This window comes from Halalkalibacter okhensis (genome assembly GCF_000787375.1).
Taxonomy (GTDB): domain Bacteria; phylum Bacillota; class Bacilli; order Bacillales; family Bacillaceae_D; genus Halalkalibacter; species Halalkalibacter okhensis.
In genome coordinates, this window is record NZ_JRJU01000003.1 from 1 (window position 1) to 57671 (window position 57671).

Here is a 57671-nt window from a genome sequence, read left to right on the forward strand (position 1 = left end):
ACTTGTCACTCGATAGCGACTTGACTATCATAACATCTTACATCATTTGAAGTCAAATGTTTTTTTCGATGTTATTTTTTCGTTTCCGACGCCTCGTCAGCGACAAGTAATAATATATCATCATACAATTAATACGTCAACAATATATTTCAATTTTTTTTCAAACGATAAAATACCTTTTCAATTCCTTCAACTTTAGTCGCCACTCGTGCACTTTCAATCAACTCTTTTTCAACTAAATGACGAAGAAGGAGTTCCAGGTCCACACTATAGTCCTCCACCTCAGGCAACGACATTAACTCAGCCACTGACAGCAACTCCTCACTTCTACTAATTAATAAAGAGAGAAAATGCTGGCTTCCCAATTCTGTTTTTGAATGAATAGCAAGTTCCGTTGCTAATATGAGAAGCTCAATTCTCTTCTCAAGCGACTCTTCACTCTTTAACAACTCTTGATACAACTTATACGTTTGTGGCTCAATCTTTTTTACTTGCTCCCACACGGTCACTTCCGGATAAAAGCCATGATTAATCACCGACAAACGAGCTAAGTGGTGAAGCGAATGCATCATATTACTAAACGCATCAAAATGATGCCCATTATAAAATAATAACTTCCCTTCCTCAAACCTTCTTAACATTTTCGTGAATTGGATCGTCATTTTTTTCGTGCGATCACCAGGAGGAAAAGAATCAATCCTTTCTTTTACATTACTTAAAAATTCATTCCGATCAAAAACAATCTTCCCATTAATTAACCAATCAACCAACCTTCTATGGTTACCAACTATTAACGTTTGATGCATCATCGCTTGGCTAAGTGAATGTAACGAAACCCGCTTTTCCCCCAATGTATAATGTTTAACTTCCCATGAAATATTTTGATTGTGATTAATAAGCACTATAACGACATCAAAACCATCCGTAACCGACAAAGGCAAAAATTCTTTCTCCACTAGAAGAATCGCTAATGTCTCTTCCTCACTCGCACGGTCTTGATAAAGTTGTCGTAACAATACATCCATTTCATTCTTCCCCTCTCTTATACAACATCAACAGCCCACAGTCAGATTCACAAGCTCCCCGTTTTAAACTAGCCATTCATCTTAGACTGATTCAGACATACAAGTTCTACACAAAAGGGGCATCTCCTGCTAAAGAACTAAGGAATCTTCTTTAACTGTTAACATTTCTTTAAGGAAGAACGGTGATGATCTATGCTATACTACAACTAGATTTAGGAGGGACTATTGATGGCTTTAAAATATACAAACAAAATTAATAAAATTAGAACCTTTGCATTGTCTCTTGTATTTGTAGGAATTCTCGTTATGTACATTGGTATCTTCTTCAGAGAATCTTACATCGTTATGACACTAGCGATGTTAATTGGCTTTCTTTTTATTATTGGAAGTACAGTTGTTTACTTTTGGATCGGGATGCTTTCAACGAAGACGATTCAGGTTGTCTGTCCAAGCTGTGGTGGAGCGACAAAAATGCTCGGTCGGGTTGACGCCTGCATGCACTGCAGTGAACCTCTAACCATGGACAAGTCACTTGAAGGCAAGGAATTTGATGAAAATTACAATCGTAAAACAAAGAAAAAATAAGCTAGTTTTAAATAACTAAAGAAGAGGCGCGAAAAAGGTTAGTACCTTTTTCGCGCCTCTTCTTTGAATGTAAAGTAAAAAAAAGACACCCTCATCAATCAGAAGGTATCCTAATGTTCAACTTTCTCTTTGCACTTAGGGCAAGTTCCATAGATCTCCATACGGTGACTATGAACTTTAAATCCTGTTACATGCTCTGCTAGGGTTTCCACTTCATCTAACCCTGGATAGTGAAAATCAACAATCTTTCCACACTCCCCACAAATCACGTGGTAATGATCCGATGTTACTGAATCAAATCTACTCGATGCATCACCATATGTTAACTCTTTAACGATGCCAGCTTCCTTAAAGACGCGCAAATTGTTATAGACAGTTGCGACACTCATATTAGGAAAACGCCCTTCTAAAGCTTTATATATTTCATCAGCTGTTGGATGGGTCATTGATTCATATAGGAATTCTAGAATCGCATGACGTTGCGGAGTCATACGGACACGGGTGCTTTTCAAAGCATCAAGTGCATCTTGCAAACGATGATCAGACATTGTCATGCACCTCTCTTTCAAGTAACCATTCTTACTTTATAATTAGTATAATATACAATTTGACAATTTGTCAATCTTGCGCTAATCCAACTACTTTCCTATCGCAAGAAAAGGAGCTGCGTCTTTGACATCTAACAAAAACGATGTATATCGATGTTCTTGCTTGCTGCTTCTTTGCTTCTTCCTTTCAAGATCCAAACAAACCACCTTCAAAGCATCCTGCAATTCTTTGATATCCTTTTCTTCAACCCCAAATAGGAATGTTGTATTCCCCTTTCTCCAAAAACCACCTGAACTAGCTAACTCAGTCATTCTATAGCCTTGCTTTTTTAATTTTAATTCAACCTCATCAGCATACACATTATCAATAATACAAACGAGCAGCTTCACGACTCTTCCTCCATTCTAAAAGGTTATACCTACAACTATTCTGCTTTAAAGTAAGGTGTTCCTACTTTACTTTTTTAAATCTTTCAAATTGGAGGCAGTAGTTGCCACTTAAATCAAACGATTACTTTCCTTCCATTTCATCCTTCACAAATGAAAGAGCTTCTGCTACATGGTCTTTTACTTTTACCTTTCTCCATTCCTTAACAAGATTCCCTTGTTTATCAATGATGAAGGTCGAACGTTCGATGCCCATGTATTCTTTCCCGAAATTCTTCTTTAACTTCCACACTCCATACTGCTCGGCCACTTTGTGATCCTCATCTGCTAATAATAAGAATGGAAGCTCATACTTTTCAATAAATTTCTCATGGCGAGCAACAGGGTCTGGGCTAACACCCAAAATAACCGTATCAAGCTCAGAAAAGTCTTCTACCTTATCACGAAAGTCACAAGCCTGAGTCGTGCATCCAGGTGTCATATCTTTTGGATAGAAATACAATACAATGTTCTTCCCACGATATTCCTCTAATGAAACCACTTCACCGTTATTAGCTGGCAATGAAAATAGTGGAGCCTCTTGTCCAACTTGAATCGTCAAAATACTCATCCTTTCAAATCTTTTACTTATAGCGTAGCTTAGAACCTTTCAAATGACAACTATTCCTCCTTCTTAGCCACTTGAAGAACCGATGTGACAACAAAGGCTGCAGGAAGTAAGTACCCAAATAGAGCCTGCACCATCGCAATAATCCGGCCAATCCCTACTGGCACTAAGTCACCATATCCTACAGAAAGAAGTGTCACCGCACTAAAATAAACAATATCTTCAATAAGGTGGTTCACCGTTCCTTCCACATGAGAATTCCCTTCTTTCAGCACGGCAATTCCTAACATTTCAAGACCTAAATACAAGTTAGAAAAGGATAAGATAACTGTGATATAAACAAGTAATAGGAGGGTAAAGTGCCTTAGTGACACTGAGTAGGTTCCCCGAACGGGACGGTACCGCAAGAGCATCAATAAACTAACGATTGTCCCAACAGTTGCGATAATTAACGCAGTCGATAATAACCAATTCACCCTGATCACCTCTCTCACACTAATTTTATGAAGTTGATAGCTTGTATAGAATCATTGAACTTGCCCCAAACGCTCCTCTATGGTTAGATACAAACAGAAGATATTGAACTATATTAAGGAGGCAAAACATGGACCGGACACAATCAGAACATTTATATAAAGAAGCTCAAGAGCATATCGTTGGAGGGGTGAATAGCCCTTCACGCGCGTACAAAGGCGTAGGTGGCGGGACACCTGTTTTTATGGAAAAAGGACAGGGTGCTTACTTTTGGGATGTTGACGGAAATCGTTACATAGATTATTTAGCTGCATACGGACCAATTATTACAGGGCATGCTCATCCCCATATAACCAAAGCCATTCAACAAGCTGCTGAGAATGGCGTTTTATTCGGAACACCAACAAAACTTGAAAATCAATTTGCAAAAATGCTCAAGGAAGCGATCCCTTCCCTAGAAAAGGTTCGCTTTGTCAATTCTGGAACGGAAGCTGTGATGACAACGATCCGCGTCGCACGTGCTTATACAGGAAGAGATAAAATCATTAAATTTGCCGGCTGCTATCACGGACACTCAGATCTTGTCTTAGTAGCTGCAGGATCTGGACCTTCTACTCTTGGTACTCCAGATTCAGCCGGAGTGACCAAAAGCATCGCCAAGGAAGTCATTACCGTTCCGTTTAATGATATCGAAGCATACAAAGCTGCCTTAGAAAAATGGGGCGACGAGATAGCCGCTGTATTAGTTGAACCAATCGTAGGGAATTTCGGAATTGTCGAGCCTGTTGACGGGTTCTTAGAAGCTGTTAACACTCTTACTCACGAAGCAGGTGCTCTTGTCATTTACGATGAGGTTATTACAGCTTTTCGCTTTATGTATGGAGGAGCTCAAAATTATTTAGGGGTCGAACCAGATATGACGGCTCTAGGGAAAATAATTGGTGGCGGATTACCGATCGGAGCTTACGGCGGTCGAGTTGATATTATGGAAAAAGTGGCTCCACTTGGCCCTGCCTATCAAGCAGGAACGATGGCCGGAAATCCCGCATCAATGAGTGCAGGAATTGCTTGCTTAGAAGTATTAAAAGAAAAAGGAACGTACGAGAAATTAGATCAATTAGGTGCTTTATTAGAAGAAGGAATTCAGTCCCTTGCTAATAAACATAACCAGACGATTACAATCAATCGCCTAAAAGGGGCATTAACTCTTTACTTCACTTCTGATAAAGTCGTCAATTATGAGCAAGCCGAGAATTCAAACGGCGAACAGTTCGGCCGCTTTTTTAAAGAGATGTTAAAGCGAGGAATCAATCTTGCTCCATCGAAATATGAAGCATGGTTCTTAACGATTGCTCATACAGAGGAAGATATAAAAGAAACATTACAAGCCGTCGATGAATCCTTCGCCGCCATGAATAAATAATGAATACAAGATGACTAACGTTTTCGTGCCCCAAAAGGTCTGAACTAAGAGCTATTGGGTCCCACCTCATACGTTAGTCATCTTTTTTTGCAACGATAATAAAAAAGCTTGATTCGTACCCATATCCGTTGTATAGTACGCTTCGGTGTTCATTTTTCCGGGTATTATTGTGAGACAACTGAAATACTATCACTATCGAAGGATTTATGATTCCAAGTGAACGAACAAAGGAGTTAATGTACCATATGAAACTTGGGGCTCGAATATTTAAAACAGGGCTTGCTGTAATGCTTTCTTTATACTTGGCCATTTGGTTGGAACTTGACCCACCAATGTTTGCCGCCTTAGCAGCAGCAATTGCTGTGCAACCATCCCTATACCGAACGTTTCAAACGATTTTGGAGCAAATTCAAGCAAATTTAATCGGAGCCATATTAGCCGTTATTTTTGTGATGACATTTGGTCATGATCCTTTTGTCGTCGGTTTGGTTGTCGTATTAGCCATTTCAATTATTTTAAAGGTGAAGTTAGAGCCAACGACCATTCCACTAGCTATCGTGACGGTCATTATTATCATGGAAAGTCCTGCAACTGATTTTATCCAGTTTGCTGCCGGGCGCTTTGCTCTTATTCTACTTGGGGTTGTCGCGGCATTTATTATTAATTTGCTTTTTATCCCACCAAAATACGAAACAAAGCTTTATCATAAAATATCGAAAGCAACGGAAGATATCAACCAATGGACGATGTTACACATCCGCCACGCAGCCGATCATCGCTCGTTAAAAAGCGACTTAAATCGTTTAGAAGAACAAGTTCTTAAACTCGAGAATTTATATTTGCTCTATAAAGAAGAACGAAATTATTTTATGAAAAATAAATACGGCAAAGCACGAAAAGTAGTCCTTTACCGTCAGATGATCGTCGCAACAAAAAAAGCCTTATTTGTGTTAAAAAATTTAGAAAGACGATCTGAAGAGTTGAATCTGATGGCAGAGGACACACATAAAAAATTCGAAAAGCAGCTTCATTACTTGACCACTTATCATGATCGAATTTTGCTAAGGTATGTCGGAAAAGCTCATTCAAGTCATTCCGATGAATTGGTTCTTAAGATGAATAAAGGGAAAGAAGAACTCATGAGTTATTATATCGGCCTGCAAAACCATTCATGCATTGATTACAATCAATGGTTACACCTGTTACCTGCTGTTTCACAAATGATCGAATACCAAGAACAACTTGAGCACCTCAACCACCTTGTAGACAGCTTCTTTACGTATCACCAGGAGGAAAATGAGGTTAAAATTCAAGAACGAGATGATGAATAAGAGGCTCCTTCAAAAGGTTTGAACTTTAACCTTTTGAAGAAGCCTCTATGCATGAGCGGAGTCGCTACTTCTTTTAAAGCCTTGAGAGGAGTGGGGTTCTCCTCTCAAGGCGCGTAGCGAACGGAGCCATTGCCCTCCCCCTTCAAAAGGTTTGAACTTTCACCTTTTGAAGTAGCCTCTTTATGACCTTATCAATTCAACTGCTGAACTTCAAATAACTTCTTGTAGCTCCCTTTACGGCTTATTAACTCTTCATGACTGCCAACCTCAGCAATTTCACCATTCTCAATCACAACGATCCGATCAGCATGGGTAATCGTAGAAAGGCGGTGAGCAACGATAAAGGTTGTCCTGTCTTTGGCTAGCACTTCAAGAGCTTCTTGAATATAATGCTCACTTTCCAAATCCAGAGCTGACGTTGCTTCATCAAAGATGAGGATTGGTGGATTCTTCAAGAACACACGAGCAATCGCGACACGTTGCTTCTGGCCACCAGAAAGCTTCACACCTCGCTCGCCCACTTCCGTGTCATACCCTTTTGGAAGATTCATTATAAAATCATGTGCATTCGCCGCCTTTGCTGCAGCTATGACGTCTTCCTCACTCGCATCGGGCCTTCCCATTAATATGTTCTGCTTAACCGAATCACTAAACAAAATATTATCTTGCAGAACCATCCCAATGTTGTCACGCAAAGTACGCACTTTGAACTCTCTAATATCCGTCCCATCTAATAAAATTTGACCAGACGTCACATCGTAGAAACGAGGAATTAAGCTAATCAACGTACTTTTCCCACCGCCACTCATTCCTACAAACGCAATGGTCTCTCCTTGTTTCACATCTAGCTGTAAATTTTTTAACACAGGCTTTTCATCATCATCGTAATGGAAGGTTACATTTCTAAACTCAAGATGACCTTGAGCTCGCTGTAGCGGCTTGGAATGAGGCTCATCTTCAATATCATATTTTTCATCAATAAACTCAAAGACCCTGTCCATCGAAGCAATCGATTGAGTCAAAGTTGTTGACGAATTAATAAGACGCCTTAACGGCCCATACAATCTCTCCATGTACAAGACAAATGCTGTCATCGCCCCCACTTCAAGATTGCCCATAATAACAAAATAGCCCGCCACAAATATAACGAGTAATGGTGCCACATCTGTAATTGTGTTAACCACAGCAAACGTTTTAGCATTCCATTTTGTATGATCAATGGCTCGATCTAGGAAATGGGTGTTTCTTTTTGCAAATTGCTTTTGCTCATGGTCCTCAAGCGCAAAGCTTCGAATCACACTCATTCCTTGGACACGTTCATGTAAATGTCCTTGTACCTCCGCTAATGCTTGTGAACGCACTCTCGTTAAATGCCTAAGTCTGGCATAAAAGTATTTCACTGAGAAGCCATACAACGGGAACATCGAAATAGCAACAAGCGTTAACCAAACGTTTAGATTTAACATAATGATAATAGCAATAACAATGGTAATTAAATCTAACCAAATATTCATTAACCCTGTTATCACAAAATTCTTCGTTTGTTCAACGTCATGTATAACACGAGAAATGATTTCTCCTACTTTGCGATTCGAATAATAACGCAAACTCAGCTTTTGGATATGGGTAAATAATTGATCTCTTATGTCATATAGAACTTTGCTTCCAATCCACTGCGCAAAATACTGTCTAAAGTATTCAATCGGCGGACGCAAAAAGACAAAAATAACAAACATAACGGCCATAATTTTCAGCAACAATGACACTTTTTCATCTTGTGCCATCGCTTCAGCGAAGATAATATCATCAATTACATACATCATCACTAACGGCAGCAATAACGGAATCCCAAACTTAAAAATTCCGATGATGATGGTAACGATAATTTCCTTCCAATACGGCTTGACGAATGCCATATAGCGTTTAATACTATTCAGCTTCGTCACCCCCTCTTTTTAAGACAAAAGCCTGACTCACATGGAGAGCCATTGGTAGCCACCCCCGAGAGTCAGACCCTTTCTTTATCGATATTGTAAAAATCGTTCATACCAGCTTTCCACAAATTGTGGGGCAAATGGTCCTTTTCTTTGGTGAATCCATGAGATTAATTCATCGACACTTCGTTTAAGAATGTCATCTACAGCTGGCGGATAGTTCATAAGTTTCCGGTGCAGCTCATATTCATCTTCATCTAAGAGCTTAAAGGTCATATCTGGGAACACCTTAATGTCGAGGTCGTAATCAATATACTTCACTGCTTCCTCATCCCAAGTAAAAGGTGACCCTAGGTTGCAATAGTAATAAATACCATCTGATCGTATCATACCAATTGTGTTAAACCATTGTTCGGAATCAAAATAACATATAGCCGGCTCTCGCGTTCTCCAATTCCTTCCATCCGATTCCTTCACTAGAATACGGTCATTCCCTCCAATTACAACCTTTGACGTCCCTTTAAGCACAATCGTTTCTTCCCAAATGCGATGAATCAATCCATTATGCTTATAGCTATGGATTTCAATATTACTTCCTACTTTGGGAAAATTCATGTCAAACTCCCTTCCTTGCATAGTTTCGGACGCCTGTAGGGTAGAGTAGTTCATACGTATCCACTTTTAAAATAAGCTCGTCTACTCTATTCTCTACCAATAAAACTAACTTAATCACTTCATTTGCTTACATTCACTTTCTATTATAACGTTTTGTCAGTTAATTTGAAATGTTAAGCTTTAATATAGGTAAAAGTCTATGTACAAAAAAACAAGCACCCTTTGGACGAGTTGCCAAAGGGTGCTTTGTTTTTAAGTCTTACTATTGTTGGTTTGAAGAGTTCTGCTGCTTACGAGCTGCAGATTGAGCGTTTTGCTGACGAACCTCTTGAGCGTTCGTTTCGCTAGCAAACTCAGTCGCATAGCTGTTGCCTTGAGCAGACTGTTGGTTTTGTTTTCTTACTTGTTGAGCATTTGTTTTAGATGCTTGTTGTTGTTGTTGTCTATCCATGTGATATCACCTCCACGACTATTAAGATGTCCGGCGATGAGATCCTTTATGCAACTAAATTTATTTTATGTTAAAAGAGAAATTCCCCCATCAACAATAAGCGTTTGACCACGAATCATATCGGCTTCTTTGGATAATAAAAATAATACCGTGTTGGCCAAGTCTTCCGCTTCGACAATTCGTCCAGCTGGTGTTCTTTGTGCTGCGTCTGCCAAAAGTTCCTCACGATTTGGGAAATGCGTTAAGGCATCTGTATCGACAGCGCCACCAGAAACCGCATTAACGACAATTCCTTTTTCCGCTAACTCTACAGCTAAATAACGTGTTAAGGCTTCTACAGCCGCTTTTGATACTCCCACTGTCGTATAGTTCTTTAAGTAACGGATCGATCCTAATGAGCTCAAGCTTACGATATGACCGCCACCTGTTTTCTCCATTCGTTTTGCTGCTTCTTGCGCACAAAATAAAAGGGCTTTGCTATTAATATCCATTGTCCAATCCCAATGGCTTTCTTCTAGTTCCATCAAAGGACGAAGAACTCCAGATGCTGCATTATTCACTAAAACATCCAATCGACCAAACTCCTCGTCAATTTTTTCAAAGAGCTCTTTGATTTTTTCAGGTTTTCCTACATTTGCTTTGACAACTAGAGCTTTTTGTCCTAGCTGTTCAATTTCTGCAGCTACATCTAATGCCGCTTGTTTGCTTCTTGCATAGTTGACAACAATATCATAGCCTCGCTCGGCCAATTTTAAAGCAATCAACCTGCCAATTCCTCGACTGCTACCAGTGACTAATGCAACTTTTTGTTCCATATACAATCCTCCAATATTTTCATATGCCCTTATTATATCGTATAGGTCACTCCCAGAACAGGAACACTACAACCAAACCTAGTAAAAGGAAGTGGATTACATGTATGTCGGAAGAGACATGACCGAACTCTCTATGATGTCCATTGACCAATGGACTGATAAAGAGCTTGCTTATTTTCATCATGGATTACAACAAATGACTCCTTATCTCAATGCAGAAGGGGCCAGTATCCATCGAGAAATCATTCGTGAAATCGAAGCAAGAGGCGGCTTGCATCAAGAAGCAACATGGACTCAAGGAACAAAACCTCACTATGATTAAAAGGCAAGAGGTGGTAAGCCTTCAGGGAACTTTTCGCTCTCTGAGGGCTTTAATTTGTTAACGGTTTTTTATAGGAATTTACCTACTTTTGCTATACACTAAAAAAGACAATGAAGCAAAGGAGTGGTAAAGATGAAAGCGGTTATTTACGAAACATACGGAGGCCCTGAAGTTTTAACAGTCTCTGAAGTTGCCAAGCCATCCATACAAACGAATGAAGTGCTCATACAGGTTAGGGCAAGCGGCATTAATCCAGTTGATACATATTTTAGAAAAGGAATCCGCCCGGTCGAGTCCTTTCCTCACATCCCCCACTTTGATGTAGCAGGTGAGGTTGTGGAAAAAGGCACTGATGTGAATAATGTGAACATCGGCGATCGCGTTTGGGCAACAAATGCCAAAGGTGCTTCTGCAGAATTCGTTGCTGTTTCTAGTGACCTTGTTTTTCCTCTTTCGAATGAATCGTCATTTGCAGATGGTGCAGCCATAGCTATGCCCTATATGACAGCTTATTTGTCTTTATTTAACAGAGGTCAGCTAAAAGAAAATGAATCCGTTCTTATTTTCGGAGGAGCTGGTGCTGTAGGCCATGCAGCGATTCAACTCGCCAAAAATGCAGGTGCTACAGTTATTACAACGGCTAGTACTCCAGAGAAAGCAGCAATTGCTAAAGAAGCTGGCGCCGATGAAGTGATTGTGTACACGACGGAGGACCTTGTTACGCGTGTAAAAGAACGAACAAACGATGAAGGGGTCTCCCTCATCTTAGATATGTCCTTTAGCGAAAACATGGAGAAAGATCTAGAAATCATTAAATTAGGCGGTCGAATCATTACTATAGGATCACCGGTTAACAACACACCTCCACTAATGTGGCGTCAATTAAATATGAAACATGCCTCACTTATTGGTGTCCTTCTATTCACTGCGCCAAAAGAAGAATTAGTGAATGCCGGCCACTTTATATCAAAAGGCATAGAAAGCGGTGCTTTATCCGCACACATCGGCAAAGTGTTTCCATATGAAGAAGCCGCGCAAGCTCATGTAGCATTAGAGAAAAAAGAATACGACGGACGAATTATTTTAGAGCATTCCAAGTAGGAACGAAGGGTTGCATAAAGATAAAATAAGAGGCCACTGAAAAAGGTAAAAATCGTACTTTTTTTAGTGGCCTCATTAAATAACGTGGGGAAACAGAGTAGGATACCGTGTAGGTTTTAGACTCTGTTTTTTATTGCAGTTAATTGAGGTAATTATTTGGCTTACCAAACTAAATGGTCCTACGTTCCGTTATTTGAGTAAACACCTCACTAGCCTTGCAGAAAACAGGAATTTCCTTACATAAGTCAATGGGGAACCCTCCGCAGGGGAATGACACTCCGCTTTCCGCGGGTGCCCGGTGAGCCTCCTCGGCTGCATCGCCTGCGGGGTCTCACACGTGGGTCACTGGTCCCGCAGGAGTCTCCGTGTCATTCCCCTGCTAGGTTTACTTTTTGGTCCTTAAATGTGTTTATTTTACATGTGTATATTGTGTAGAGATTAATAAAAGGAACACCACTCAAGAGTGAAGACATGTTCCTTTTTTCTTTTATAGAACTAGTACTTTTAGTGCCTTAGTACGACGGGATATTTCCTCGGCCTTCCTCGTTTCTTTTTCTTCACCCTACCTTTTGAAGTTCGTTGCGGTTGTCGGTGAATCGTTGAAATAAGGTCATTCCAGGGCTTAAACCCGTAGGATTGAATCTTCTTGAACACTTATTGAAACGGACCTACCCATTCCGATAAACCTCATTTCTATTTGACCCCCACTCTTTTTTGTTTGTTAAAGTTTATTTTTATGGGGAATATAAACAACATAACAGGCTACTGTTTAAGGTTTGTTTGAGAAGCCCTTTTTAGTAGCTCATTTAGAAAGGAGCTTTTTTTAATGGAAAAAGAATTGTTCTACGTTAACTTAAATCCCATTAGCATGGATACGATTAGCCCGACTAGAGTCGATGATGGACAATTAATTGAATATGAAATTGCAGCCACACCAGCTGAGAAAAAAGCATTAGAAGATTTATTACACGAAGTCCAATCTCATGACCTTGAACTAGGGAATTTAGTGACGTTCCGCCATTTTGATGACGAAAAAGTAGATGAAGACAAAAACGAATATCAACGAGGGTTAAATGATGTCTACGAAGAACTATACCGCCTAGGAACCGCCGAAACAAAACAAAAAATAAAAGAAATTCATATGATTAATGATGATCAATAACAAAAGCGGGGTCTAACCCCGCTTTTGTACTGTAAAGACCTCCAGAGGGGTCTGACCCCAATTCAATAATTCGACTTCGATTGTCCGCCATCGACATTCAGCGTTGCTCCAACAACCCAGCTTGCTTTTTCCGAGGCTAGAAATGTGACAACATTGGCTACTTCATCTGCTGTTCCAAACCGCCCTGCAGGGATTTCATCTTGAACAAATTGGTTGATTTTTTCTGGGTTTTCATCGAGTCTTCTTTGCCAGTTACCCGATGGATGAAGGATAGAACCTGGTGCGACTCCATTTACACGTATGCCATCCTTGATGGCCTCATCAGCCAAGGCTTTTGTGAAACTAATCATTGCGGCTTTTGCACTGTTGTATGTTACTTTCCCGCCTGACTCTCTTCCAAAGATGGATGATATGTTAATAATGCTTCCTGATTGCTTTTCTTTAAGATAAGGAAGAACAAGCTTGCTAAAATGAACGGCAGAGAAATAATTTAATTCGAATGCTTCATGAAACAGATCAAGGTCTGTTTCAGCTGTTGTCGAACCATTGCTCCCCCCTACATTGTTCACAAGGATATCGACCGTACCATAGGTATCCAACACGTCGCTAATTACTTGTTCTCTTTCATTTTCCTTTGTCATATCAGCTTGAATCGTTACAATCTGATCTTGTAACTGTGCTTTGGCTTCATTGAGCGCCTCTTGCCCTCTTGCGACAATCGCCACTTTAGCTCCTTCTTGATGAAACGCTTTGGCAATGGCATACCCAATTCCTTTTGAACCACCCGTCACAAGTACGACTTTATCTGTTAATTGTAAATCCATACGTACTCCTCCATTACAACAACGATTTTTGTATGATTTTCTGATGCGAAACAGGGAAAGCATATTTTTCTATATCTTTTACAGGTATCCACTTTCTTGTTGCTTGTCCGCCGTCTGGCTGCCCACTCACTTGCGCCTCATACACCGTTATATTCCATATTAAATGAGAAAAAACATGTTCAACCTTTTGAATCGGTTCATCTAGTACAACTTCAATGTCGTAGCTGGCCTGAAAGTGCTCTTCGACAGACCGTCCATCCGTGACTTCAACGTTAGGAAATTGCCACAGTCGTGCGAGCAATCCTGTCTCTGGTCGTTTTTCAATCAACACTTCTCCACGCTCATTACGAAGAACGACAGCTGCCATCTGCTTTGCTGTTTGTTTTTTCTTTTTTGACTTGATCGGCAAGTCGTTTTGCTTTCCGTGGTCATACGCACGACAATGCTCCCTCACTGGACAAAGCAGGCAACCCGGAGAAGTAGGTGTACAAATTAACGCCCCTAGCTCCATTAAGCCTTGATTAAATGAAGATGGATCATCTTTAGAGACAAGATCATATAAAATGTTTTCAAAGATCTTTCTCGTGGATGCCTTTGCAATATCCTCTTCGACCAATAGGACTCTAGAAAGAACACGCATAACGTTTCCATCCACAGCAGGTTCAGGCTTTCCGTAAGCAATACTCAAGACTGCTCCAGCCGTATACGGTCCAACCCCTTTTAAAGAAGAGATCTCCTCTCTTGTATCAGGCACACGCCCTTCATACTGTTCCACCACTTCACGAACAGCTGTCTGCAAATTGCGTACACGTGAGTAATAACCAAGCCCTTCCCACGCTTTTAAAATACGATCCTCCTCTGCTTCTGCTAAAGCCTCAAGCGTCGGAAATTCTCTCATAAACGCGTTGTAATACGGGATAACGGTATCTACCCTTGTCTGCTGTAACATAATTTCCGATACCCAAACGCGATAAGGATCTTTTGACATTCTCCATGGCAGCTCACGTTGATTCTCGAGAAACCAATTAACTAAATCATCTTGAAATTCTGTGATGTAAAAATCTTGTAAATGCATTTGTTCCAAGGTAAACTCACGATTCCTTCCTTACAAAGGCCCAGCAGTGTATTTTCTCTGCTCCCCCTTCAATTAGTGGTACCATTTTGCTAAAAATAGCATGTTCATTTGACCGACGTAGTTTTTTTAATGCTTGGTAATGAGAGGTTGTTGGTACCTCAAACATCTCGACATACAAATGTGGCTGGTCATCAGCAACATACCAGCTAATATTGGTTGCTTCATAATCAGGAAGAACCTCGATAATCTCTTTCATTGCTTGCTCATATTCATTGATGTATTCTTTATTTACTTTGTATTCCATAAAAATCTGTAAAGGTTTTGTCATTTTTCCAATCTCCCCTTTTTAAACAGTGACTTTTCGGGTATAAATAAACTATACCATGTTTTAGATCGATAAGGAGGTATCTCAACACGATGGACACAGGTACTCATGTTGTTATGGGGGTTGCTCTCGGTGGATTAGCAACATTAAGCCCAACAATCGCAAATGATCCATTGCTTCCCACATCGGTCATGATCGCTACAATCATCGGTTCTCAAGCACCTGATTTTGATACAGTATTAAAATTACGAAATAATGCTGTATACATACGTAACCATCGTGGCATTACCCATTCCGTTCCCGCTCTTTTTATTTGGCCTCTTTTAGTGACAAGTGGCATTTTACTTTTCACTCCGGAGACGAACTGGTCGATCGTGTTGCTATGGTCTTTTATTGCCGTTTTTCTACATGTGTTTGTCGACATCTTTAATGCGTATGGAACACAAGCTCTTAGACCCTTTTCGAATAAGTGGATTGCTCTTGGGATTATTAACATCTTTGATCCATTTATTTTCTTCAGTCACCTTGTCGCGTTTGGCATATGGGGACTAGGCTTAGCACGACCAGGACCAACCATTTTGCTATTATATTTAGTCTTAATTGGATATTATATTTGGCGCATTGGGGAAAAGCAGCGAGTTGTCAACCATGCAAAGAAATTGCATCCAGATGCAAGCCATATCTTTGTCTCTCCTACGATCAGATGGAATCAATGGCATGTAGTCATTCGCACACCTGATATCATGTTTGTTACGGAATCTAGAAATCACAAAATAGAGTATTTTGAGCAATATTCATTCGATCCGATTCCAGATATTCCAGTTATTAACGCAGCCAGGAAAGATCCAAATTTATCAGCATTCTTATCGTTTTCTCCTTCGTATCGCTGGGAAGTTGAAGACAAAGAAGACAATGTTACAGAAGTACGCTTTGTTGATTTACGATACCGGAGCAAAGGTCATTACCCTTTTGTAGCCATTGTGCAGCTTGATCAAGACCTAAACATTCTAAGCTCTTATACGGGTTGGGTATTTAGTGAAGAAACGCTCCAAAAGAAATTAAATATTGTTACCGAATAAGTAAAAGGGGTTTCTCAGGAAAGGTTTAAAAGCCTACCGTGAGAAACCCTCTTTCTTTAGTGCTTCACGTCATCATCCTTATTTAAATGGGCAAACTTTTCTTTACTCGGATTGTATTTATGTAAATATGGTCCATATTGGCTAATCCACTTTGTCACAATCTTTTCGGTCTGATCTTGTCCTTGATAAGACCAACCACCTTTCGCCCTTGTTGTTTCAAAATCCTCCCATAAACTTTCAACCCACGTTCTTGCTTGCGCTGCTGTAATCGTTGAATTAATGGATAATAATTGCTCCGTTAATCGTTGAAACCTATCTTCCACACCGTTTCCTCCTTTGACAATGTTTACGTCTCATAACTTATCTGTGTCTGTTAATAATACTATTGAACACGTTGGAAAGGGGGTCTACCAATGCGAAACAAAGCAAAGGGCTTTCCGAACCATATTAAGTTCGAGGGGAATTCACCAAAGGATATTAGAAACAGAAATGAATCCAAACGTGCTGATCTCAGCATTAATACCCGACCTAGAGATCGCATGAGAAACACTGATGGTGATACGAACAATTAATTTGCAATAAGAATTCTTTCATTGCAACCAACGTTTCTGGAGGTGCCAACCTATGGGTAAGAGGAGCATGAATTTCCAAGCTGGACAAGAATACAAAAGTCCATTTGATTCACCTCGTGCTAATCCAAAGCACGCTTCCAAACAAATTGGCGGTGAAACTCAGATGAGTCAAACCGACATTAAAGTTCGATTACACAGAAAAGCTGAGCAAAGATAACTTTTTATTATGGAAGGAGAAGAAATTACTCTTCTCCTTCTTTTTTAACAAATAATGAAATAGGCACAGCCTCTAAATTCGTTTGATTGTCACGATATCCCCATGCAAAATAACCGTTCATGTAGGAAATTTGAAATGAAGAGCCGCCTTCCATTTCATATGTCGCTCCCGGCTTAAAATCTTCAGGGTTTAACAAATAGGCTTTCGCTAATAATACACGGCGCTCATATACAGCAAATTCACTTGACATCCCTAATTGTTCCGCTTTTTTAGCCTTTTCATTCAAGCGTGCAATTTCCGTTCGTAATTCATATTCCGTCATTTCACTAAATCGTTTTTGTAGTTGTTCCATATTTGATACATCCCTCCCGTTCATCCTCCTTTTATTATAATTGAAACCATCCTGACAAACAAAGAAATTGGTTAAAAGAAGAACGCAAGGATGATCCCAATAAGCCCAGAAAATCGAGGAGTCAACACCCTCCTTTGGCTACCGACCTCTTTGCTTTCGCTTCTCTTCGGGAGTCAATCCCCTCCTTTGGCTACCGTTCTCTTTGTCTTCGCTTCATTTCGGGAGTCAACACCCTCCTTTGGCTACCGTTCTCTTTGTCTTCGCTTCTCTTCGGGTGCCAACACCCTCCTTTGGCTACCGTTCTCTTTGTCTTCGCTTCTCTTCGGGAGTCAACACCCTCCTTTGGCTACCGTTCTCTTTGTCTTCGCTTCTCTTCGGGTGCCAACACCCTCCTTTAGCTACCGTCCTCTTTGTCTTCGCTTCTCTTCGGGAGTCAACACCCTCCTTTAGCTACCGTCCTCTTTGTCTTCGCTTCTCTTCGGGAGTCAACACCCTTTCTTAGCTACCGTTCTCTTTGCTTTCGCTTCTCTTCGGGAGTCAACACCCTTCTTTAGCTACCGTTCTCTTTGCTTTCGCTTCTCTATGTTCGTTCCATTGCGCTTCAGTCACTCGCACCCTCAAGGAGGTGCCGAGCCTCCTCGGCCGTGTGGGGTCTCGCCCCTCCCTCTGCACCTCGCAGGTATCGAGTGACTTCCGCTCCATTTCACTACGAGAAAAACCAATTATTCACAGCAACACTCTTTAGGATAACAGCTTTATAAAAACCTGATATGAGAGGGGTTTCTCATATCAGGTTTCAACGTGCGGAGCCATTGCTGCTTCCTCGAACCTTCTAAAAGGACTTTTTCAATGCCTTCTGTTTTTCACCTTTTTCAGTGTCCTCGTTTACTTGTCTCCTTCGCTTAGATATTGTTCAATGACATCCATCGGAAATCCTTTGCGATACAATTGCTGTTTGAACCGTTGCTCGTATTCCCAACCTGTATATTTCCCTTCAAGCTTCCTTCTAATCTTCTCTCCTTGAAAACAGATTGCTTCCCACTCTTCTGAACTCTCTTCAGGAAAATCGACAAGCTGAAGTGCTTCTACAATCACGCGCTGTGAATAGCCTTTTGTTATGAGTTGGCTCGATAGTTTCTCTTTAAAAGCCTTGCTACTCACTTTGCTATTTTTCTTTGATTGCTGCTTCTCTAACCACGTGACGATTTTTTCCTTTTGTTCCCCTTCTGTAAAGGTTGCTAGCGCCGCATCAATGACCGCATCACTTACCCCTTTTTGTACAAGCTCTTGTTTCAGCTTTAGCGGACCCTTCATTAATGTTAGCTGCTTTGACCTTATATAGGCCTGTGCAAATTCCTCATCATTTAGCAATCCTTGCTGAAGCAATTCATCTATCACTGCGTTAATATGCTTTGGCTCTTTCTCCTTTTTTTCTAAATACTGCTTCATCTCTTTAACAGAGCGCATACGGTAAGAAAGATAATTAATGGCAAGATGATAGGCTTTTTTCTTTTCGTCTTCATCAATTAATTGGATTAATGTTTTCTCATCTATTTCCAAGCCCTTCGTCAGACGATGCTTAATTAAAAGGTCCTCATCGACACTTAGGGCATATTCAAACGACTGTCCTTTTGTAAAAAAGACGTTATATCGACTTTTATTGCGTTTTTGTACTTCAATTTTGGCTATTACGGCCATCAAATTACACCCCCAGATTATGCTACTAAACCTTTGCAAAACATCTCCGACTACAATTAAACTAAACATACGATTATTACTGTAACAGGAGGCGAACGGAATGAATATTGTGATTGCAGGCGGTTCCGGTTTTCTTGGTAAGAAACTCACTGACCATTTAACGAATCAAGGACATTCTATTTACATTTTAACAAGAGATGCTTCAAATAAACCAGTCTTACCTTCTGTTCACTATGTCCAGTGGCTTCATGAGGAAGCAAAGCCAATCGATCACCTAAATGAAGTTGATGCGATCATTAATCTCGCGGGAGAATCCATTGGGTCAGGAAGATGGACCAAACAAAAAAAGACCAACATCCTTCAAAGCAGAATCACGTCTACTCAATCGATTATTCAATTAATTGAACAATTACCCATCAAACCAAAAGTCCTTGTGAATGCCTCAGCCATCGGCTATTATGGCACCTCGTTAAGCAAGACCTTTACGGAAGAATCGGAATCTAGCGGGGACGACTTCCTATCAAACGTTGTTGAGAAATGGGAAAATGAAGCAAAAAAAGCTTCTAACTACGGTGTACGAGTTGTTTTCTGTAGACTAGGTGTCGTTTTAGATCCAAATGAAGGGGCGCTTAATAGGATGTTACTTCCGTATCGTTTCTTTATTGGAGGTCCACTCGGTTCCGGAAAGCAGTGGCTAAGCTGGATTCATATTGACGATGCCGTTCGAATGTTTTCCTATGCTGCCACTCAACCAAACCTAGAAGGAGCATTTAATTTAACCACTCCTTTTCCTTGTCAAATGAATGAGTTTGGCAAAACATTAGCTCATGTTTTAAATAGGCCTCACTATCTCCCTGCCCCATCATTTGCCTTACGCCTTTTATTAGGTGAGATGAGTACTCTTGTTTTGGACGGCCAAAAAGTACTGCCAAACAAAGCTATTTCAAGTAGTTATCCATATCTGTATCCTACTCTTTTATCTGCTTTAGAGAATCTGTTAAAAAAATAAAGAAAAAGTTATGAATTGGGAGATTTTTTCACGAAAAATTTATAAAAAATAGGTATCTTTTTTCGCCAAAAACATTTAATATATAGAAGGATTCAAGAGTAAACAAACGAATTATAGTCTTATTATACTGTTTCACTAATATAAACACGCTAGAATCCCCTAAATCGCTTAATAAACGATTAAATAAGCATTGGGAAGGCAATTGGTGCGCCACCAGCTCTGCTGGTTCTAGTGGGTTCGATTCCCACCCCGAATTTGATAGGCAACATTATTAAATTCGAGGGTGGCACAAGTCTGCCCTCATCCAAAGGAGGGCTTTTTGTGATCTTAAAAAAACGAGACGTCGCTGATTGTCATGCTTTGTTCGAATTGTTAGTGGACCCGGCCGTGTTTCCATTTGTTCGTCAGAAGGCATATTCATATGATGAGTTTGTGTTCTTAACAAAACAGACAATTGAAGCAGAAGAACGCGGCGAGCTCATCTCCCGCACCATTGTCGATGAGTGGGGCGCACCAATTGGCACCATTAACTTATTTGACATTTCCAATCAAAGCGGATTCTTAGGAACGTGGATTGGCAAACCTTATTTTGGCAAAGGGTATAACCAAGTAGCGAAAGATGCATTCTTTGAAGAGCTCTTCTTTTCTTGTGATATCCAAACCGTATTTATGCGTATACGAAAAGAAAATGTAAGGTCCTATATGGCAGCAACTAAATTACCTTACTGCACACTAGCAAATGAATTTAGACGCGATGTGTACACGCAAATCAACGAAAAAGAAGACGTCTATAACCTTTTCCAGATTGAAAAAGACCAATATCACCTTCATCTAATGAGAACAATGCAGGATGAATTAGAAATAAAAGAAGCGTGAATGGAAAGGCCACTTTTTCAGTGCCTTCTTCGCGCTATTTCCCCTAGTTTCTTTTGATCGTTGAAATGTAGGGAATTTCTATCTTTCCTCTCAACAAGCGGACGGGATGGGGGGCCGACTCCTGCAGGAGGGAAGGGCAGGTTGAAATCCACCGGCGCAGCCGGTTAGTTCAACGTCCGCCTGCGGAAAGCGTGCCCCCCATCCCGGGAGCGAGATCAAAGCTCCTTTTCAAGTCCTAAGTAAACGAGCACTTTTTCAGTAGCTTTACGATTAACTTTCATGATTTTGACCATACTGATAGTAACCTTATAGAAAGTGGTGGTCAGGATGGAAAGTAGGAAACGTCGAGCTCAAGAAGAGCGAAGCACATTACGTAAAGCCCAAGAAGTTCGTTATGGATCAGAGTTTAGAGCTGCTGATCGCGCTGCAAATCGAAGCAAATCGTAATAAAATCATGACCCCCAAAGAGGAAAACAGCCTTTTTATTGAGGTGTTTTCCTCTTTTTTTTATTTTCTTTCAATTTGATTAACCCTCTTGCAATCCTTATAAAATAAGGATTTTTCACTCTTTTCATTCAGTCTGTCTATTTCAATTAGTTAGAAAACTTAACCATTTAGTAGCAATTTCAGCAATGAATGTTCCTACATACCTTAATCCCACCTTATCGTGTCTCACGCTAATTAATCCCATTTAAGCTAAGTTGCGTCCTTTCAAGACTCCCCGTATGATAAATGAGTAAACAAAATTTGGATACAAGGGGGATACCAATATTAAAAGTCAAATGGCTCCTGCTCCCATAAAAACAGGATCTGTTCAATTTCTGAAACCAACTGTGGAAGACGGAGCAGCGATGTGGGAATTAGTTAATGAGTCAACACTCGACCAAAACTCTGCTTATAAATACATTATGATGTGTGAATTTTTTGCAGAAACGTGTGTGGTCGCAAAAGAAGATGATCAAGTTGTTGGATTCGTCACTGCTTTTATTCCTCCAGAACGACAAGATGTTGTGTTTGTTTGGCAGATTGGTGTTCATTCTTCTCAAAGAGGAAAAGGATTGGCTTCAAAATTACTCCATGCATTGGTACAACGTGAAGGTTGTCATGAAGTAAATTATGTTGAAGCAACTGTTACACCGTCAAACGAAGCATCACAGGCGCTATTCCGCCGCTTAGCTCGTAGTTTTGAAACCACATGTGAAGTAAGTGAATGTTTTGGAGAAGATTTGTTCCCTGAAGATGGGCATGAAGAAGAACTTACTTTTCGTGTAGGCCCGATAAAAACTAAGTAACACCTTATAAGCTAGGTTTAATGAAACAATAAAAATACATTACCCAGTATAGGTATTATTAGGAGGAAAAAAGACGATGAGTCAAACAGATATGACGATTTTTGAAAAGCTTGAATCAGAGGTACGTAGTTACTGCCGTAGTTTCCCAACAGTCTTTACGAAGGCAAAAGGTTATAAGATGTGGGACGAAAAAGGAACGGAATACATTGATTTCTTTTCAGGTGCAGGTGCATTAAATTACGGTCATAATGATCCAACGATGAAGGCGAAGTTAGTCGATTATATCTTAAGTGATGGTATCACACATTCGCTTGATATGGCGACAGCTCCAAAAGCTGAATTTTTAACCACGTTCAATGACGTGATTTTAAAACCAAGGAATCTTGATTACAAAGTAATGTTCCCTGGCCCTACAGGTACAAACACGGTTGAAAGTGCACTAAAGTTAGCACGTAAAGTTACAGGACGTACGGATATTATTAGTTTCACTAATGGCTTCCATGGTATGACAATTGGTGCCCTTTCAGTTACAGGTAATGCTTTCAAACGTAAAGGTGCTGGAATTCCATTACAAAATGTCGTAACAATGCCTTATGATAGCTTTGTTAATGACAACCTCGACACTCTGGAGTATCTCGAGCGTTTCCTAGAGGATGGAGGTAGCGGAGTTGAAATCCCTGCTGCAATGATCCTCGAGACAGTCCAAGGTGAAGGCGGTATTAATGCTGCAAGCTTCGAGTGGTTACAACGCGTAGAACAAATTTGTAAGCGTTGGGGCATTCTGCTTATCGTCGATGATGTTCAAGCAGGTGTTGGTCGTACTGGAACATTCTTTAGTTTTGAAAAGGCTGGAATTAAACCAGACATCGTTTGTATGTCTAAATCAATCGGTGGATATGGTCTTCCACTAGCTATTACCTTAATTCGTCCTGAATTAGACATTTGGGCACCTGGTGAGCATAATGGAACATTCCGTGGAAACAACCATGCGTTTGTTACAGCCACTGCTGCTCTCTCTTATTGGAAGGATGAGAGCTTCCAAAAAGATATTGAAGAGAAATCCGTACGTATTTTCAATTTCTTAGAAAGAATAGTGGCTGACTACCCTGAATTAAAAGGAGAAGCAAAAGGCCGTGGTTATATGGTTGGAATCTCCTCAGAAGTTGAAGGATTATCGGGTCAAATTGCTGCTGAAGCATTTGATCGTGGCTTAATTATGGAAACATCTGGTCCAAACGATGAAGTATTTAAGCTCTTCCCACCACTAATTATCGATAACGAAGGCTTAGAAAAAGGATTCGAAATCATCGAAGACAGCGTAAAAGCAGTACTAGGATCCAAAGAACTAGTAACATCGTAACTCAGGTAAAAGACTCTTTTCGATTATTGATTATGCTAATCGGTGAGAACGAGAGTGGAATGGAGCGGAAGGCACTTGACTCCTGCGGGAAATAGAGGAAAGGGCAAGACCCCGCAGACGGCACGTCGAGGAGGCTTGGCTTACTCCCCGCGGAAAGCAAGTGCCTGCAGCGCAATGGAACGGACCCATTCAGAGAAAAATGATGATTAAAAAACAATAAAGTCGTTGAACTAACACTTGGAGGTAGCAATCATGAAAGTCGTAAAACTAAAAGACATTATAGGAACTGATCAAGAAGTAGACGGAGGAAACTGGGTTAGCCGCCGTCTTGTATTAAAAGATTCGGGTATGGGTTATTCTGTACACGATACAATTATTAAAGCTGGTACAGAAACTCATATTTGGTACCAAAATCACCTTGAATCTGTTTACTGCATTGAAGGCGAAGGTGAAGTAGAAACACTTGCTGATGGCAAAGTATGGCCAATCAAAAAAGATGAGATTTATGTGTTAGATAAGCATGATGAGCACCTTCTTCGTGCGAGTGAAAAGGGAGATATGCGTATGGTTTGCGTATTCAACCCACCCATTACAGGAAGAGAAGTACATGATGAAAATGGGGTTTATCCTGTAGATGAAGATTAATACCAACCCACAAAACCAGCTGATAACAGCTGGTTTTTTTCTGCTTAGAAGTCTCTTACGAATTCGCTAACGAAGCAGGAATTTGAACTAGTAAGAAAGAAGTAGATAAAGATAAAAAATTGTAGATAAAGAGGGACTCTTGTGAATGAAATATTATTTGATCTTCAAGTGTTTTTGTTAAACCTCTCTTTCGTATTTCTTCTATTCTTTATTTACCATAAATACGTCGAAGGTAAAATAAACAAGGCTTCAAATGAAATCGTAATTGGTGTTATCTCGGCAATTTCCATTATTTTATGTATGACGTTCCCTCTCTCCATCAGTCCAGGTTTTTATTTCGATTTTCGTCAAGTTCCTTTTATCATTGGAATGTTATATGGTGGTCGTAAAGTCGGAGTTTCATTATTAATCGTCTTACTAACCTATCGTTTCATCATGGATTTTGGACCAGGATTTCAATCATCTGTAATCATTTATGTCCTCATTTTTATTGGGCTTTGTTATCTGTTTCCTCGTTTTCAACAGGCAACAAAGTTTAAACATAAACTTACAATTGCAATCGTAGCGAATTCCCTCAGTGTGATCTTGTTATTAGTTGTCGTTTATTTCTTTAATGTCAACTTAACACTAAATGCCTGGATTTCCTTAACTCTGTTTTATTGCTTACAAGTGATCGTTATGTTCTTATTTATCCTTTTTATTGAACGAGCAAAAGCAGAAAGCTATATGTTAAGTGAGTTAAAAGAACTAGAGAAATTAAAAGTAGTAAGTGAAATTGCTGCAAGCATCTCTCACGAAGTTAGAAATCCCCTCACGGTAACAAAAGGATTTCTTCAACTTTTACAAGATAAAACGATAACCGATGATAAGAAAGATTTTTATATTCGCCTTTCCCTTAATGAGTTAGAGCGGGCTGAAGTCATTATCTCTGATTATTTAACATTTGCTAAACCATCTCTCGACAACGTCGAGCTCCTTGAATTAAATGAAGAATTAGAATATGTTCTTAAAATAGTGACTCCTTATGCCACGATGAGAAATATTACGATCACTCTGTCAAAGACAAAGCAAATGTTCGTAGCCGGGGAACGTCAAAAATTACACCAATGCCTTATAAATCTTGTAAAAAACGGGATTGAAGCCATGCCAGATAAGGGGCAAATAACGATGAGCTTGCACGAGTCAAATGAACAAGCTATTATCGCTATCCAAGACACGGGCATTGGCATGAGTGAAGATCAAATGAAACGTTTAGGAACACCCTATTACTCAACCAAAACAACCGGTACTGGGCTTGGTACCATGGTTGCATATAGCATTATAAAAGCCATGCGCGGGGAAATTGAAGTTGATAGTAAACAAGGCGTAGGGACCTGTTTTACAATCAAACTCCCTAAAGTCAATTGCGAAAATAAGCACTAAGCTAACGGAAGCATTTCACTGCTCCTGTATGCTTAGTGCTTTCTCATTTAACGGACCTCATGAACTAAAGGTTGTCCTTTCAGACCGTTAATCAAATTTTCAGAAGCCAGCCTTGCCATTGCTAATCTTGTTTCGATAGCTGCACTCCCAATGTGAGGTAATGCTGTAACGTTTCTTAATTTTAACAGTGGATGGTCTGAATGAATCGGCTCAGGATCAAACACATCTAATCCAGCCGCAAAAATCTCTCCAGATTCCAAAGCATGATACAAGGCATCCTCATCAACATTTGTCCCTCTTGACGTATTAATAAATACAGCTGACTTTTTCATTTTGGCAAACTCAGCTGTTCCCATCATTTTGTATGTATCGTTTGTCGAAGGAGCTAATAGAACAACATAATCGGCTGTTGTTAACAATTCATCTAACTCACAGTATGTGGCATTTAGCTCTTCCTCTACTTCTTTATTTCGGCTTCTATTATGATAAAGGATATCCATTGAGAATCCTTTTGCTCTTCTAGCCACACCCAAACCAATTCGGCCTAAACCAATAATTCCGATTCTTTTCTTATAAATTTCTTGTCCGGTTAAGAAAAAGGGCCCCCAACTATTCCATTCATTCTCTCTAATGACATCCATCCCTTCCACAATTCTCCGACCAGCAGCCATTAAAAGTGCGAACGTTAAATCAGCTGTTGCTTCCGTTAATACTCCTGGTGTATGTCCAATGACAATCCCTCTTATTTTAGCTTCCTCTACATCGATATTGTCATAGCCGACAGCCATTGTACTTATTACTTTTAATTTCGATGCCTTTTCTAAAAGTTCATAGTCCACTTGGTCAGCGACATTCGTAAATAAACCATCCGCATCTTTAATTTCCTCTAATAGCTGTTCCCTTGGCATCGGTTCATTCTCTTTCTCCCACATCACAACATCAAAATTTTCAACGAGTTCCTTGGTCACATCATCCGGTAGATAACGAGTTATCACTATTTTCATTTGAATCTCCTTTAATGAATGTATAATTGTTGGAATGATACATCGGCTTTCTTTACACCCAACGTCTCTAAAAATTCATAGACTTCATGAAAAGAGCTCACTGGATATTGGGTTTGACAAATATTTGAGGTCAGACTCATATTTTCTAGAAATTTTCTATTAGCGGCCATCCCTTCCGTTAGTTCAAGTATGATTTCTAATACTTCATTGTCTTTTTCAAACGTTACATGTCCATTGCTTTCATTAAAATATACAATTAACGGAATTTGTGTGTGGGGGTGGACAAAATGAGCTTTGTAAAGGTTCATGTTTCTCCTCCTTTTCTAAACTAGTACGTAATAATTATTACTTATCATTCGACAAATTCCAACGATAACCTTCTTCTTTTGATAAACTAAAGAAGATAAAGGAGGACTGATGATGAACTATATAATGATTACCGGAAGCTCTAAAGGGCTTGGTGCAGCGATCTCCACGCTCTTGCTGGATAAGCCTGACACAACCTTGCTCTGTATCGCTAGAACAAGGAACAAAGACTTAGAACAATTTGCAGAACAAAAGAACGTCCCTTACTTCTTCTATCCATTTGACTTAGACGACATAAAGAACATTCCTGCTGTAGTGAGTCAGCTTTTTACTAACGTTATGCTAGAAAAAGCAAATCATGTTCACCTCATTAATAATGCCGGGATGTTAGAACCCATCAAGCCTATGGATCGTACGAAACAAGAAGAAATCATTACAAACATTCAAGTGAATCTTCTTGCACCGATGCTCTTAACTACAGAGTTTCTTAAGAAAACAAAAAATTTCCGAGGAGAAAAGCGAATTATTAACATCTCATCTGGAGCAGGGCAACGTCCAATATATGGCTGGGGCTGTTACGGAACGTCGAAAGCTGGTCTTGATCTTTTTAGCCAAACAACGGCGCTTGAACAAGCCCACACAAAATTCCCGACTAAGATTTGCTCATTCGGTCCAGGTATTATGGACACAAGCATGCAGCAACAAATTCGAACGAGTCCTAAGCAAGATTTCATCGACGTAGAAGCCTTTCAAACGTATAAGGAAGAAGATAAATTGCTTCCACCTAGTCTAGTTGCCAAAGTGGTTGTGGATTTGTTACATAGGGATGACTTTCCAAACGGACAAGTAGTGAATGTTAGCCAATACTTCTAAGATACTCATAAGTTAGAGGGGGGGTATCTCAAAAGGTCTGATTTTAACCTTTTGAGACACCCCCTCTGTTGCATTTTAGGACAACCCTTATCTTATGCTTTATGATGTTTCCACCACGAAATTACGGGACATCATGCCCCATGGAACTATGGAGAACCTCAAACCATTGATCAAGAGTTAGTTGATAGTCCAAGGCTTTTACCGCTTTTGTAATGCGATCTTTCTGACTAGAGCCAACAATCGGCATGATTTGTGCTGGGTGAGCAAATAGCCAAGCATATGCTACTTCATCCATCGATTCTGCCCCTACTTCTTCTTGAATCTTGGTCAACGCCTTTTGAATTCTTAGACTCTTGTCATCTTCTCCCTTAAATAGAGCGCCACCTGCTAATGGGGACCACGCCATTGGGGCAATACGCTGTTCAAGACAGAAATTCAATGTGCCATCTTCCATATTTTCTAATTGATATGGAGATACCTCGATCTGATTTGTAATTAATTTATCTTCAACATACGATTGCAGCATCGTATATTGGTGATTTTTAAAGTTGGAAACACCAAAATGTCGTACTTTTCCTGCTGATTTTAATGTTGAAAAAGCAGAAGCTACTTCCTCAGGGTTCATCATTGGGTCAGGTCGATGGATTAATAAAACATCAATATAATCTGTTCTCAATTGACGAAGAGAGTTTTCCACCGATTCGATGATATGCGCTTTTGATGTATTATAATGATGCGACTTATGCTGCGGTCGGTTAGCTGACTTGAGAACGATGCCACACTTTGTAACAATTTCCATTTGCTCACGTAACGAAGGCTGCAGCGCTAATGCTTGACCAAATAATTCCTCGCACCTATAACTTCCGTAGATATCAGCATGATCAAAAGTGGTAATTCCCTGTTCTAAGCAAAATTTTAATAGTTCAAGTGTTTCTTCCTTTGATTGCTTCCAATCTGCTAAGCGCCATAATCCATGTACCACTCTAGAAAACGCTAAATCTTCTGTTAATTGTACTCGCTCCATTTAAATTCCTCCTCATTATTACGGTCTATCTTTCTAAAAGTAAGTCATGTTTTACCCCTTTTCAAAATAACCTTTATTAACTGCTTAAAAAAGGAGGTAGACACATGTCTAATGGTCCTATTCATCCCCCAAAAAGCCCCGGCTTAGCTGCTGTATTAAGTGCTCTTTGGTGTGGACTTGGTCAAATTTATAATGGCCAAATTGGTAAAGGCATTGCGTTTATGATTATTCAATTTATTAACGCACTTTTAATGTTCATTATTATTGGGTTTATCACCTATCCCATTATGTGGATTTGGGGAATGGTTGATGCTTACAGGCAAGCCGAACAAATGAATTTGCGATCCACCACAGTAGATGATTAACTCGTTTAAGAAGGTGACTTTCTCGCGCTTTCCTATGGTCACCTTCTTTTTTCACTAAGATATTTGAGCATAATGGTAAATATTTGATTTCTAATTACTGTTTCTTCATTAAAAAGCTGATGACTGCCCTGATCAATTCGAATCATTTGGCTATTAGGATACATGAATTTCACTTGCTTTTCTCCATAAGCAACATCAACAGTCCGATCTTCGCTTCCTTGAACCATTAAAAATGAAATGTCCTCCCGCTTCTCATATGACTCCTTTTTTAACCAATCCCCTAAAGCATGAAGCCAGCTTACAGGCAACATCTTTTCTTGCAAGGGATCCATTTTTGTAAAAGCAAGATATTCATTGTCACTAGAATTTTTCGAATACACCCTTTTAAGTTTCTTTAGAAATGGTTTCGTTAAGAACAACCCTAATGTTGACATTCTCCATAAATATGGGCGAAACAATGGTGCCACTAAGAACATCTTAGAAAAGCTTGCATTCCCATTTTTAACTAATTGAAGGGCAATGGCGGCACCCGTACTATGTGCAACCAACATGGGTAATGTTCCTTTTGAAAAGAAGAAGCCGAACAATTCGTTTGCGGTGTTAAAATAATCATGAAAGCTTTTCACCGACATACGCTCTCCGCTAGAAAGCCCATGCCCTGGCAAATCATAAGCAATGACCTCATAATGATTCTCTACTAGCTCTTTGATCGCCTTACTTAAAGAAGCAGCATGATCTAAATACCCATGAATCAATAAGACGGTCCCAATTGAATGATTTGGCTTGAATTGTTGAACGAAAAGATCATATCCCGCCAATGGGATGTAACCATAGTGATGGTCACTATTTTTTATGTTTAAATCATAGTAGCTTTTATATGTTTCTATGTGATGAGATTCCACTCCAAATGACAAACGCTCTGATTGAATCATTTCAAGTGTTCTTCTAATCATTTTTCTCTCACTAATTCCGTTACGCTTTCAACTTGCGCTGTCCATGGAAACATATCAACTGGTTGAATTGATTTCACTTTGTACCCTTTTTTACTTAATCGATCAACATCCTTTGCTAATGTTGACGGGTTACAGGATACATACACCATCCGTTTCGGCTTTACTTCTATAATTGTTTGAAGAAGTTTGTCATCACATCCTGTCCTTGGTGGATCAACAACCACCACATCTGGCTTCCAGCCATCCTTCTGCCAACGAGGAAGTAAGGTTTCTGCCTTTCCTACTTCATAACTAACATGATGAAAACCATGATTTTTCGCGTTCACTCTAGCATCCTTAATGGAAGCCTCGATCACATCCATGCCTCTCACTTCAGCCGCTTCGTTAGCCAACCATAGACCGATTGTTCCAACGCCACAGTATGCATCAACAACTTTTTCCTTCCCAGTTAAGGCAGCTGCTCGCTTTACAACGTTATACAGCTTCACTGTTTGGGTCGGATTCAACTGAAAAAAGGCACGTGCCGACAATGTGAAAGATAAATCTCCTAGCTTCTCTTCAATGACTTCCTCTCCGGCTAAATGAACGGTTTTCTCTCCAAAAATGATTGAGGTCTTCTGTCCATTTACATTTTGAATAATGGAAGTTACTTCCGGGAGACGCTTTTGAATCTCAGAGATAATGGCGTCTTTTCGAGGCAACTCTTCTTCCTTTGTTACTAAAACGACCTGAACTTGACCCGTTTCAAAGCCTACCCGTGTAACAATGGTGCGAATCACACCTTTATGCTTCCGCTCATTGTAAATGGGGACATTGAGATCGGATAAAATTTGTTTGACTACTTCCGTCACTTTATTTGTTGACTGATGTTGAACCTTACACTCGGTCAAATCAATTAATTTATGAGAATTCATTGCATATAGACCAGCAATAACCTCTTCCCCACGCTTAGCTACTTGAAGCTGGCTCTTATTGCGATAATCCCATGGATCTTCCATTCCAATCGTGTCGTGAATGACTAATTGATTCATATTCAACTTCGTATGCCGCTCAAAGGCTTGTCTAACCATATCTCGCTTCTCACGGAGTGTCGCATGATAGTTCATATGTTGCAATTGACAGCCTCCACACTGGTCATAAACAGGGCAAGGCGGATCAATTCGTTCTTTTGAGCGCTTACGAATTTTAACCACTTTTGCTTCTGCAAATCTTTGATTTACTTTTGTCACTTCTGCCACCACTTCTTCATTTGGAAGTGCACCTGGAACAAAGACCACTTGTTTTTTGAAATACCCTACTCCTTCTCCATTGATGCCAAGTCGCTTAATCGTCAGTGGTAACTTCTGGCCCTTTTTCATATCAATTGCCTTATGTATCGGTTTTTGGTTCATTTCCTCACTCCGTTCTATCTTAGCGTCCCCTATTATAGCATGTTCGCACATTTCTTCCTAAACTTACTAGACCGAAAATACGTGTACATCTGCTAGAATAGACACAGAGATTTAAATAGAGGAGAGATTATTTTGTCTATACCTACAGATGTAGCATCATTACAAATTATGGCCCACGTTTATAAACGTGAAAGTTTGCAGTCTATCTTTGATAAGACTGTGGAAAGTCTTGTGGAGCAAGTTCTTTACATTGATTGGGTCGGAATTTATATGTACGAGAACTTGGATCATAAATTGGTTGCAGCTTCTTCTTTTGAAGATGATATTAAATGGGAATGTAACGGTGAATTAAAGTTCCCTATTACCAATTCAATGGAAGAAGAAATTGGAATGATGGTTGTGCGGAGTCGTCAGCCCATTGCCTTTGATGTAACCGATGTTAGTACACTTGAAACTATTGCATCAGCAATTGGTCAGCAAAGCTTTGCTAACTAATGAATATAGATCAGTCACTCTACTTGTGTGACTGATCTCTTTTTGTTTTAAATCTCCCTTAAAGAAATGGCCACTCTGCTGTGTGCTTTTTGAACATGAGATCATCAAGGCTTTTAAATTCATAGCCTTGTTCTCTTGCATCGTCGATAACACGAGGCAATGCTTCGGCATTGTCACTTGAAACAGAATGGATTAGCATAATGGCACCAGGGTGGATTCGTTTCATAATTTGATTGTATGCGTAATCGCCACCCTTTTGATTATCCACTTCCCAATCTTTATAGGCCATCGACCAAAAGACATTCGTGTAGCCTAACTTTTCTGAAAGCACTAATGAGCGTTCACTAAATTGTCCTCTAGGCGGACGCAGATAGTGCATTTCTTTTACACCCGTCAATTCGGTAAAACGCTCTTTTACTTTGTTTAGTTCATTCGTTAATCGACCATCCCCAACTTCAGGTAAGCTTGGATGGTGCCATGAGTGGTTCCCAACAATATGTCCTTCATCCACCATTCGTTGGATCAGTTCAGGAGCATCATTTAAATAATGTCCCGTAACAAAAAAAGCAGCTGGGACTTCTTTGTCTTTTAAAACATCAAGAACTTTTTCTGTATACCCATTTTCATAGCCATTATCAAAGGTCAAGTAGAGCTCTTTTTTTGACGTGTCTCCAATAAAAAAACCATTCGTCTTTTCTAATAGCTCAAGATATAGGGGCTCCGTAGTAACAGGCTGATTATCTTTCTTAGGTTTATAATTCCAATTATGAACTGTATTGTTATAAGCAGAAGCGAAAGTCCCCCCGAATCCAAAAAACATCGCTATGAGCATGGTGATTACGGTAATTTTCTTAAGCATTCAGTATCATACTCCCTCATTTTTTTGTTAGTTTTATCACTGAAAGAGTGCTTTATGTATGATTTTGGATGACTAAGAAAATAAATCGATTTGTTTTCCAAAAACAGAAGAAGCCTGATCTAAAGGCACGAAAAAGAAAACGATTCTTTTTGTGCCTAGTCATCTCGGCTTCTACATTTTTATTATTTAAATACAGGTTCTTTAAACTGAGCTAGTTTTTCAAGAGAGGACTTGTCCACATCTGCATGCAAGCTATTTCCATGAGAATCCATCGTAACAATTGCAGCAAAACCTTCTACTTCTAGATGCCACATCGCCTCTGGAATCCCAAAATCCAGTAAATCTACCCCTTTTACTTTCTTAATACAGTCTGCGTAGTATTGGGCTGCTCCACCAATCGCATTAAGGTATACGCCACCATGCTCTCCAAGCGCTTTAAGGGTTTTTGGCCCCATGCCACCTTTTCCGATGACCGCACGGATTCCAAATTTCTTCATGATGTCTCCTTGATAAGGCTCTTCACGAATACTTGTCGTTGGACCGGCCGCTTTTACATGCCACTCTCCTTGTTCATCTTTCATCATAACAGGACCACAGTGATAAATGACTTGGCCATTCAAGTCAATTGGAGCATCATGATCCATAAGGTGATGATGAATCGCATCACGACCTGTGTGCATCATGCCGTTAATAATTACCACATCTCCCACTTTCAGCTCACGAATCTGCTCCTCTGTAATTGGCGCTTCAAGTACGACTTCTCGTACTTCTTCGGCACTGTCTTCTGTAGCTGCCACTTCTTGTTCTACACTAGTAAGGTCCACCTTTTCCCCATCTTTATAGAGCCACTCTTGAATAGCTCCTGTCTCTTGATCAAGAACAACACCTAAACGACGATATGCCCAGCAGTTGTAAGCAACAGACACGAAGAAGCTTGCTGGCAAACGATTCATCGTACCGATCTTACAGCCAAGCAATGTTGCTTCTCCACCAAATCCCATCGTCCCAATTCCAAGCTTATTGGCATTTTCCAAAACGTAACCCTCAAGCTTTTGAAGGTCTTCATTTTCATTGACATCATCTACGGTACGGAAAAGTTGTTCTTTTGCTAAAGAATAACTTGTTGTTCGATCTCCTCCAATCCCAACACCAATGAAGCCGGCACTACAGCCTTGTCCTTGTGCTTGATACACGGAATGCATAATACATTTTCGGATTCCATCTAAATCACGACCAGCACGTCCTAAACCTTCTAATTCAGTCGGCAAACTGTATTGAATATTTTTATTTTCACAGCCACCACCTTTTAAAATTAAACGAACATCAATCACATCTTTTTCCCACTGTTCAAAATGGATCACAGGAGTTCCTTCTCCAAGATTATTACCTGAGTTCTTTCCTGTAAGTGAATCCACAGAGTTCGGACGAAGCTTTGTGTCTTTTGTTGCTCGTTCAACAGCAGTATAAATGGCTTTTTTCATTTCAATTTGATTGACTCCAACCGGAACCTTTACTTCAAACGTTGGCATGCCTGTATCTTGGCAAATTGGAGATACATTCTCATCAGCCATTCCGATATTTTCTGTAATTGTCGATAGTGATAATGCAGCTCGCGTTCCAGCATTCTCTTTTGCTTTTGCCTTAGCAATGGCTCGGCGCACATCATTTGGTAGATTCGTAGATGTTTCAACGATTAGCTGGTACATACTTTCTTCAAAATTCTTCATATCATCCATCTCCCTTTTGGTACAAACATATATAATCTCATTACTATTATAAAGCTAGTCCAAAAATTCCGAAAGTCCTAACTGGAAGCGTGTTCAAAAATAAGGTCAATCGTTGATGCATTCCCTTCCCTTCTTAACAAAAAAACGCTCCAAACTGGAACGTTTTCTAAAGTAATCCCTTTTTCGAATGTTGATTAACTAATGATTCTAAGTGTGCCGTTTTATTCGTATAGTGAATAAGTGGTTTATTGCTTCTTTTTGACCACTCAATATGCGTAATGCCCGTATTATTAATCTGAAATGGTCGATGAAAGGTATACCACTTCTCACCTGTTAAAAGATACATAAGAAAAATACTGATGAATCCACCATGTGAAACGATACCAACATGATCACCTTGATGTGCCAAAAGCATTTGATCGATTACGTGCTGACAACGCTCCGTTAACTCTTGGACGGTTTCGGTGCCTGGAATTCCTGAAGTAAGGATGGATGTCTCATTCACCACTGGAAATGTTTCATAAATCTCCGTCCGTGTTAAGCCTTGTAATGGGCCAAGATACACCTCTCTTACTTTTTCCCACTTATGCACCGTCCTATTTTGCAACGCACCAATGGCCTTTGCCGTATGATACGCACGCGTCAAATCACTACTATAAAGGTAATCGAGCTGCACATCCTTAAAATAATCCGCGACAAGTTCAACTTGTTGCTCGCCAAGGTCAGACAATGGGAAATCTTTACAACCTTGAATCAATCCACTCACGTTTCCTTCTGATTCACCGTGCCTAATCAGATATAAATTCATTTGAAACCATACTCCTTATTCTGACCAATCATGACGGAATTGCTTACATTTTGTTTCGATATCATCAAGCATAGCAAGCAATCGATCGATATCGTCTACACCCGCTTCTTCGGGATCCATCGTTTCCAGAACGGTCATCACCATATCAAGTCTATTTTGCAAATACGTCATTTGTTCTTTTTTATCATGTATAGGTCCACCCAATTATGTTCGCTCCTTTTTTCATCTAACCAACTTTAATGTGTAAAGTGTAACAGATTCTTTCCTCTCACACAATGAAACGTCGGACACCTTAAAAGTAGTCCTTTTGAAACACCTGCTTTTACGTTATGATAAATGAAGTAATTTAATAAAGGAGTACGATCTTTGTGATTGATATTTATCCAAAAATAACCCCTTCTCATGACCCTTGGGAAGCTTATGAAGATATAAAAGAGTTCGGTAAACTTGAACTGACGAATATTGAGTTTACAACAACGACCTTATGTAACATGCGTTGTGAGCATTGTGCAGTCGGGTATACACTGACTTCTAAAGACCCTGATCCACTGCCACTTGATTTATTAATCAAACGATTAGATGAAATCCCTACTTTACGAGCATTTAGTATTACAGGCGGGGAACCGATGCTGAATAAGCAATCCGTTGAGGAGTATGTCGTTCCCCTATTGAAATATGCTCACAATAGAGGGGTTCGAACCCAGATTAACTCTAATTTAACACTTGATTTAAAGCGCTATGAACAAATTATTCCTTATTTGGATGTTCTTCATATTTCACACAATTATGGCAGTGTTAATGACTTTGCAGAAATTGGGTTTGCTGTCATGGATCGAAAACCGAGCTTGGAACAACGAGCAAAGTTATTTAACCGAATGATTGAAAATGCCAAAGCACTAACCAGTCAAGGAGTAATTGTTTCTGCTGAAACAATGCTGAATAAACGAACTCTTCCACACCTTGAGAAAATTCATGAGCAGATCGTTGAAATGGGCTGCCAACGACACGAAATTCACCCTATGTATCCAAGCGATTTTGCAAGCCAATTGGAAGTGGCAACGCTTGAAGAAATTCGTTCAGGGATTCATCGTCTTTTAGATGCACGTAATAAAGACGTCTGGATGCTATTTGGTACACTTCCTTTTTATCCTTGTAGTGACGAAACGGAGGATTTGCTTTTGCAGAAACGACTTTATTCTAGCAAAAACGTAACCGTTCGAAATGACCCAGACGGAAGATCAAGACTCAATGTCAATATTTTTGATGGCAATATTATCGTCACTGATTTTGGTGACACTCCTGCTCTAGGTAATGTTACCACCACTTCTCTCCAAGATGCTTATGCGACTTGGATGAATTCTGAGCTAGCAAAATCACTTAACTGTCACTGCCCTTCTGTACAATGCTTAGGTCCAAATGTACTTGTAAAAGACGCTTATTATAAAGATGTTGACTTCACAACAAGAAAGTCAAAGCTTTAATATGTAAGGGGGTGTCCTTGATTGTTTCGGACACCCCCTATTCCTTCTATTTTGGTTGGTTGGCTGCTACAAACGTAAAGGATAGATGGTCCTGAACAGGAATCCACGCTCCAATTCCTTGTTGCGTCACATTTTTCACTTCTAACTTGCGCTTTCCACCTTTAAATGTTAAATAGACTTCTCCGTAAGTTACTTTCCCTTTTTCATTCGCAGCTGGAACATAACTATGCAAATAACCTACTTGTTTTGGGGCAACATTGTACGTGTTATTTTTTCTAGTACCTTGACCAATCACGGTTTCAAAAGATAATGGTAAGTTTGTGTGCTCTGTCGCTTTGATCATCATCATTTTTTTGACGGCTTCACTATTTGGAATTTTTGCCGTTAAACCACCATTTACTTTCTTTTGTTGTTCTTGGACATACGTCATTTTTTGCGGGGAACGACCTCCACGGTTATCCGCATAGTTTGTGTTTACTTTTTGATATTCCCAGTTCACTTCCGTACCGTCTGATTCATAGGCTAGCGGCCATTCACCTAAATAAATGGAAGCTCTAAAACCTAATGCTAATTTAGAATCATTGACGGTCGATTCATTTAAGATTCGAATTAAATCTGGGTTTTCAATCGTGACTCCTGCTGAATCCAACAATTCTTTAGCCAGTTCACTCGGCTGTAAATAAGGTAAATCTTGTGTTGGATTTGTGTACGTGTTTTCTTTTGAAATCTTCAGAACGGAATCAGGAATTTTAAATCCTTTTTCTTCTTTCTTCCCTTCACCTTCTGCAAAAACTTGTGTGGACACAGACAGTAAAAAGATCGCAAGAAACGCTATAATTACTCGTTTCATTTGTATTCCTCCTCATTTCAATTAGGGACAATGTTGTTTTTTATAGTGTGATCATAGAGACAAATATTATCCATCTCTACCGGATGCTTTATTTTTTTGGTAACGTAAATGATGTAGCGCTAAACGAATTTGCCCATTATAGGAGGTTTTTATGAAACGAGTACATCTTCTTTTTATCGGTGCGGGGCCAATGGCCGAGGCCATCTTTGCAGGGGTCCTTCAACATAGGCCAGAAATGGCCATTACAGTCTCAAATAATAAGGATACGAATAGGTTAGAACAATTAAAGAACCATTATAATATTGAAACCACAAGCAACTGGAAAGAGACGGTTACAGAAGTCGATGTTATTGTCCTTGCGTGTCCCCCTTCTGCACATCCAGACGTCTTAGAACAGTTACATCCTCTTCTAAAAAAGGACCAACTTATTGTTACAGTTGCTGCTGGGATCGGCCCATCTAGCTTAGAAGCCGCCTTGCCTAAAGGAACAGCAACAGCATGGCTCATGCCAAACACTTCAGCAGATGTGGGCAAGTCCATGTCGATTTATGCTTTTGGAGAAGATGTAACAGAAGAACATAAAAAGGTTTTCACATCGATCGCCTCAGCAATTGGACATGCCCAGGAGCTTACAGAAGAGCAGGTTCACAACTTAACAGCTGTTACAGGGAGCGCTCCTGCCTTTTTATATTACTTTGTGGAAGCACTTGAACAAGCTGCTACTTCTTATGGAATCACATCAGAACAAGCCCGAAAATTAGTGATCGAAATGGTGATCGGGAGTGCTGCGATGCTAGAGAAATACCGTGACCCTAAAGGGTTACGAGCAAATGTGACATCCCCCGGTGGAGCGACTGCTGCAGGAATAGCATCATTAGATGAGAATGGCTTTACCGACTCTCTTATGAAAGCCATACATGCAACAAACAAACGAGCCAAAGAACTTGGTTCATCCTAATTTCTTAAAAAAAGAGCCGACCTTAAATGATAAGGTCAGGCTCTTCTCCACTATTAGACCGCTTTCCAATTAAGTCTCTTTTCAAAGCGAGGATAAAACCATTGAATTAATGGACCAATAGCAAACGTCACAATCAGTGTTCCAATCCCAATTGGTCCACCTACGAAAAATGCTGCTGCTAAGGCGGTTACCTCTGAAATGGTTTTAGCAACCATGATTTTCACACCCAAAACATCCCTTAAAGCAAACATAAGTCCATCAATAGGAATTAAAGCAAACTTAGCCTGCATATACATCGATGCTCCGCAAGCAAGAACCACAACTCCTACTAACAAAGTAGCCATTTGATAGAAAAAGCCATTCACCAATGTGTCTGGAAAGACAATTAATAACCAAAAATCAATAAAATAACCTAATATTAAAATTGTAATGAGTGACACAAAAACGGGTTTAGACTTCGTTAGCAAGGAATTAATGATAATGAGAATAATCCCCACAAAAATAACCCAATTCCCAACGGAAAATGGAGTCATATGCGAAAGCCCCACATTTAATGCATCCCATGCACCTGCTCCTAGCCCCGCTAATATCGTTAAGGTCACACCAAACGACACGATCATTAACCCAAATATATAACTGAAGGCTCTAATATATACTGACTTCATTTCCTTTATTCCTCTATTCTACTTTTATCTAGGCATTTCGTAATTATTGTTGCTGTGAAGAAACGGTTTTTCTCGTAGTGCAATGGAGCGGAAGTCACTCGACTCCTGTGGGATAAAGAGGTAGGGTCGAGACCCACAGGCGCAGCCGAGGAGGCTCGACACCTCCTTGCAGGTGCGAGTGGCTGGAGCGCAATGGAACGAACACGTTCCCCATAAAATCAACAATGTATACGAAAACATCCTTTATCTAAGAATCTTGCTTTTCTTCCTTTTTCGCCGTGTTTTCTTCAATATTTTCACTTATCTTTCGCCAATTTCCGAGGAAATAGTAGCCACCGGCAATGAAACTACTAATTATGAAGCTAACTCCCATCCCTAAAGCAATCCCACTTTCCCCTAACCAAGCGGAAAATATCGCTGTTAATGGATAGCGTAAAATCCAGAATGAAATAATATTTAAAATTAATACAGGAAACATCGCACCCGCTGCTCTTGCGATTCCGTTAAGGACAAAGTTCACTCCTAAAAAAGGATAAAAGAACGCGACGGTCTTCACATACATGGTCCCAAACTGAACCGTTTCTTCATCTTGGACAAACATCCGGATAAAAGCTTCTGCACCAAAATAGACAATGGCACTAATGAACAAAGAAATAACTACAATTAGCAGCAAAGCTTGTTTAGCTATTTCATTTACTCGTCCCCATAGCTTCGCCCCTATGTTTTGCCCTGCCATACTATTAACAGCCGCTCCTAAAGTAAGCGCTGGAAGCATAATGAGACTATCTAATCTCTGTGCCGCCCCAAATCCAGCAACCACTTCCTCACCAAAACTAGTCACTACCGTCATAATAGCCAAAATCCCACCTGATATGGCCATCATCGATAACCCAGCAGGCAGTCCCATCTTAAATAAAATGAGAAAATACCTTTTCTCCGGAAGGGTGGGGATTTGAAACGGAACATTGGCTCGATGAATGGAATACCATAATCCATAAACAAATGCAGTACCTTGAGAAATAATCGTTGCATACGCTGCCCCCTCTATTCCCCACTGAAATACATGGATAAATAGGGGGTCTAATAGTGCATTAAGAATTACAGCAATGATAATAAAGCGAATCGGTGTGCGACTGTCTCCTAATGCTCTTAAAACTGTACCGATAAAATTATACCCAAATAAAAATAAGATCCCGACAAAGTTAATTTGCAAATAAGACCTGGCTAAAGGCAACATCTCATCCGGTGTCCCCATAAAGCGTAAAATGGTTCCTGAAAATAAAAAGCCAATTAGTCCAAGTAAAATAGCTAATGTTCCTAATACAAATACAAACGCATTCAGAGAATCTTTTAATCCTTCCTCATCATTAGCCCCTCTCCTTTGACTAATCACTGTCAATGTTGCACTATTAATCCCTATTATAAAAGAGAGCGTTGTGAAAACAACTGTTGCTGAAATAGTAATAGCACCTAATGCACTAGGTCCTAATAAATTTCCCACCCATAATGAATCAATAAATTGATAAGATGTCTGGAGCAAATTAGTCAAAAAAATAGGCCAAGAAAAAAGAATCATTTTCCTCATAATTTCGCCATTCGTAAAATCCATCTGCTTTGATTGTGACATGCTAATCCCCTTCTTCTTCTAAAAACAAAAAAGAAAACACCACTCTTAAGTTGTATAAACTTCGTATAAGTCGCGGTGTTTTCCACTTGAAATGTGAGTGACAACGGCTGCTAATCGGCGAGCAAGCTAAAAATAAGCTTGCCCTTAAGGAATGTCAATATCCCTTTTGGATGCCTCTATCATACTACATACATTCAAATGACTCTGTAATCCGAATTGAATCTTTTACTGATTGGTAGATAGGACAATTTTTTCTAGTCAATTCAAAGATCTTTTCTAGTTTCTCTTCTGTCGTATTCACCTGAAACAACTTAAAATGTAAATGAATATCCGTTACTTCATTTGCTCCAGCTTCATTTCTTTTCACGTCTGCTTGGATACGAATATCATCATAAGAGATTCGTTTCTTTTCTAATATCTTTCTAAGAACCCCTCCACTGCAAACGGCGACAGAGGAAACAAGAAGTTGATAGGGGCGAAACCCAAATTTTGCATTTCCAGAAACCTCTAACTCCCCAAATTCCAAATCGGTAACAAAGCTATTTTCCTTCATTTTATATTCCATTTTCATACGCCTCCTTTTCTACACGTATTTTATTGTAACAGCCTCTTATCCTAACGTCATGTTCTAATGATAAATTACATATGGTCTTCTTAAGAAGAAGAAGCTACAATAGATAACGTCTTAGAAATAAGAAGTCCGTTTTCTTAGGATCTGTTTCTCTACGCAAGCACGCAACGTGCAAGCAATTGGTGCAATTTCACAGCACTGAAAAAGGTGAGGTTTTTTCAATGAATCGTTTTCGTTTTTGGATATTAGTTAGTATTGTAGCTATTAGCGGATTTAGTCAAGGAATGCTCCTCCCACTTATCTCTGTTATTTTTGAACAGGACGGGATTTCAGCCACTTTAAATGGATTAAATGCAACTGCCCTTTATATTGGCATATTGATCGTCTCTCCTTTTATGGAACCTCCTCTTAGGAAGTTTGGTTACAAGCCGATCATTATCATAGGGGGATTACTAGTCATTATCGCCCTAGCCCTTTTTCCTTTATGGAAGTCATTTTGGTTTTGGTTTTTCTTAAGGCTCTGTATTGGGATAGGAGACAATGCCCTTCATTTTGGTACGCAAACATGGATTACATCGGCATCTCCTAAAGAAAAAAGAGGCCGTAACATTAGTATTTATGGGCTTTTCTTTGGCATCGGATTTGCCGTTGGGCCACTCATGACTCCTTTAATTTATATTAATGAAGCGTTGCCGTTTATTCTTTCTGCTAGTCTTTGTTTGATCGCTTGGTTATTTTTATTTGCTCTACATAATGAATTCCCTGAAAAGGGCATTGAACTGACTTCTTTTAAAGATACAGCCAGTCGATTTAAGAAAACATTATCGTATTCGTGGGTCGCTTTGTTACCAGCATTAGGCTATGGTTTTTTAGAGGCATCATTAAATGGAAGCTTTCCTGTTTACGGTTTACGAATTGGACTTGATGTAACCTATGTTTCCATTCTTTTAGTTTCATTTGCGATTGGAGGCATTGTCTTTCAACTGCCTCTTGGCATATTAAGTGACAAATACGGCAGAAAACGAATCCTAACATTTATATTAGCTTCTGGTAGTTTTATCTTTTTTATTGCTAGTTTTCTTGAGCAGTCGATTTTTGCTCTTGCCATTTGTCTTTTTGTAGGGGGGATGTTAGTTGGTTCAACCTTTTCTCTTGGAATCAGTTATATGACTGATCTAACACCAAAATCTCTACTGCCTACAGGGAATATCCTATGTGGGGTTGCCTTTAGTATTGGAAGTCTCTTGGGGCCTTATTCGGGTGGTTTATTTATTCAATTTTTCAGCGGTGTTAGCTTCTTTTTCATCATTAGTGCCATGTTATTTCTTGTCTTTCTATTTGTCTTCGTTCACAAACAAAATGTCGTAAATTAGTTGTCTTTGACTGTAAAAAGGGGTGTCGCTAATTTAACCTTTAGCGTGCACCCCAAAAGTAATATAGCAAGGCCGCTATATGTGTGATTCACTAAACGGTTTCCTGCTGCTACTTATGTAGTTTATCTCAAACTTTTTAAATCATCAGCTGCTTCTTTCGTTGCTTTAACAATTTCTTCGGAGCTTTCTTTTAAATGTGAAGCTGTTTCTCCAATTATCTTAACGTCCCTTGAAATGTCTCTTACGACAGATGATACTTCATTAGCAGTCGTTCTAACTTGGTCTACGATCTGTTCGCGGTTGTCTCTCACAAATTGAACGGCATTCCCCGTTTCTTCCTTAAGCTTTCGAAGCTCTTCCAACATTTTGGTTCTCCATTCTTTCTTGGCTAGAACAACCGAAATTAAAATGACAGCAAAGATCCAGATCAATTTAAACGAATTGGTTTTTTTCTGCTCCATTTTGCTCCTCCTCTTTATCAGTCTTAACATTATTTTACCAAGAAAGAGAAAGAAAAGGAAAGGATAGTGTTAGACTACTTTTCATGAATGATTAGTCATTCATTTTCAAAAAGAAATAAACCATCCTTTTCTTTAACCATAACTTCCTTTTGTTCTAATAGGAGATCCAGATGACCAAATGTTTCAGAGAATGTCAAATCTGGTTGTTTTAGATGCTTTTCTTTAAATAACTCATAACTAATTTCGCTAGCTGTGAGTTGCCTCGTTGAAATGATATCTTTAATAACTTGAGCTCTTCTACTATGCCCTTCTAGTCTAGCATCCACTAACATGTTCACATTATTAATGACTTCTCCATGTCCTGGTAGAAGAAGAGTTATATTTAAATCCTTTACTAATTGTAACGACTTTCGATATTGTAGCAACGTTTTAGGTCGTATTTCACCGTTCATCGGTGCTTCAAGTAGAGCATTTGATGAAATAGAAGCCAATAACACATCTGCCCCTATGGCTAATTGATCGTGTTCACGGACAATCATAATATGATTTTGAGCATGACCTGGCACTTCTTTTACTCTCCAACCTGGCAGGCCTGGTACTTCGTCATCATGCTTCACAATAACACCGAGTTCGGCTGGTTCAATAAAGTCCATATAGGATTGACTTGCACGTTCAATCTTGCTGACCAACTCATGTGGTAAGCCATTCTTTACATACAAATCTGTTAAAAACTGTTTACACTTGTTAAAGAATGCTTGATCCTTATTTAACCAAGGCTCTAAGAACCGATGGCCAATCAATGTTGCGTGTTTAAATAAACTCGCAAGTCCAATATGATCTGGATGATGATGGGACAAGATCACCTGATCAATATCTTCTATTTTGTATCCTAGATTGTAAAGCTGTTGTATTACTTCATTTTTCCCTTCACTTGTAAGCGGACCTGTATCAACAAGGGTAAGAGATCGCCCACAAATTAAATATACATGGACAGGCCCAACTAAAAACGGCGTTGGAATCGTTAGTTGATGAATGGTTTCTGCACAAACAGTCAATGGATGAACCTCCTTTTACAAACTCACACTAGTAAACACGTAGAAAGATGCTTCCAAAAAAAAAGAGTACGCCTAATAGACATTCTCTTATCATTACTAATTATATGCTTGTGTTAAAAAGACATCTGTTTCTTCTTTTTCAAAGCCTTCATGTCCAGATTTTTTTAGTTCGTTTAATTCACTAGCTAAACGATCTAACTTCTTTTGCATTTCTTCAATCATTTTTTTCTCTGAAACAGTCATATGACTTCCCTCTCCCTTTTTTTGTTGTTAAGTGATTGAGCAGTCGCTCACTTTTTATCTATTATATAACAACAACTCTTTTTTAATGTTAAAAATATTCTAACAATATTATTGTTCATTGTAAATAGCTTTTTTAAACATTTTAAACTTTATGACAACAACCCACTTATACACAGAGTTATTCACACAATTGTGAATAACTCTGTGTATCATGTGCATAACCCAATTTTTATTGTGCATAAGTTCATTACATCGATCATCTATTGTATTCAGCTTTTTTCGACAAACTCTAACAATATTCTTTTTGTCGAAAAATTGTAACAATTCTATCTTTATTTTTGTATATACTTGTTGGTATACTTGTTATAGAACCAAATAATAAAGAAGTAGGTGGGGTTATCATGCGAAGACAATCCACATCATTTGAAGAACTTGTATTAGAAAATAAAAAACAATTATTAAATGATCCCGAGGCATTAGCAGAAATTGAAGATCGAATTGATGAAAGATCTTCAAATAATGAGGAAAAAGATACAAAGTAAAAAGAGCGAGATTACCATATTAGGTATCTCGCTCTTTTTTTATGTCATTGTTTAAATGATCTATTCCTAAATTGGAAAATTAAACGAATAGAACCAATATAATAACGCACAGTAATAGCATGGAAAAGGTTTGATACAAAGAAAAACATCTGAAAGGAAGTAAATGATGGATAATGTTATGCTTGCGCGAATGATATTTGGTACGTCTATTGCCTTTCATATCATTTTTGCGACATTAGGTGTAGGAATTACATTAATGATTTTAGTTGCGGAAATTATGAGGATTATTCGTAAGGATGAAGATTATGGAACACTTGCTAAACGTTGGACAAAAGGGGTTGCCATCTTGCTCGGGGTTGCGATTCCATCGGGTACGATTGTAGCGGTGATGTTAAGTCTTCTTTGGCCGGGCTTTATGGAGATTGTAGGGCAAGTTATTGCACTCCCCTTTCAGGTTGAAATTTTCGCCTTCTTCTTAGAAGCTCTCTTTCTTTCTATATACATATACGCAGCAGATCGCCTCTCTCCAACTATGCGCATTGTCAGTGTTTTTTTTGTTGCGCTTGGAGCAACCGCATCAGCTGTTTTAATTACAAATGCACATGCTTGGATGAACACTCCAAGAGGCTTCGATTTAGTAAATGGACAAGTGGCCAATGTGAACCCATTAGCTGCGGTGAACAACCCTAGTTTTTATGTTACTTCTTTGCATGTCGTAGGGAGTGCTTATATGACTGGAGCCTTTGTGCTTGCTTCGGTTGCCGCATACAAACTTTTTCGGGGAGGGCTCACAGAACGTGAAGTAACGTATCACCGTAAAGGATTAACTCTTTCCCTTGCCATTGGTCTTATAATGTCTGTTTATACGATGAACAACGGACACGATACAGCGATTATGCTTCATGAGCACATCCCAGTTAAACTTGCTGCAGCAGAAGGATTATTTGAAACTCAAGCAAATGCCCCCCTAGCCATCATGGGTACACCTGACCCTGAGGCAGGTCGTGTTGTCGGTGGGATTGAAATTCCTGGCATGCTTAGCTGGCTTGCTACAGGATCAACGGATGGAGTCGTACGGGGATTATATGATTATCCACAAGACGAATGGCCTCCGTTGTTTGTTCATACATTGTTTAACGTCATGGTCGGCATCGGCTCTGCTCTTTTTGGCTTAGCAGTTATCTTTTGGGCTTTGTGGTTTTTTAGACGAAAGACGAATAAACCCTATCCTAAATGGCTGCTGGCTGGGTTGGTTGCATCTGGTCCACTTGCTATGATCGGAATCGAAACAGGATGGATATTCAGTTGTACCGGTAGACAACCTTGGACCATTTATGGGATTCAACGAACATCAGAGGCTGCTACGAATTCGGGGAATCTTGGCATGTTGTTCTTCCTTTTTGTCTCTCTCTATGTTGTGCTTCTTGTCTTAACTGGCCTTGTGATGCACTACTACTTTAACCGAAACCCGGTTTCAAAAGAATTACAAATAATGTCATAGAAAACAGAGGAGTTTTTTTATGCAAGATGTTTATATTGCCATTATCATTTTATGGGCATTCCTTTTTATGTATGCGATTGCTGGTTCCATTGACTTTGGAGCTGGTTTTTGGGCGATGTACTATAGAAAGAGAACTGACACAAAAGCCGCATCCATTGCTAATCGGTATTTATCCCCATCTTGGGAAGTGACCAATGTATTTCTTGTGTTATTAGTGGTTGCTTTAGTCAGTTTTTTTCCAGGCGCTGCCGCAACTTTAGGCACATTAATGATTGTCCCCTTTTGTTTAGTGCTCTTTTTACTGACGATCCGAAGTGCCTTTATGGTTTACTCTTATTCCGTGCAAAAATATACGAATATGCTTGTGATCATCTCTGGAATTACCGGATTACTCATCCCTGCCTTATTGATTAGTATATTGCCAGCGGCGATTGGAGGGTTTGTCGAAGTTGTCGGTGACAGACAGTACGTGCTGATCGATCAATTATTTACAAGTCCCACATTTTACACACATCTTGGATTTGGCTTAAGCACAGAATTATTCTTATCTGCCTTACTATTAAGTGACTATGCCAAAGAAGCAGGGTCTGAGGAAACGTATCATGTGTACCGACGTAATGCGATCATTCTTGGACCGATTACTCTATCTTTTGCTGTCGGTGCGATTTTAACACTGATCCCTGAAGCTTTTTGGATGTTTGAGAATATGGCGAATGAATGGCTCTTGTTTACATTATCATTATTGGCCTTTTCAATTGGATATAGCGCACTTTGGTGGCCCACAAAAAAGTTTGGAGTCGGAAGACCCAGGGTTGCCGTCCTTTTAATTGCCTTGCAGTTCGGACTAGCAAGCTTTGCCTATGGGTCCGCTCATATGCCTTACTTTTTGTATCCAGATGTAACCATTTATGATGCGTTCACCAATGAAGTAATGTTTCACTTGCTCTTAATTGGTTATGGCATCGGTATGGCGATTTTAATTCCCGTATTCATTTGGTTTTGGCGCCTCTTTATGAAAGACAAACGCTATTTAAAGCAAGAGTCCACTCATTGAAATAAAAAGCTGTTGAGATCCGTGGGTTCTCAACAGCTTTTATGTTATCTATTTTTCGTTAATTCCATAAACTCATCAACATCAACTAAAATTAAGTCAATCGCTTCTTGCCAAAACTCTTTACTTGTTAAATCGACATCTAGATGTTTACTCGCTAAGTCTTCCACTGTCATGCTAGCCGTATCTTGCAGCAAAGCAATATAATCATCTTCAAATGATCTTCCAGTGTCAAGAGCTTTCTTATAAATGCCCAAGCTAAATAAAAATCCAAACGTGTAAGGGAAATTATAAAATGGTACGCCTGTAATATGGAAATGAAGCTTCGATGCCCAGAACGTTGGAGAATACGTAGATAATTGATTTCCATAGGCTTCTTTTTGAGCTTCCTCCATTAACGAATTCAATTCATTAACAGATAATAATTTTTCCTTACGCGCTTCGTAAAATCGAGTTTCAAATAAGAATCTAGCATGTATGTTCATAAAGAAAGCAAGCGAACGAGAGATTTTGTTTTCAAGCAAAGATAACTTCACATCTTCTGCCTCTGCCTCATTTACTAACGCATCAGCAATAATGGTTTCAGCGAATGTCGATGCGGTTTCAGCGACATTCATCGCATATCGTTGTGCTAGAGGATCCATGTCTTTTAAGCAATGACTGTGGTAGGCATGACCTAATTCATGGGCTAGTGTTGCTACATTGGCCATTGTCCCGTCGTATGTCATGAAAATACGTGATTGCTTTGATAGTGGGAATGATGTACAAAAACCACCAGGACGTTTCCCTGCACGATCCTCTGCTTCGATCCACCCATCACGAAGAGCCCCTTCTGTAAATGAAGCAAGCTTAGGACTAAACGGTTTAAAGTGTTTAATGATTAAATCACAAGCATCCTCATAAGAAATCGTCGTATCTTCTTCTACCGGGAGCGGGGCATGAACATCGTGCAGCGCTAATTTTTTCACCCCTAGCAGTTGTGCTTTACGATCCATAAACTCATAAAATTTCGGTTTATTATCCGTAATCGTTGACCACATGGCATCAAGTGTTTCTTCTTTCATACGGTTAATAGCAAGAGGCTCTTTCAACACATTGTCCCAGCCACGTGCTTCATATAAATTAAGTCGGAATCCTGCTAGATGGTTCAGCGTGGAAGCAAATAAGTCAGCTTCTTTTTCCCAAGCTTTCTCGAAGGCACCCGCTGCTTGTTCTCGAACGGTGCGATCAGAGCTATTGAGTCGATTTTGTAACTGCCCTGCAGAAAGCAACTTCTCTTGGCCATTTTCTTCAAAAGGAATTTGCATTCGCCCTACCGCGGCATTATACACATTGCCCCATGCATGGTACCCATCAATCGCAAGTTGCGCCGCAAGCTTCTCTTCGTTAGGGGATAACTTCTCTTTTACTTGCATGCGGCGTTCTTCAAGATTAAACGCAACCCCTGATAATGAAGGTCGTGAAATGAAATCATTCCATTGTTCAACAGAAAGCTCTCCTAAAAAGTCTTCAATCACTCCCCATATGTTTTGTAGCTTCGTTGCTTGCTCGGTTATCTTTCCTTGCCAAAGTGTTGCTTCCTTATCTTTGACATCTTGAGCGGTTAAACAACTAACAAATGCACTAGCTTGCCTTGTTCTTTGCATTTGCAGCTGGATCGTATGTATCACTTGCTCTAGTTGATCTAGTGTTATCTCCTCACCGATCGAATCTGCAACATCTGCTAAAAGTCGATCAGTCTCTTTAATAAATTGTGTGAACTCACTAGACTTACTACCACCTTTAAAAATTGAATCTAGATCCCATACCTCTGGATATTTCATCTAGCCTTCCTCCTTAGTATTTCGATTCCCGTAATATTATTATATCAGAAAATTAATAAAATTGCATGTTTTAATAGTCTGTTCAAAAGGGTGATTTTTTGCCTTTTGAACAGACTTAAGGAATATCAGAAAAAACGGAACGGAAACTAGGCATATGAATAGTAATGAAGAAAGGTTCTCGTCTCAAAGATAGTTGAAGAAATTGACAGAAGATAAGTCAAACCTGAAAAAAAGTCTTGTTCTTGTCACTGTTTTTCTGTTTCCTCTTTCTTTTTTCTATTTCAATTAAAAAGCAGGTCACAAACAAGCCAACTGTGCCAAAGATCAACCAGGGTAGATAGCTGAATCCATTTAAACCAAGCTCATATAAGAAACCACCTAAAACATTTCCTATTAGCCCTCCTAGCGCTAATGCTAAGCCATTAAATCCGAAGTAGGAGGCAATAAGCTTTACTGGTGCAAGATCTGAAATTTGTTTACTCATCATCGGTTGAATAAACATTTGACCTATTGTAAAAACAATGACCCCTAAATAAATTCCGAGTAAGTTCATTGAAAAACCAATTATCATTAATCCTATCGTTATACAAACGGTTCCTATCATAATAATGGTGACAGCGGAAAATCGTTTACTCATTTGCTTAATAATTGGAATTTGTAAAAATACAATGATTATCGCACCACTACTATAAATCAATCCAATATTTACTCCCGGTAAACCTAGCATCTGCAATTTAACTGGGACGGCTATATAAAGCTGTGCAATAAGAAACCAAACAAACATCATTGAAAAACAAAATGTCACATAAGGCGGATTGCCTACGATGTTCACAATATTTTTAATTATAGGTGTGGGTCTATCAACTGCAGATTGTTTCGGCAAGACCTTGGCACTAACGATAAATACGATGATAAACATCAATCCAGCACTAAGACTCACCCACTGAAAATCGATATTTAATAAAAAGGCTCCGACGACTGGTCCAAAAATAAACCCTACATTGCTAAGCATTTCACGGGTTGCATAGACCGTAGCTCGATTCTCTTTCGTAGATAAAACGGTGTAGTAGGCATAACTGGAGGGATGAAATAACGCCCCTCCTAACCCGGATAAGATTGCTGCAATGAAGAGAAGCATAGGTGCCTCTGCAACACCAAATAGGAGGAATCCAAATGCACGAATCAAAACGCCAGAACAAATAATGGATTTATAACCAATTCGATCAGAAACCACTCCTCCAAGCAGCATGAACCCTTGCTGGGAGAAGCTCCTGACTCCTACGATCACTCCTACGAGAATGGCTGATAGAACGAGGTGCTCAAGCAAATAAACGGCCAGTAATGGGACAAGCATAAAAAAGCCAAATGCCATCGTGAATGAGTTAAAAAATAGGACCCATAGAGGAAGGGGAATTTCTTTTAAATTCCCCGACATGTTTTTTAATTTCATTTGTTACTCTTTCGCACCAATCGATAATACAGGCCACCTATCTGAATTAGCTTCTTCCTTTGAATATAGGTTGACATTCCCGCTTTGTCCCTCTAGATCAGCTACTAAAAAGCTGATGGGATTTCCACCTGTATTATTTTTGACAAATTCACTCACATCCAAGCTGTATACACTGTTTTCAGCTTGATCGACCGTAATTGTCCCTAGTAAAAACGCACTTTCCCCGATAGACGTAACCTCGACTTTATCATTCATAAGATTTGGCGCATTATTCCAAGTGATTGTTTCTTCACTCCAACTATGATCAAGGATTCCAAAAACCGATAACTCCACAGATGTTGTATTGCTACCTGTTTTTCCGGTTAATTGAAAAGTTGCCCCTTGAATCTCTGTTGTTTCAGAAGGGTCAAATTGATAATAAGCCACTCTTCCCGTTGTCTTAGCTGCATTGCTTTTGATATTAAAATATCGGTAGAAGTTTTGATCACTCTCTCCTACAATGCTGGAATCGTAAATTCCATAGTTGCGATCTGGCATTTGAATATCCACTAACGCATCATCCGTAGGGTGGAGGGTATCGTAATTCAATTCCTCTTCTTCATGTTCTGATTCATCAATGAGGTAAACAAACTCCTCACCTGCAATATTACGTAGCATATTATCCTCAATGACGATTCGTTTACCCGCTTCGACTCTGATTCCATTTGCACTATTCACAATTTTATTATTCGATATTGTAATGTCCTCAGGAATTCCAGCCCCTTTGTTGCCATTATTTCTGTCTCCCATATCTTCAGCGATGTAGATTCCCCAAAATCCGTCGGCTCTGTTATTGACGATCATATTGTCTTTGACAACTGTACGAGGTGCATTAAGTAGATAAATGCCTTTTGCATTTGCTGGTTCTCTCGTATTCACGATTGTATTTTTTTCAATGATTGTACCAGGTGAACCCATAATAACGGTAATGCCGTCCCGAGTATTAGAGAGTGTGTTGTTATGAATATAATTGCCCTCACCTGAAGCTGAGTGAGAATTCGGTGCTGTACCTCCCGTATTTCCTACTCCAATCCCACCGCGAATGACACCCTTTACTTCATTGTGACTAATTTCATTTAAATATTCACCTTGACCATGTAAGTCGATTGCGTCATGGATGTTATCAATATACGTATTGCCATGAACAAGATTGTTATGTGCAAAGTTTTGAATAAGCGTACCGTGTCTCATATATGGTCCTTCAAAAGAACTGTTTCTCACAACATTAAAATACGTGTCGTTGGCGTGGCCGAGTCGATCAATGCCTTGAATTCCTTGAATGGCGACCCCGTATCCAGCTCCACCGCCACCAACATCGGTTGCCTTTTTGAACGTAGCATCTTCAACTACGATACGGTTACTTTTCTCAATACGTATCCCCATTCGTTGGAACTTTTCAATCGTCACTTGATTCACAGTAATGTGATAAGAAGGTTGAGCAGCAAAGTCAGCGATAAAAATTCCGTAAGCAGGGCCTCCTTGTTCAGGATTATTGACACTCGGATTATCAGAGTAAGTACCATTAAAGGTAGAAGTAATCGTTAGATTGGATATGACGACATCATGCTTGCCGTATGAGGTGATCACCTTACTATTTGGAACTTCTTTTACATCAAAGTGAGAGACTAATTGAACACCCGCTTCACTTTCTCCACGTAAATTCACACCATTTTTCAAATAAAAATGAGAGGTGTGATCATTTGGCATCGTTCCGCGTAAGTTATAAACGCCATTAGGGAAGTAAACCTCATCACCAGGCTTTGCTTCCTCTATCGCAGCTATAATCGCCGGGGTGTCGTCTTGTTCACTATCTTGGTGATCCGCTCCAAAGTCCAAGACGTTAATCGTTTTCCCTGTTACTTTATTTAGAGAATGTACCGTGTATTTGGTTCCATCTGGGTTGTAAAGACCAGCTTTTGTGAAAGGCTCTGCGTCTGGTTTAGGTCCTGGATCCATCGCTTCAAGCGTTTCGACAATTGGGTCCCCTTCTATGGGTGCATAAATATGGACAGCCGATAAACTGTTCCAATCATTACTTGAGTTGCCAAATCCAATAATTCGAACGTATCTCGCTGCTTGATTCTCAAAATCGACTGCTTCTAAATTTAAATTTTCTCCGCTGCTCACATTTTGTTGAACAGCCTTCGTCCATGACTCACCGTCTTGCGATAATTCAACATCAATCGTTGTTGTCCGGATATGACCATTATAAAACGCAACTCCTAAGTACCCGATTTCTTCCACTTTTCCTAAGTCAAACTGAATCCACTCACCTATTCCTTGAGCTGACCACCTTGTGCCTAAATCATCATCCAATGTATTTTCAGGAACATTTCCATCATGCACGCTAGCAGAAACACTTTCTACTTGATATCGAGAATAGGCTTCCTCCGCCTTCCCACTTGTTTGAAACGTAAAACTAAACATGAGCAAACTACATATGATCCATAAAGCGACTTTGTGACTGTTCATCGCTCCTGCCCCTTTCCATTTCTTTTATTTGAAAAAGAGCCTTCCGTTTCCTAAAGAAGACTCTTTTCATCTATGTTTCTAGTAAATTTTTGGTACCTCTACTCTAAAGGTCTTCCCATCTTCCGTGAAATAAAATTGCAGTCCATGGTCTTGGTCATCCATGAAGTATGAGACATATTTTGGTTTTGTTTTTTTCATAGGGTGCAGTAAGGTGACAATCCGGTGACGTTTCGCTGAATTCGTTTGTGCTTGCAAACGCCAGTGAACGGGTGCTCCTTCTAATTCTGTTAAGTCAACACCTGGGAAATCATTGTGTTGATTCAATGTCAACTCCCCGCTAGAACAGTACACAAATCGGCCTTCTAGAGCGGCTTTCTCACCTTCGACGGCAAATGATTGATGCTTTAAGGTCATTTCGTTTAACGTGTGCAAGAGCCAATCGACTTTCCCTTCTTGTGTGAGATCAATGGTATCGATAAGGACAAAATAGGAGTTATTAATAAAATACGTTTCTCTTACATAACGTTTTAGGTAAGGGACGTATTGTTGATAGGCATTCGTCGCATCACCACGGACATAGGAATAATCGTCATGATCTTCCACTGTCTCAATCGTTCCATTTGCTTTAATCCCGATAAATTTATCTTTTTCAGCATACTGCCCCTTCCCATCTATTAAAATAGTGTTTTTAGAGATTGTTTGTCTTCTCCATTTCATATGCATCGTGCTATTAAAAGCAACATAGTACCCACTATGAATCGCAAGTGGATCTCCGTACGCATGTAATACAAAGGCATTTTGATCACCGTGACTGTGACTGATGGAACCGTAATGACTTGCTTTGGTTAAGTACATAATATGGTCATCTGGTGCATCCATCCGATGATGCATGGCAACCCAACCTACATCTTTGAACCATTTAACCGTCGGTAAGTCAGTTGGTTCTTTTGCCTCGATCTCTGGATAATCGTGCAAATACATCATTTCATCAAAGTAAAAGTCCCACCACCCTTTATTGTAGAACTTCTCATCTGGCTTAACGTCATACTTTTTCGTCTGTTCATAGTACCATTGGTAATAAGGGTTACCCGTCACTCCGGCAAACTGACGAATATTAAAGCCTACCTTTAATCCTGGTTGGTCCCCTAAGTTTGCATGATCACCGAAACTTGCTCGGTTCGTATCAGGCGGATACACAAACAGCGGAAAGTCTCCTGTTTTTTGAAAAAAAGGCCGAGTATATAAATTATATCCATTGAACTTTTTAACTAGGTTCATGGCATCAATCACATAAGCCATTCCTGTTAACCAGTAATGAGGACCTTCTGCCCAGCCTCCTTCAGCGCCACCCCATGGTGTATACAAGCCGCTATAGTATTCTAATGTATAATCGAGCCACTCCCTTGCTTTTGGCTCTTCCTCGAATAAGGCAATGCAACAAGGGACAAGTACAGATGATAAGGACCGTACTGCATGACTATCGTAGGGAACATGATGGATTTTCGAACGCTCCATGACGTGAAAAGCCACTTGCTCAGTTCGAATAAACAGCTGTTCCTTTACTTCTGTACGTTCATCGTCCGATAGGTAAGAATAGAGCCAATCGTACCCCCATGCTAAAGCGCCAGCAATACGAAATGCTCCTTCATCATTATAGTCTCTTGATGTTGTCCCCTCTGGATCCCATGCACTCACATGAAGGAGCCATTCTTTTGCTTTTTGAATGATTTCTTCGTCCTGTAAAATAACACCCGCAACACTTAGATGCCTGATCGCATAGAGCGCTTCCTGACAATCCATATACATCTTCCGCCATAGCTTAGCCACCCGCTGATTGTTCGGATAAGGTTCAGGCTCCTTTGTGAGCGGTAAGTCCAAGAATGGTTTTACCGATCGTTCATAGAATACATCAAAGTTGCAAGACTGACTGTTCTTTTTCACTTCAAATGTAAACTGGTGCAATTCTTCTTCGGTAAGCCATAAGCGAGGTCTTGCTAGATTCACCTGATTATAGCGATCTGATCGATTAGGAAGTGGCGTTTCCGGTAAATCTGGCTTCAGTTCAAATGACCGAACTTCACTCCAATCACTTAGTTGAGAGTCATAGTCTTCATTACATATTAGAGCATATCTCCAGAAATACACCCCTTGTTCCAAAGGTTGATCAGGTGTAAAGAAGTTGTTGTGAATGGGTTTATACGTATGGGTTTCTTCTGCTTGGAACGTGGGATTTTTCGCGATCTCAAGGACATAACAATCATCTTCTAATTTTGCAGGCATCCATGTAAATCTAGGTGGGTTTTCGATGATTTCACTTGTAGATGCAGGCTGATAAGGAACGTTTAACGAACCACTTTCAGGTTGATATAAGCTGATTAATGTGTCTTTCACAATAGGATCCTCCTTTTATCGCATGAACATTCCACCGTTAATTTCGATCGTTTCTCCTGTTAAGTAGTCAGCTAAATCTGACGCTAAGTAAAGTACAGCACCCGCAACATCAGCTGGATTGCCCTCTCTTTGTAAAGGGATTCCTTTTACCGCATTGGTCCTGCCTTCTTTTGTCGTAAATGTATCATGAAACGGGGTATTGCCGATGAATCCAGGAGAAACGGCATTTACTGTGATGTTGTACGAAGCTAATTCTTTAGCTAACGCTTTAGAAAAAGTCAGCACCGCCGCTTTGGAAGCAGCATAAGCGGCTGCACCCGGACCACCACCATTATGAGCAGCAATTGAGGTCATATTAATGATTTTTCCACCGTTTTCTTTCATGAATGAAATGGCTTGTTGAGACACAAGAAACGCACTCGTCACATTCACGTCAAAGATCTTATGCCACAGTTCTTCTGGCATTTCTTCTATCGAAGCACGCTGCACTAAATGTCCTGCATTATTTACTAAAATGTCTAATCTTTGCTGAAAAAAAGTAGTTGCTTCTCCCATGAAAGAAACCACTTCTTTTTTTATAAGCACATCTCCCTGAACAGCCAGTGCTTTTTGTCCTCGGGCTTTGATTAATTCAACTACCTCTTCAGCCCCTTTTTTATTACTGCCGTAATGAACAACAACATCCGCTCCCGCTTCTGCTAGACTAAGAGCAATGCCCCTGCCGATTCCTGTTCCTCCTCCTGTCACTAACGCTCTTTTCCCTTTTAGATCAATCATTCCCGATACACCCCTCCATTTGTTAAGCGCTTTCAAATATAATATTACTTCTTTCAAGTAAAAGTTTAGCACCTACTTAAAATACCTAACAAATGGGGTTCTTTGCTTTTATCTGGTTTTTTTTTAGGTACAAGTGGGTAATTTTAGAAATAGAGGTAGTCAATTCTTTCTTTAAGTACCTCCACCTTCAATTCTAATAAAATAGAGGTACCTAAGTTGCCTTTAGGTACCTCATCACTCGTGCTAAGCCTCTAACCTAGTTCCGTTATCCTATTAAATCTTCTCGTAAAGGAGTAAACGTATCTAATAACGCTCCTTCTTCTAGTGCAACTGCTCCATGCTTTTTGTTACTAGGGATATGAAGTGTTTCTCCTGCAGAAATCACATGTTTTTGTCCTTCGATCGTAAATTGAAAGGACCCTTTTAAACAATAAGTAAATTGTTCATGTGGATGACTGTGCTCGTACCCTTCTGCTCCCTTTTCAAAATGAACTTCCATCATCATTAAGGTTGCTCCTGGCGGAAACACCTTTCTTCTTACGCCTGGTTCAGCTTGTTCCCATTGTCCTACCATATACTCAATCTCCCTTCTTCGCTTTGCGCTACAGCAATCGTAGCATTCTCTCTCTCACAAGGGGATTGGCTCTTTTTATGAAAAGGTTGGTTTTTTTTAGTTATGCAGAGCCTTTATAGTGAATCGTTCTTGGAATGGTCATCGTAACGGTTGTGCCTACACCTTCCTCCCCGGAGATTTCCAAGCCATACTCTTGACCAAAAATGAGTTGAATCCTACGGTGAACATTCATTACGCCTATTCCCATTGTTTGATTGAACTCATCTATAGATGCTGCACTTAGCTTTTCTTTAATTTCTTTCATTCGTTCTACTGAAATACCAGCTCCATTATCTATGACTTTTATCTCCATTACGTTATTTGTTACACCTGCCCGAATGCTGATGTTACCTTGATAACGATTCTTTCTTAACCCATGATGAATAGCGTTTTCGAC

Annotated in this window: 63 protein-coding genes (1 of these 63 running past the window's edge); 25 read left to right on the top strand and 38 right to left on the bottom strand. The window is 39.7% G+C overall.

Annotation, left to right across the window (positions count from 1 at the left end; translation table 11 throughout):
• Positions 1 to 149 precede the first annotated feature (149 nt).
• The gene (locus tag LQ50_RS03055; protein ID WP_034626118.1) at positions 150 to 1025 is read right to left on the bottom strand and encodes a nucleotidyltransferase-like protein; all 876 of its coding nucleotides are present in this window, start codon (positions 1023 to 1025) and stop codon (positions 150 to 152) included.
• A gap of 228 nt (positions 1026 to 1253) precedes the next feature.
• Here LQ50_RS03055 and LQ50_RS03060 point away from each other — a divergent pair, with 228 nt between their 5' ends.
• Entirely contained in the window at positions 1254 to 1610 is a 357-nt protein-coding gene (locus LQ50_RS03060) for a YgzB family protein (protein WP_034626121.1), read from the top strand.
• Positions 1611 to 1720: 110 nt separating this feature from the next.
• Here the strand turns inward: LQ50_RS03060 and perR are convergent, their stop codons facing one another.
• The 4 genes from perR to LQ50_RS03080 form a co-directional block, all read right to left on the bottom strand.
• A complete protein-coding gene (perR, locus tag LQ50_RS03065) occupies positions 1721 to 2158 on the bottom strand; it encodes a peroxide-responsive transcriptional repressor PerR (protein ID WP_034626125.1) in 438 nt (145 codons plus the stop codon).
• 90 nt (positions 2159 to 2248) lie between these two features.
• Positions 2249 to 2548 carry a cyclic-di-AMP receptor gene (locus tag LQ50_RS03070; RefSeq protein ID WP_034626128.1) on the bottom strand — a complete coding sequence of 100 codons (300 nt, stop codon included), beginning with the start codon at positions 2546 to 2548 and terminating at the stop codon, positions 2249 to 2251.
• Positions 2549 to 2669: 121 nt separating this feature from the next.
• Entirely contained in the window at positions 2670 to 3146 is a 477-nt protein-coding gene (gene bcp, locus LQ50_RS03075) for a thioredoxin-dependent thiol peroxidase (RefSeq protein ID WP_034626130.1), read from the bottom strand.
• A gap of 59 nt (positions 3147 to 3205) precedes the next feature.
• The gene (locus LQ50_RS03080; RefSeq protein WP_034626132.1) at positions 3206 to 3628 is read right to left on the bottom strand and encodes a potassium channel family protein; all 423 of its coding nucleotides are present in this window, start codon (positions 3626 to 3628) and stop codon (positions 3206 to 3208) included.
• Positions 3629 to 3756: 128 nt separating this feature from the next.
• On the opposite strand from LQ50_RS03080, the gene LQ50_RS03085 reads away from it, so the two are divergent.
• Both LQ50_RS03085 and LQ50_RS03090 read left to right on the top strand, forming a co-directional pair.
• Positions 3757 to 5049: a glutamate-1-semialdehyde 2,1-aminomutase gene (locus LQ50_RS03085; RefSeq protein WP_034626135.1), complete on the top strand. Its 1293-nt coding sequence runs from the start codon at positions 3757 to 3759 to the stop codon at positions 5047 to 5049.
• A 245-nt stretch (positions 5050 to 5294) separates the two neighbouring features.
• The gene (locus LQ50_RS03090) at positions 5295 to 6380 is read left to right on the top strand and encodes an FUSC family protein (RefSeq protein ID WP_034626137.1); all 1086 of its coding nucleotides are present in this window, start codon (positions 5295 to 5297) and stop codon (positions 6378 to 6380) included.
• A gap of 191 nt (positions 6381 to 6571) precedes the next feature.
• Here LQ50_RS03090 and LQ50_RS03095 read toward each other — a convergent pair whose 3' ends face one another.
• The 4 genes from LQ50_RS03095 to fabL all read right to left on the bottom strand — a co-directional run bounded on the left by LQ50_RS03095 (position 6572) and on the right by fabL (position 10195).
• Entirely contained in the window at positions 6572 to 8317 is a 1746-nt protein-coding gene (locus LQ50_RS03095) for an ABC transporter ATP-binding protein (RefSeq protein ID WP_034626480.1), read from the bottom strand.
• A gap of 84 nt (positions 8318 to 8401) precedes the next feature.
• Positions 8402 to 8929, bottom strand: a complete 528-nt coding sequence (gene ntdP, locus LQ50_RS03100; RefSeq protein ID WP_034626482.1) for a nucleoside tri-diphosphate phosphatase — start codon at positions 8927 to 8929, stop codon at positions 8402 to 8404.
• 262 nt (positions 8930 to 9191) lie between these two features.
• Positions 9192 to 9380, bottom strand: coding sequence for a gamma-type small acid-soluble spore protein (locus LQ50_RS03105; RefSeq protein WP_034626138.1), 189 nt, complete (start codon positions 9378 to 9380; stop codon positions 9192 to 9194).
• 65 nt (positions 9381 to 9445) lie between these two features.
• The gene (gene fabL / locus LQ50_RS03110) at positions 9446 to 10195 is read right to left on the bottom strand and encodes an enoyl-[acyl-carrier-protein] reductase FabL (protein WP_034626139.1); all 750 of its coding nucleotides are present in this window, start codon (positions 10193 to 10195) and stop codon (positions 9446 to 9448) included.
• A 100-nt stretch (positions 10196 to 10295) separates the two neighbouring features.
• Here fabL and yfhS point away from each other — a divergent pair, with 100 nt between their 5' ends.
• The 3 genes from yfhS to LQ50_RS03125 all read left to right on the top strand — a co-directional run bounded on the left by yfhS (position 10296) and on the right by LQ50_RS03125 (position 12780).
• Positions 10296 to 10517 (top strand): mother cell protein YfhS, encoded by a 222-nt coding sequence (gene yfhS, locus LQ50_RS03115; protein ID WP_034626141.1) that lies wholly within the window; start codon positions 10296 to 10298, stop codon positions 10515 to 10517.
• 132 nt (positions 10518 to 10649) lie between these two features.
• A complete protein-coding gene (locus LQ50_RS03120; RefSeq protein ID WP_034626142.1) occupies positions 10650 to 11618 on the top strand; it encodes an NADPH:quinone reductase in 969 nt (322 codons plus the stop codon).
• A gap of 826 nt (positions 11619 to 12444) precedes the next feature.
• Positions 12445 to 12780 carry a hypothetical protein gene (locus tag LQ50_RS03125; protein WP_034626144.1) on the top strand — a complete coding sequence of 112 codons (336 nt, stop codon included), beginning with the start codon at positions 12445 to 12447 and terminating at the stop codon, positions 12778 to 12780.
• Between the two features lie 62 nt (positions 12781 to 12842).
• Here the strand turns inward: LQ50_RS03125 and LQ50_RS03130 are convergent, their stop codons facing one another.
• Genes LQ50_RS03130 through LQ50_RS03140 form a run of 3 tightly spaced genes read right to left on the bottom strand, consistent with a single transcriptional unit; the run spans position 12843 to position 15007 of the window.
• On the bottom strand, positions 12843 to 13604 hold the full coding sequence (locus LQ50_RS03130) for an SDR family NAD(P)-dependent oxidoreductase (protein WP_034626145.1): 762 nt from the start codon (positions 13602 to 13604) through the stop codon (positions 12843 to 12845).
• A gap of 13 nt (positions 13605 to 13617) precedes the next feature.
• On the bottom strand, positions 13618 to 14679 hold the full coding sequence (gene mutY / locus LQ50_RS03135) for an A/G-specific adenine glycosylase (protein ID WP_152608151.1): 1062 nt from the start codon (positions 14677 to 14679) through the stop codon (positions 13618 to 13620).
• Between the two features lie 16 nt (positions 14680 to 14695).
• The gene (locus tag LQ50_RS03140; protein WP_034626148.1) at positions 14696 to 15007 is read right to left on the bottom strand and encodes a hypothetical protein; all 312 of its coding nucleotides are present in this window, start codon (positions 15005 to 15007) and stop codon (positions 14696 to 14698) included.
• Positions 15008 to 15096: 89 nt separating this feature from the next.
• Between LQ50_RS03140 and LQ50_RS03145 the strand changes: the two genes are divergently transcribed.
• Positions 15097 to 16083, top strand: coding sequence for a metal-dependent hydrolase (locus LQ50_RS03145; protein WP_034626149.1), 987 nt, complete (start codon positions 15097 to 15099; stop codon positions 16081 to 16083).
• 56 nt (positions 16084 to 16139) lie between these two features.
• On the opposite strand, the gene LQ50_RS03150 is transcribed toward LQ50_RS03145, so the two are convergent.
• Positions 16140 to 16406 (bottom strand): YfhJ family protein, encoded by a 267-nt coding sequence (locus LQ50_RS03150; RefSeq protein ID WP_034626150.1) that lies wholly within the window; start codon positions 16404 to 16406, stop codon positions 16140 to 16142.
• A gap of 90 nt (positions 16407 to 16496) precedes the next feature.
• On the opposite strand from LQ50_RS03150, the gene sspK reads away from it, so the two are divergent.
• A complete protein-coding gene (sspK, locus tag LQ50_RS24815) occupies positions 16497 to 16655 on the top strand; it encodes a small acid-soluble spore protein K (RefSeq protein WP_084138609.1) in 159 nt (52 codons plus the stop codon).
• 52 nt (positions 16656 to 16707) lie between these two features.
• Positions 16708 to 16872, top strand: coding sequence for a YpzG family protein (locus tag LQ50_RS24820; RefSeq protein WP_084138610.1), 165 nt, complete (start codon positions 16708 to 16710; stop codon positions 16870 to 16872).
• A 25-nt stretch (positions 16873 to 16897) separates the two neighbouring features.
• On the opposite strand, the gene LQ50_RS03155 is transcribed toward LQ50_RS24820, so the two are convergent.
• Positions 16898 to 17224: a YfhH family protein gene (locus LQ50_RS03155; protein WP_034626151.1), complete on the bottom strand. Its 327-nt coding sequence runs from the start codon at positions 17222 to 17224 to the stop codon at positions 16898 to 16900.
• 885 nt (positions 17225 to 18109) lie between these two features.
• A complete protein-coding gene (recX, locus tag LQ50_RS03160) occupies positions 18110 to 18922 on the bottom strand; it encodes a recombination regulator RecX (protein ID WP_034626152.1) in 813 nt (270 codons plus the stop codon).
• Positions 18923 to 19022: 100 nt separating this feature from the next.
• Between recX and LQ50_RS03165 the strand changes: the two genes are divergently transcribed.
• The 7 genes from LQ50_RS03165 to LQ50_RS03190 all read left to right on the top strand — a co-directional run bounded on the left by LQ50_RS03165 (position 19023) and on the right by LQ50_RS03190 (position 25526).
• Complete coding sequence (locus tag LQ50_RS03165) at positions 19023 to 19931, top strand: TIGR01777 family oxidoreductase (RefSeq protein WP_034626153.1); 909 nt, start codon at positions 19023 to 19025, stop codon at positions 19929 to 19931.
• A gap of 324 nt (positions 19932 to 20255) precedes the next feature.
• Entirely contained in the window at positions 20256 to 20807 is a 552-nt protein-coding gene (locus tag LQ50_RS03170) for a GNAT family N-acetyltransferase (protein WP_034626483.1), read from the top strand.
• A gap of 327 nt (positions 20808 to 21134) precedes the next feature.
• Positions 21135 to 21254, top strand: coding sequence for a YfhE family protein (locus LQ50_RS24825; protein WP_084138611.1), 120 nt, complete (start codon positions 21135 to 21137; stop codon positions 21252 to 21254).
• Positions 21255 to 21589: 335 nt separating this feature from the next.
• Positions 21590 to 22099 (top strand): diaminobutyrate acetyltransferase, encoded by a 510-nt coding sequence (gene ectA / locus LQ50_RS03175; protein WP_034626154.1) that lies wholly within the window; start codon positions 21590 to 21592, stop codon positions 22097 to 22099.
• A gap of 76 nt (positions 22100 to 22175) precedes the next feature.
• Positions 22176 to 23459, top strand: coding sequence for a diaminobutyrate--2-oxoglutarate transaminase (gene ectB / locus LQ50_RS03180; RefSeq protein ID WP_034626155.1), 1284 nt, complete (start codon positions 22176 to 22178; stop codon positions 23457 to 23459).
• A 252-nt stretch (positions 23460 to 23711) separates the two neighbouring features.
• Complete coding sequence (locus LQ50_RS03185) at positions 23712 to 24104, top strand: ectoine synthase (protein WP_034626156.1); 393 nt, start codon at positions 23712 to 23714, stop codon at positions 24102 to 24104.
• A 141-nt stretch (positions 24105 to 24245) separates the two neighbouring features.
• Positions 24246 to 25526: an ATP-binding protein gene (locus LQ50_RS03190; RefSeq protein WP_052144558.1), complete on the top strand. Its 1281-nt coding sequence runs from the start codon at positions 24246 to 24248 to the stop codon at positions 25524 to 25526.
• Between the two features lie 47 nt (positions 25527 to 25573).
• Here LQ50_RS03190 and LQ50_RS03195 read toward each other — a convergent pair whose 3' ends face one another.
• Positions 25574 to 26530, bottom strand: coding sequence for a 2-hydroxyacid dehydrogenase (locus tag LQ50_RS03195; RefSeq protein WP_034626157.1), 957 nt, complete (start codon positions 26528 to 26530; stop codon positions 25574 to 25576).
• 11 nt (positions 26531 to 26541) lie between these two features.
• Positions 26542 to 26838 carry a hypothetical protein gene (locus tag LQ50_RS03200; protein ID WP_034626159.1) on the bottom strand — a complete coding sequence of 99 codons (297 nt, stop codon included), beginning with the start codon at positions 26836 to 26838 and terminating at the stop codon, positions 26542 to 26544.
• A gap of 112 nt (positions 26839 to 26950) precedes the next feature.
• Here LQ50_RS03200 and LQ50_RS03205 point away from each other — a divergent pair, with 112 nt between their 5' ends.
• Positions 26951 to 27709, top strand: coding sequence for a (S)-benzoin forming benzil reductase (locus tag LQ50_RS03205; RefSeq protein ID WP_034626161.1), 759 nt, complete (start codon positions 26951 to 26953; stop codon positions 27707 to 27709).
• 121 nt (positions 27710 to 27830) lie between these two features.
• Here the strand turns inward: LQ50_RS03205 and LQ50_RS03210 are convergent, their stop codons facing one another.
• Complete coding sequence (locus tag LQ50_RS03210) at positions 27831 to 28733, bottom strand: aldo/keto reductase (RefSeq protein ID WP_034626163.1); 903 nt, start codon at positions 28731 to 28733, stop codon at positions 27831 to 27833.
• A gap of 104 nt (positions 28734 to 28837) precedes the next feature.
• Between LQ50_RS03210 and LQ50_RS03215 the strand changes: the two genes are divergently transcribed.
• A complete protein-coding gene (locus LQ50_RS03215; protein ID WP_034626165.1) occupies positions 28838 to 29098 on the top strand; it encodes a hypothetical protein in 261 nt (86 codons plus the stop codon).
• A 38-nt stretch (positions 29099 to 29136) separates the two neighbouring features.
• Here LQ50_RS03215 and LQ50_RS24220 read toward each other — a convergent pair whose 3' ends face one another.
• Positions 29137 to 30051 carry an alpha/beta hydrolase gene (locus LQ50_RS24220; RefSeq protein WP_052144559.1) on the bottom strand — a complete coding sequence of 305 codons (915 nt, stop codon included), beginning with the start codon at positions 30049 to 30051 and terminating at the stop codon, positions 29137 to 29139.
• Positions 30048 to 31442, bottom strand: coding sequence for a 23S rRNA (uracil(1939)-C(5))-methyltransferase RlmD (gene rlmD / locus LQ50_RS03225; protein WP_034626166.1), 1395 nt, complete (start codon positions 31440 to 31442; stop codon positions 30048 to 30050). Before rlmD ends, LQ50_RS24220 begins: the two co-directional genes overlap by 4 nt.
• Before the next feature lie 132 nt (positions 31443 to 31574).
• Between rlmD and LQ50_RS03230 the strand changes: the two genes are divergently transcribed.
• Complete coding sequence (locus LQ50_RS03230) at positions 31575 to 31937, top strand: hypothetical protein (protein ID WP_034626168.1); 363 nt, start codon at positions 31575 to 31577, stop codon at positions 31935 to 31937.
• A 58-nt stretch (positions 31938 to 31995) separates the two neighbouring features.
• Here the strand turns inward: LQ50_RS03230 and pdaA are convergent, their stop codons facing one another.
• The 4 genes from pdaA to LQ50_RS03250 form a co-directional block, all read right to left on the bottom strand.
• On the bottom strand, positions 31996 to 32796 hold the full coding sequence (pdaA, locus tag LQ50_RS03235) for a delta-lactam-biosynthetic de-N-acetylase (protein WP_034626170.1): 801 nt from the start codon (positions 32794 to 32796) through the stop codon (positions 31996 to 31998).
• A 182-nt stretch (positions 32797 to 32978) separates the two neighbouring features.
• The gene (locus LQ50_RS03240; RefSeq protein ID WP_034626172.1) at positions 32979 to 34523 is read right to left on the bottom strand and encodes a fumarate hydratase; all 1545 of its coding nucleotides are present in this window, start codon (positions 34521 to 34523) and stop codon (positions 32979 to 32981) included.
• Between the two features lie 166 nt (positions 34524 to 34689).
• Positions 34690 to 35331 carry a histidine phosphatase family protein gene (locus tag LQ50_RS03245; protein ID WP_034626174.1) on the bottom strand — a complete coding sequence of 214 codons (642 nt, stop codon included), beginning with the start codon at positions 35329 to 35331 and terminating at the stop codon, positions 34690 to 34692.
• 15 nt (positions 35332 to 35346) lie between these two features.
• On the bottom strand, positions 35347 to 35535 hold the full coding sequence (locus tag LQ50_RS03250; RefSeq protein WP_034626175.1) for an SE1561 family protein: 189 nt from the start codon (positions 35533 to 35535) through the stop codon (positions 35347 to 35349).
• A gap of 164 nt (positions 35536 to 35699) precedes the next feature.
• On the opposite strand from LQ50_RS03250, the gene yfkAB reads away from it, so the two are divergent.
• Positions 35700 to 36812, top strand: coding sequence for a radical SAM/CxCxxxxC motif protein YfkAB (gene yfkAB, locus LQ50_RS03255; protein WP_034626177.1), 1113 nt, complete (start codon positions 35700 to 35702; stop codon positions 36810 to 36812).
• Positions 36813 to 36858: 46 nt separating this feature from the next.
• Here yfkAB and LQ50_RS03260 read toward each other — a convergent pair whose 3' ends face one another.
• Positions 36859 to 37662: a YfkD famly protein gene (locus LQ50_RS03260; protein ID WP_034626179.1), complete on the bottom strand. Its 804-nt coding sequence runs from the start codon at positions 37660 to 37662 to the stop codon at positions 36859 to 36861.
• A 151-nt stretch (positions 37663 to 37813) separates the two neighbouring features.
• Here LQ50_RS03260 and proC point away from each other — a divergent pair, with 151 nt between their 5' ends.
• A complete protein-coding gene (proC, locus tag LQ50_RS03265; protein WP_034626181.1) occupies positions 37814 to 38620 on the top strand; it encodes a pyrroline-5-carboxylate reductase in 807 nt (268 codons plus the stop codon).
• 53 nt (positions 38621 to 38673) lie between these two features.
• Here proC and LQ50_RS03270 read toward each other — a convergent pair whose 3' ends face one another.
• The 3 genes from LQ50_RS03270 to LQ50_RS03280 form a co-directional block, all read right to left on the bottom strand.
• Positions 38674 to 39285: a YczE/YyaS/YitT family protein gene (locus tag LQ50_RS03270; RefSeq protein ID WP_034626183.1), complete on the bottom strand. Its 612-nt coding sequence runs from the start codon at positions 39283 to 39285 to the stop codon at positions 38674 to 38676.
• Positions 39286 to 39532: 247 nt separating this feature from the next.
• Entirely contained in the window at positions 39533 to 40912 is a 1380-nt protein-coding gene (locus LQ50_RS03275; RefSeq protein WP_034626185.1) for an MATE family efflux transporter, read from the bottom strand.
• Between the two features lie 184 nt (positions 40913 to 41096).
• Positions 41097 to 41477: an OsmC family protein gene (locus tag LQ50_RS03280; RefSeq protein ID WP_034626186.1), complete on the bottom strand. Its 381-nt coding sequence runs from the start codon at positions 41475 to 41477 to the stop codon at positions 41097 to 41099.
• A gap of 188 nt (positions 41478 to 41665) precedes the next feature.
• Between LQ50_RS03280 and LQ50_RS03285 the strand changes: the two genes are divergently transcribed.
• A complete protein-coding gene (locus LQ50_RS03285; RefSeq protein ID WP_373279162.1) occupies positions 41666 to 42856 on the top strand; it encodes an MFS transporter in 1191 nt (396 codons plus the stop codon).
• 122 nt (positions 42857 to 42978) lie between these two features.
• On the opposite strand, the gene LQ50_RS03290 is transcribed toward LQ50_RS03285, so the two are convergent.
• The 3 genes from LQ50_RS03290 to LQ50_RS25680 all read right to left on the bottom strand — a co-directional run bounded on the left by LQ50_RS03290 (position 42979) and on the right by LQ50_RS25680 (position 44615).
• The gene (locus LQ50_RS03290) at positions 42979 to 43317 is read right to left on the bottom strand and encodes a methyl-accepting chemotaxis protein (protein WP_034626190.1); all 339 of its coding nucleotides are present in this window, start codon (positions 43315 to 43317) and stop codon (positions 42979 to 42981) included.
• A 95-nt stretch (positions 43318 to 43412) separates the two neighbouring features.
• Positions 43413 to 44372 (bottom strand): MBL fold metallo-hydrolase, encoded by a 960-nt coding sequence (locus tag LQ50_RS03295; protein WP_034626192.1) that lies wholly within the window; start codon positions 44370 to 44372, stop codon positions 43413 to 43415.
• A 96-nt stretch (positions 44373 to 44468) separates the two neighbouring features.
• Positions 44469 to 44615 carry a hypothetical protein gene (locus LQ50_RS25680; protein ID WP_202595343.1) on the bottom strand — a complete coding sequence of 49 codons (147 nt, stop codon included), beginning with the start codon at positions 44613 to 44615 and terminating at the stop codon, positions 44469 to 44471.
• Positions 44616 to 45016: 401 nt separating this feature from the next.
• Between LQ50_RS25680 and LQ50_RS24830 the strand changes: the two genes are divergently transcribed.
• The 3 genes from LQ50_RS24830 (at position 45017) to LQ50_RS03305 (ending at position 47712) form a co-directional block, all read left to right on the top strand.
• Entirely contained in the window at positions 45017 to 45157 is a 141-nt protein-coding gene (locus LQ50_RS24830) for an FbpB family small basic protein (protein WP_084138612.1), read from the top strand.
• A 166-nt stretch (positions 45158 to 45323) separates the two neighbouring features.
• Positions 45324 to 46658: a cytochrome ubiquinol oxidase subunit I gene (locus tag LQ50_RS03300; protein ID WP_034626194.1), complete on the top strand. Its 1335-nt coding sequence runs from the start codon at positions 45324 to 45326 to the stop codon at positions 46656 to 46658.
• Positions 46659 to 46677: 19 nt separating this feature from the next.
• Positions 46678 to 47712 carry a cytochrome d ubiquinol oxidase subunit II gene (locus LQ50_RS03305; RefSeq protein ID WP_034626195.1) on the top strand — a complete coding sequence of 345 codons (1035 nt, stop codon included), beginning with the start codon at positions 46678 to 46680 and terminating at the stop codon, positions 47710 to 47712.
• A 44-nt stretch (positions 47713 to 47756) separates the two neighbouring features.
• Here the strand turns inward: LQ50_RS03305 and LQ50_RS03310 are convergent, their stop codons facing one another.
• The 7 genes from LQ50_RS03310 to LQ50_RS03340 all read right to left on the bottom strand — a co-directional run.
• Entirely contained in the window at positions 47757 to 49532 is a 1776-nt protein-coding gene (locus tag LQ50_RS03310; RefSeq protein WP_034626197.1) for a M3 family oligoendopeptidase, read from the bottom strand.
• Between the two features lie 217 nt (positions 49533 to 49749).
• Complete coding sequence (locus LQ50_RS03315; RefSeq protein ID WP_034626199.1) at positions 49750 to 50982, bottom strand: MDR family MFS transporter; 1233 nt, start codon at positions 50980 to 50982, stop codon at positions 49750 to 49752.
• A 3-nt stretch (positions 50983 to 50985) separates the two neighbouring features.
• Positions 50986 to 53493 carry a CBM96 family carbohydrate-binding protein gene (locus LQ50_RS03320; protein WP_052144561.1) on the bottom strand — a complete coding sequence of 836 codons (2508 nt, stop codon included), beginning with the start codon at positions 53491 to 53493 and terminating at the stop codon, positions 50986 to 50988.
• Positions 53494 to 53571: 78 nt separating this feature from the next.
• A complete protein-coding gene (locus LQ50_RS03325) occupies positions 53572 to 55884 on the bottom strand; it encodes a DUF4962 domain-containing protein (protein ID WP_034626200.1) in 2313 nt (770 codons plus the stop codon).
• Positions 55885 to 55899: 15 nt separating this feature from the next.
• Positions 55900 to 56661, bottom strand: a complete 762-nt coding sequence (locus LQ50_RS03330; RefSeq protein WP_034626201.1) for an SDR family NAD(P)-dependent oxidoreductase — start codon at positions 56659 to 56661, stop codon at positions 55900 to 55902.
• Between the two features lie 265 nt (positions 56662 to 56926).
• Entirely contained in the window at positions 56927 to 57235 is a 309-nt protein-coding gene (locus tag LQ50_RS03335) for a cupin domain-containing protein (protein ID WP_034626203.1), read from the bottom strand.
• A gap of 100 nt (positions 57236 to 57335) precedes the next feature.
• Positions 57336 to 57671 carry the 3' portion of a sensor histidine kinase gene (locus LQ50_RS03340; RefSeq protein WP_034626204.1) on the bottom strand. Its footprint extends 1467 nt past the window's final position, so 336 of the gene's 1803 nt are visible here — the last part of the coding sequence; its start codon lies beyond the right edge, outside the window — the gene reads right to left on this strand; the stop codon is at positions 57336 to 57338.

Bases quoted from the DNA above. Each gene is read 5' to 3' on its own strand.
- LQ50_RS03055 (WP_034626118.1), bottom strand. From the start codon at position 1,025: ATGGATGTATTGTTACGACAACTTTATCAAGACCGTGCGAGTGAGGAA.
- LQ50_RS03060 (WP_034626121.1), top strand. From the start codon at position 1,254: ATGGCTTTAAAATATACAAACAAAATTAATAAAATTAGAACCTTTGCA.
- perR (WP_034626125.1), bottom strand. From the start codon at position 2,158: ATGTCTGATCATCGTTTGCAAGATGCACTTGATGCTTTGAAAAGCACC.
- LQ50_RS03085 (WP_034626135.1), top strand. From the start codon at position 3,757: ATGGACCGGACACAATCAGAACATTTATATAAAGAAGCTCAAGAGCAT.
- LQ50_RS03090 (WP_034626137.1), top strand. From the start codon at position 5,295: ATGAAACTTGGGGCTCGAATATTTAAAACAGGGCTTGCTGTAATGCTT.
- ntdP (WP_034626482.1), bottom strand. From the start codon at position 8,929: ATGAATTTTCCCAAAGTAGGAAGTAATATTGAAATCCATAGCTATAAG.
- LQ50_RS03105 (WP_034626138.1), bottom strand. From the start codon at position 9,380: ATGGATAGACAACAACAACAACAAGCATCTAAAACAAATGCTCAACAA.
- fabL (WP_034626139.1), bottom strand. From the start codon at position 10,195: ATGGAACAAAAAGTTGCATTAGTCACTGGTAGCAGTCGAGGAATTGGC.
- yfhS (WP_034626141.1), top strand. From the start codon at position 10,296: ATGTATGTCGGAAGAGACATGACCGAACTCTCTATGATGTCCATTGAC.
- LQ50_RS03120 (WP_034626142.1), top strand. From the start codon at position 10,650: ATGAAAGCGGTTATTTACGAAACATACGGAGGCCCTGAAGTTTTAACA.
- LQ50_RS03125 (WP_034626144.1), top strand. From the start codon at position 12,445: ATGGAAAAAGAATTGTTCTACGTTAACTTAAATCCCATTAGCATGGAT.
- LQ50_RS03130 (WP_034626145.1), bottom strand. From the start codon at position 13,604: ATGGATTTACAATTAACAGATAAAGTCGTACTTGTGACGGGTGGTTCA.
- mutY (WP_152608151.1), bottom strand. From the start codon at position 14,679: ATGCATTTACAAGATTTTTACATCACAGAATTTCAAGATGATTTAGTT.
- LQ50_RS03140 (WP_034626148.1), bottom strand. From the start codon at position 15,007: ATGACAAAACCTTTACAGATTTTTATGGAATACAAAGTAAATAAAGAA.
- LQ50_RS03145 (WP_034626149.1), top strand. From the start codon at position 15,097: ATGGACACAGGTACTCATGTTGTTATGGGGGTTGCTCTCGGTGGATTA.
- sspK (WP_084138609.1), top strand. From the start codon at position 16,497: ATGCGAAACAAAGCAAAGGGCTTTCCGAACCATATTAAGTTCGAGGGG.
- LQ50_RS24820 (WP_084138610.1), top strand. From the start codon at position 16,708: ATGGGTAAGAGGAGCATGAATTTCCAAGCTGGACAAGAATACAAAAGT.
- LQ50_RS03155 (WP_034626151.1), bottom strand. From the start codon at position 17,224: ATGGAACAACTACAAAAACGATTTAGTGAAATGACGGAATATGAATTA.
- recX (WP_034626152.1), bottom strand. From the start codon at position 18,922: ATGGCCGTAATAGCCAAAATTGAAGTACAAAAACGCAATAAAAGTCGA.
- LQ50_RS03165 (WP_034626153.1), top strand. From the start codon at position 19,023: ATGAATATTGTGATTGCAGGCGGTTCCGGTTTTCTTGGTAAGAAACTC.
- LQ50_RS24825 (WP_084138611.1), top strand. From the start codon at position 21,135: ATGGAAAGTAGGAAACGTCGAGCTCAAGAAGAGCGAAGCACATTACGT.
- ectA (WP_034626154.1), top strand. From the start codon at position 21,590: ATGGCTCCTGCTCCCATAAAAACAGGATCTGTTCAATTTCTGAAACCA.
- ectB (WP_034626155.1), top strand. From the start codon at position 22,176: ATGAGTCAAACAGATATGACGATTTTTGAAAAGCTTGAATCAGAGGTA.
- LQ50_RS03185 (WP_034626156.1), top strand. From the start codon at position 23,712: ATGAAAGTCGTAAAACTAAAAGACATTATAGGAACTGATCAAGAAGTA.
- LQ50_RS03195 (WP_034626157.1), bottom strand. From the start codon at position 26,530: ATGAAAATAGTGATAACTCGTTATCTACCGGATGATGTGACCAAGGAA.
- LQ50_RS03200 (WP_034626159.1), bottom strand. From the start codon at position 26,838: ATGAACCTTTACAAAGCTCATTTTGTCCACCCCCACACACAAATTCCG.
- LQ50_RS03205 (WP_034626161.1), top strand. From the start codon at position 26,951: ATGAACTATATAATGATTACCGGAAGCTCTAAAGGGCTTGGTGCAGCG.
- LQ50_RS03210 (WP_034626163.1), bottom strand. From the start codon at position 28,733: ATGGAGCGAGTACAATTAACAGAAGATTTAGCGTTTTCTAGAGTGGTA.
- LQ50_RS03215 (WP_034626165.1), top strand. From the start codon at position 28,838: ATGTCTAATGGTCCTATTCATCCCCCAAAAAGCCCCGGCTTAGCTGCT.
- LQ50_RS24220 (WP_052144559.1), bottom strand. From the start codon at position 30,051: ATGATTAGAAGAACACTTGAAATGATTCAATCAGAGCGTTTGTCATTT.
- rlmD (WP_034626166.1), bottom strand. From the start codon at position 31,442: ATGAACCAAAAACCGATACATAAGGCAATTGATATGAAAAAGGGCCAG.
- pdaA (WP_034626170.1), bottom strand. From the start codon at position 32,796: ATGCTTAAGAAAATTACCGTAATCACCATGCTCATAGCGATGTTTTTT.
- LQ50_RS03240 (WP_034626172.1), bottom strand. From the start codon at position 34,523: ATGAAGAATTTTGAAGAAAGTATGTACCAGCTAATCGTTGAAACATCT.
- LQ50_RS03245 (WP_034626174.1), bottom strand. From the start codon at position 35,331: ATGAATTTATATCTGATTAGGCACGGTGAATCAGAAGGAAACGTGAGT.
- LQ50_RS03260 (WP_034626179.1), bottom strand. From the start codon at position 37,662: ATGAAACGAGTAATTATAGCGTTTCTTGCGATCTTTTTACTGTCTGTG.
- proC (WP_034626181.1), top strand. From the start codon at position 37,814: ATGAAACGAGTACATCTTCTTTTTATCGGTGCGGGGCCAATGGCCGAG.
- LQ50_RS03270 (WP_034626183.1), bottom strand. From the start codon at position 39,285: ATGAAGTCAGTATATATTAGAGCCTTCAGTTATATATTTGGGTTAATG.
- LQ50_RS03275 (WP_034626185.1), bottom strand. From the start codon at position 40,912: ATGTCACAATCAAAGCAGATGGATTTTACGAATGGCGAAATTATGAGG.
- LQ50_RS03280 (WP_034626186.1), bottom strand. From the start codon at position 41,477: ATGGAATATAAAATGAAGGAAAATAGCTTTGTTACCGATTTGGAATTT.
- LQ50_RS03290 (WP_034626190.1), bottom strand. From the start codon at position 43,317: ATGGAGCAGAAAAAAACCAATTCGTTTAAATTGATCTGGATCTTTGCT.
- LQ50_RS25680 (WP_202595343.1), bottom strand. From the start codon at position 44,615: ATGACTGTTTCAGAGAAAAAAATGATTGAAGAAATGCAAAAGAAGTTA.
- LQ50_RS24830 (WP_084138612.1), top strand. From the start codon at position 45,017: ATGCGAAGACAATCCACATCATTTGAAGAACTTGTATTAGAAAATAAA.
- LQ50_RS03300 (WP_034626194.1), top strand. From the start codon at position 45,324: ATGGATAATGTTATGCTTGCGCGAATGATATTTGGTACGTCTATTGCC.
- LQ50_RS03305 (WP_034626195.1), top strand. From the start codon at position 46,678: ATGCAAGATGTTTATATTGCCATTATCATTTTATGGGCATTCCTTTTT.
- LQ50_RS03310 (WP_034626197.1), bottom strand. From the start codon at position 49,532: ATGAAATATCCAGAGGTATGGGATCTAGATTCAATTTTTAAAGGTGGT.
- LQ50_RS03315 (WP_034626199.1), bottom strand. From the start codon at position 50,982: ATGAAATTAAAAAACATGTCGGGGAATTTAAAAGAAATTCCCCTTCCT.
- LQ50_RS03320 (WP_052144561.1), bottom strand. From the start codon at position 53,493: ATGAACAGTCACAAAGTCGCTTTATGGATCATATGTAGTTTGCTCATG.
- LQ50_RS03330 (WP_034626201.1), bottom strand. From the start codon at position 56,661: ATGATTGATCTAAAAGGGAAAAGAGCGTTAGTGACAGGAGGAGGAACA.
- LQ50_RS03335 (WP_034626203.1), bottom strand. From the start codon at position 57,235: ATGGTAGGACAATGGGAACAAGCTGAACCAGGCGTAAGAAGAAAGGTG.